Here is a 47,654-nt window from a genome sequence, read left to right as displayed (position 1 = left end):
ACTGGACCAAGCAGACCGGCAAGCTCTGGTTGACCCAAGGCATCTGTGATGAAATGCGACCCCAACCAATTTCGCGCCGCACCGCCATCACTTGCCGTGAAACCACGCCTGATCCGCCAACTGTTCCTGCCGCCGTTGATCATCGCCCTGATGATCGGCCTGGGTTATATCGGCTTCTGGGTCAGTGAGTACTATGGCATCCGCACCCTCAGCGACAACGGCGAACGCCAGTTGGAGCTGCACGCCCGCACCGTCGAAAGCGAGCTGAGCAAATACACCTACCTGCCCAGCCTTCTGGAGTTGGAGTCCAGCGTCTCCAAGCTGCTGGCCGACCCGAACCAGGAAACCCGCAAAACCGTCAACGATTACCTCGAAGGCCTGAACCGACGCAGTCGCAGTCGGGCCATCTACGTGATGGACACCACCGGCCGCGTATTGGCCACCAGTAACTGGCGCGATGCCGACAGCTACCAAGGTGAAGACCTGTCCTTCCGTGCCTATTTCCAGAATGCCGTTCGCGGCCAGCCCGGCCGTTTCTATGGCATTGGCAGCACGAACGGCGAACCCGGCTACTACCTGGCCCATGGCCTGGAAGAGCACGGCAAGATCATCGGCGTCGCGGTGGTCAAAGTGCGCCTCGAAGCCCTGGAGGAACGCTGGCAGCGCGCGCGCCTCGAAGCGTTTGTGAGCGACGAGAACGGCATCATCATCCTGTCCAGCGACCCGGCCCGCCGCCTCAAGGCCGTGCGACCGCTGAGTGATGACACCAAAGAACGCCTGGCCCACAGCCTGCAATATTACTGGGCGACACTGAACGAGCTGGAGCCCCTGGCCCGCGAGCGCCTTAACGAAGGCACCGAGAAGCTGACCTTCCCCGCCAACAGCGAAGTGGTCAACGACGAGCACGAAGTCAGCTACCTGGCCCAGACCCGTCCGCTGAGTGATACACCGTGGAATTTCACCCTGCTGACCCCGCTCAACGACCTGCGGCGGGCCGCGATCAACCAGGGCATTCTGGTGGCCGTCGCGTTTGGCCTGGTCGCGTTCTTGCTGATTGCCTGGAACGAGCGCCGCAAGGTTATCGCCACCCGCCTCGCCGCGCGGGAAGCCTTGCAGGAAGCCAACAGCCAGCTGGAACGTCGGATCGCCGAACGCACTGCTGACCTGCGCGCCAGCAACGAACGGCTCAAGGGCCAGATTCGCGAACGACGCCAGGCCGAGGAAACCCTGCGCCACGCCCAGGATGAACTGGTGCAGGCCGGTAAACTCGCGGCCATCGGCCAGATGTCGACCAGCATTGCCCATGAGTTGAACCAGCCCCTGGCGGCGCTGCGCACGCTGTCGGGCAACACCGTGCGGTTCCTCGAGCGTGGCGCTCTGGATACCGCCAGCGCCAACCTCAAGACCATCAACGAACTGATCGACCGCATGGGCCGCATCACCGCCAGCCTGCGCTCCTTTGCCCGGCGCGGTGATGACCAGGGCGAGGCCAACCTCGGCAAAGCGGTGGACGCCGCGTTCCAGGTGCTGGGCGCCCGCCTGGATGGCCTGCCGTTGACCCTGCACCGCGACTTCAGCAACGCCCAACTGCAGATCGACCAGACGCGCCTGGAACAAATCCTGGTCAACCTGATCGGTAATGCCCTCGATGCGATGCAAGCGCAGCCAACGCCCGAACTGTGGCTGGACGGCAACAGCGCCGACGGCAAGTACCGCTTGCATGTGCGCGACAATGGCCATGGCATCGACCCCGAAACACGTAAACACTTATTCGAACCGTTCTTCACCACCAAACCCGGCGAACAAGGCCTGGGGCTGGGCCTGACGCTTTCCGCCAGCCTCGCGGCGGCCACTGGCGGCACCCTTGCCGTGGAACACCCGGCCACTGGTGGTACGGCCTTTGTCCTGTGCCTGCCGCTGGCAGGCACCCAAAAAGCTGAGTCGACATGAATACAGACGCTACCGCCTCTAAAGACGACCTCACCGTTCTGATCGTCGAAGACGACCCCCATGTGCTGCTCGGCTGCCAGCAAGCCCTGGCGCTGGAGGACATTCCCAGTGTGGGCGTAGGCAGTGCCGAAGAAGCCCTCAAGCGCATCGGCGAAAACTTTGCCGGTATCGTCATCAGCGATATTCGCCTGCCGGGCATCGACGGCCTGGAGCTTTTGACCCGGCTCAAGGCCCTGGACAAAAGCCTGCCGGTGGTACTGATCACCGGCCACGGCGATATCTCGATGGCCGTCGGCGCCATGCGCAATGGCGCCTACGACTTCATGGAGAAACCCTTCTCGCCCGAGCGCCTGGTCGACGTGGCCCGCCGCGCCCTGGAACAACGCGGGCTGGCGCGCGAGGTGTGGTCGCTGCGCCGCCAACTGGCTGAGCGCGACTCCCTGGAAGGTCGCATCATCGGTCGCTCCCCGGCCATGCAGACCCTGCGCGAACTGATCGCCAACGTCGCCGACACCTCCGCCAACGTGCTGATCGAAGGCGAGACCGGCACCGGCAAAGAATTGGTCGCACGCTGCCTGCATGATTTCAGCCGGCGCCATTCCCACCAGTTCGTCGCCTTGAACTGCGGCGGCCTGCCGGAAAACCTGTTCGAAAGCGAGATTTTCGGCCACGAAGCCAATGCCTTTACCGGCGCCGGCAAACGGCGCATCGGCAAGATCGAGCACGCCCACGAAGGCACGTTGTTCCTCGATGAAGTGGAAAGCATGCCGATCAACCTGCAGATCAAATTGCTGCGGGTGTTGCAGGAACGCACCCTGGAACGCCTGGGTTCGAACCAAAGCGTGGCGGTGGATTGTCGGGTGATCGCCGCAACCAAGTCCGACCTCGACGAGCTGAGTCGGGCCAGTCAGTTCCGCAGTGACCTTTACTATCGCCTCAACGTAGTGACCCTGGAGCTGCCGCCGCTGCGCGAACGCCGGGAAGACATCCTGCAATTGTTCGAACACTTCCTGCAGCAGTCGTCGCTGCGCTTTGATCGCAGCGTGCCGGAGCTGGATAACCAGACCGTGTCGAGCCTGATGAGCCACGACTGGCCAGGCAACGTGCGTGAACTGCGCAACGTCGCCGAACGCTTCGCCTTGGGCTTGCCTGCCTTCAAGAAAAGCGGCAACGGCAACAGCAACCATGGCCTGGCCTTTACCGAGGCGGTCGAAGCCTTCGAACGCAACTTGCTCAACGACGCCTTGCAACGCAGCGGCGGCAACCTGACCCAGGCCAGCCAGGAACTGGGGATGGCCAAGACCACCCTGTTCGACAAGGTCAAGAAGTATGGCTTGAGCCACTAAGGAGCACGGTGTGGATCTGTTTTTGAAAGCCGCCCTGGGCGCGGCGGTGGTGTTGATCCTGGCAGCGCTGGCCAAGACCAAAAACTATTACATCGCGGGGCTGGTGCCGCTGTTTCCAACCTTTGCGTTGATTGCACATTACATCGTCGGCAAAGGTCGTTCGGTGGACGACTTGAAGACCACGATCCTGTTCGGGATGTGGTCGATCATTCCGTATTTTGTGTATTTGGCGACGTTGTATGTGATGGTCGACCGAATGCGCCTGGAGGCCTCACTCGCCGTGGCGGCGGTGGCGTGGTTGATGGCGGCGACGGTGTTGGTGACGGTGTGGGTACGCCTCCACACCTGACCCAACTGGTTAAACATGTGGGAGCCGGCTTGCCTGCGATGGCGGTATGTCTGCACCAGACCTGATGACTGATACACCGTAATCGCAGACAAGCCAGCTCCCACATTTAGAGCAATGATGTGTGCCTGGGAGATCAGCGCACAATCTTGTCGACATGAATCCCCAGCTTCTTCAACCGATACCAGAAGCTCCTCTCGGAAATCCCGATCTTTGAGGCCGCCGCTGCCTGCACGCCGTTGCTTTCATTCAACGCCGCCAGAATATAGGCCTTCTCCACCTCCGCCAGCGCCGCATCCAGATCCTGCGGCACACCCGGTCCGTCGCTGAGCATCGCCGTCACGCCACCCTCGGCAGGCTTGGAGGCAAACAGGTAAGCCGGCAGGTCGATGTCTTCGATCACCGGTTTGGCCGCCACGATGGTCGCCCGCTCCACACAGTTTTGCAGCTCGCGAATATTGCCCGGCCAGTTGTAAGCGGCCATGGCCTGCAACGCCTCTGGGCTGAAGCCAGTGATGCGTTTACCGGCGGTCGCGCTGAGGGTCTGGGCGAAGTGCCGGGCCAGAGGCACGATATCTTCGGCGCGTTCGCGCAGGGCCGGCAGTGGGATCGGGAACACGTTGAGGCGGTAATACAGGTCCTCACGAAACTCTTTATTGGCCACCGCATCCAGCAAATTTTTGTTAGTCGCGGCGATCACCCGCACGTCCACCTTGCGCTCGCGCGGGTCGCCCACCGGCTCGATCACCCGTTCCTGCAAGGCGCGCAGAATCTTGGCCTGCAACGCCAGGGGCATATCGCCCACTTCGTCCAAAAACAGCGTGCCCTTGTCGGCCTGCATAAAACGCCCGACCCGATCCGCCACGGCGCCGGTAAAGGCGCCCTTGCGATGGCCGAACATTTCGCTTTCGAGCAGGCCTTCCGGAATGGCCGCGCAGTTGACCGCCACGAACGGTTTGTCGGCTCGGCTGCCGTGTTTGTGGATGGCACGGGCAACCATTTCCTTGCCGGTGCCGCTTTCGCCGGTCAGCAGGATGGTTGCGTTGCTGTCACGTACCGAGTCGATGGCATGCAGCACCTGGCGAAACGCCGGGCTGTCGCCCACCAGGCTGTCGAACTGCGCATGATGGTCAAGCTCGGCGCGCAGGCGCGCGTTGTCGCGCATGATGTCGCGAAACTGCAGGGCCTTGGCCACGGTGATGTCCAGCTCGTCGATGTCGAACGGCTTGGCGATATAGTCATAGGCGCCATTGCGCATCGACTGCACCGCATTTTTCACCGTGCTGTAGGCGGTCATCACGATCACCGGCAAATCCGGGAAGCGCACCTTTATCTCCGCCAACAGCGCCGGCCCGTCCATACCCGGCATGCGCCAGTCGCTGATCACCAGGTCAATGTCTTCCTGGTCCAGCACTTTGAGTGCGTGCAGGCCATTACTCGCGGTGAATACCTGAATGCCATTCTGACTCAAGGCCGACGATAGCAAATCACACAGCTTGGGCTCATCGTCGACTACCAATACGTTATGCGTCATGACCTTCCTCATCATCGCCGTCGTCTTCACCATGCGCCGGAATGTACAGGCTGAAGGTGGCGCCGGCATCTTTCTCACTGGCACATTCAATGCTGCCGTCGTGACTTTCCATGATCGAATAGACTTTGGCCAGGCCCAAGCCTGTGCCTGACGCCTTGGTGGTGACAAATGGCGTGAAGATACGCTCAATCATATCCGCCGGGATGCCCTGGCCGGTGTCAGCAATACTGATCACCGTGTTGCCGTCGACGCTGCGAATGCCCAGGGTCAGGCGCCCGCCTTCGGGCATTGCATCGATGGCGTTGAGAATCAGGTTGAGGCACGCCTGCTTGAGCTGCTTGGCATCAGCATAGAGGGTTGCACCGGGCGCCTGATCATCGATTTTCGCATCGATGTTATGGGTGGCGAGTTCCGGGCTGCAGAAGCCAAGGATTTCTTCCACCACCGGACGCGCCGCCTGCAACACACGCAGGGGCGGGTTGGGTTTGGCGAAGTCGAGAAACTCGGTGATCAGGTCGTTGATGCGGCTGACTTCGCTGATCACGTATTCCAGGTGGCGCTTGTCTGTTTCCGGCAGGTCGGCGCGACGGTGCAGCAGCTGGGTGGCGGTCTTTATAATACCCAACGGGTTGCGAATCTCATGGGCCAGGCCCATCGCGACTTCGCCCAGAGCATGCAGCCGGTCGCGGCGGCGTAACTGGGCTTCGAGGTGGTGCAGCTCGCCCAGGCGCTCGGTCATGTGGTTGAAGGTGCTGCTCAACTGCGCCAGCTCATCGCCGCCGCTGACCAATACGCGATGCTCATAATGGCCCGAGATCACCGCATCCACGCCTTGGGACAAGTCCCGCAGAGGCTTGGTCAGGCGCCGTGACACCAACACGCCGGCGCCCAGGGACAACGCCGAACTCAGCAGGAATATCAGCACGAACAAGTTGCTCTGATTCACCAGCCCGACCAGGCTGGTATGACGCAGCAGGCCGCTGAAGATTACGCCTTGCAAGTCGCCGGCGTCGTTGAAGATCGGCCAATACAGACCGCTGTAATTATTGGTGAACTGCTCACTCGGCTGTTTGGTGCTGCGCATGGCCGTTTCGACATTCTTCGGGATGCGCGAAGGATGATTTTCGAAACGCTGGGTCGAGAATATCTCGGAAAACCCCGAGGGGTTGGCCAGGTACAGGCGCAGGTCGAGGGAATGCACATCGGCCACGCTGGTGAGGAAGCTGCTGTCCAGGTAAGTCGCCACCAACAGCACGTAGTCGACGCCCTCTTGGGTGGTTTCGAACGTCGATACCACCAGGCCCGTAGTCACGCCGGCCACCTGGATGGTTTGCAGCACCGCGTTGCTGGTCAGGTTGATCTGCTTGACGACATCGTCAGGGGCCGTGCTGAACACAATCTTGTGGTCACTGACGCGAATCAGCGAGACCACGTCTATATCGGTGGCCTCGGCGATATCGGCGGTGAGCCGGTCATGCTTGGCGGCTTGCCTGTTCGAGGGCGGAGCGGTGTAGCGCAGGAACAGTTTGGCCATGCGTGCGTTGTCATGAAGGATGTCGCCGATTTCATCCTTGACGATCTTGGTCGACTCTTGCAGCCAGATACGCACGTTGCTGTCGAAAATCTGCGACAGCGTGGTCGCCGCCAATTCGGCAGCGATCATGGTCGGAATGACGCTGACCAGCCAGAACGCCAGCACCAGCTTGCGCTGGACGCTCCAGCGCGAAATGGCAAAGGGGCGGGCTTTTTGGCGGGTCTTGGTGATCATCAGGTTTCGCTTATCGCAGCAGCCATGGCAGGGTCGGATCGATCCGGTCTTATATACATTTTTACGAGTTTGAGCAGGCCATTGACCAGCCGGTTACGGTGGCGGAAGAACATGCTGTTGCCCCGGAACTCGCAACCCAGGCGCAGCTTACTGGCGTACCCCTCCTGACCGCACTCGTAAACGGGAATACTGTGCTGGATACAATAGTCAACATTGGTCAGCCAACTTCTGAAATACAAGCTGTACTCACGGCTGAACTCACGGTCATGCCCGAAAAACTTGTCGACCAAACGGTGCTGGTCCAACAGGATCAGGTTGAACGCCACCAGTCGCTCGTCCACCCAATAAAGAGCACAGACCGCACGCCCTTCCAACCGTTCAAGGATGCCGGTGAAGTAACTCGCCGGCAGGCGCTCGAACTGCAAGTCCGCGCGACTGAGCGTGTCTTCGTACAAGCGCATCACCTCAGGTAACACATCATCAATGTTGTGCCGCCACTCTACCCGAGGGCCCGGCGCACGCAGCTTGCGGCGCAAGTCCTTGCGGGTCGCCTTGCACAGCGAGCCCAGGTAGGCGTCCACTGAGCCGTAAGGCACCGTCAACAACCCGCTGGGCAAACTCGGCATGCTCTGAAAACCTGCAAGGCGGCAACTGTCGGCCCAGTACGGGTCGTTGGTCGGCACGTCCTTGACCGCCACCAGGCCAATTCCGAACGCGTTGGCGTCCTGGCGCGCAGCCATCAGCAAGTGCTTGATTAGTAACGGGTGCTGCGCCTCGTCAACATGGCTGGCAATGCCCGCGTCACAACGCTCGGCCACCGGGGAGCCGATGGCATACAACTCCAGGCGTAAAACACCCGGCCACAGTCTCTCCAGGCGCTCGGTAAAGCGCTTGCCTGCACCCGACACCGTGGTGTCGAGGCGATAATAAGTGATGAACGCGGCGGCAACCGCCACCAGCGTTTCATCGTCGTAAACAGCCAGGTAACGCCACTTGAAATCATCGATAGCGGCGTTTTCCACAGCGACGTAAAAGTCCCAATCCTCCAGGGCTCCGGGAAAACAGTCGTTCCAGGCACTGCGCTGGATGGCCCGGATAGTCGAGAAGGCTTGGGCGGTGATCACGTCTTGTCCTTAAGCTTATGCACGCTGTCGGTAGTCTTCGGACACCTGGGTAGTAGCGGCGTGTTGCTCGACAAACTCGGCGCTCAACTCGATCACTCGGCGGTATTGCAGGTCGACGGTAATCATGTGGTAGCAGTTGTCCAGCAGGATCTTGGTGACGGGCCCGCCTAGGTGGCGCTCCACGTAATCGGCGTTCCAGCGGCTGGTGATATCGTCCTCGATGGAGTGCAACACCAGTGCCGGCACCTTGACCTCAGGCATGCGTTTCTTCACCACAGCATTCATCCGGTGCAACTCGCGCACCGTGATGCCTTCCATGGTCAGCAAACCGGCCTCGCTGCTTTCCCCTTCCTTCATCTGGCGCTCGACAATTGCCCGCAGGCGCTCGTTTTTGATGCCATAAGGTGGCTTCTCTTCGAAGCGGCAGATGTGCACGCCGAATGGAATCTTCATCAGCAACGGCGTCAGGAACGCCAGCTTGTTAATACTCCAGCCGTCGTACTTCAAGGTCGTGGAATACATCAACAGCCCGGCCACTTGCCCCGGGTGCTCGGCAGCCACGTACATCGACATCACCGCGCCCATGGACAAGCCACCGACAAACACCTGCTCGTGGCGCTGCTTGACCTGTGCAAAGGTCTTGCGCACGCCTTCGTACCAGTCCAGCCAGCCGGTGGCCTGCAGGTCACTGTTATCGCCGCAGTGCCCGGCCAGGGTGGGCACGTACACCGTACAGTTACCCGCCTTGGCCAACCCTTTGGCGACTTGACGCAATTCCGTCGGGGTGCCGGTCAGGCCGTGGATCAACAGGATCCCGACCGGACCTTCACCGAGAACGAAGCCGGCATCACCTTCACCGAGATCGATCCCGGAGACATTCACCGTTTGGTCGCCCGAACCAGCAGTTGCTCAAGCAGCTTCAGGCCCAGGTCGATTTCCGGGTAGCTGATTTCCAGGGACGGTGCCAGGGTAATCACGTTTTTGTAGTAGCCGCCCACGTCGAGGATCAAGCCGAGTTTCTGGCCATCCACAACCATGTCGCCCTTCATGCCTTCTTCGACCATGTAGTCCAGGGTCGCCTTGTCCGGCGTGAAACCATCCGGGCCGCAGATTTCGCAGCGCAGGGCCAGGCCCAGCCCATCGACGTCGCCGATGATCGGGAAACGTTTCTGCAGGTCTTGCAGGCCTTCCAGGAAGTATTTGCCCTTGGCCATGACCATCGCGCCGTAATCGACTTCGCTGGTCATCTTGAACATTTCCAGGCCTACCGCCGTACCCAGTGGGTTGGAGGCGAAGGTGGAGTGGGTCGAACCTGGTGGGAAGATCTTCGGGTTGATCAACTCTTCACGCGCCCAAATGCCGCCCAGCGGGTTCAGGCCGTTGGTCAGCGCCTTACCGAAGACGATCACGTCCGGCTGCACGTCGAAGTGCTCGATCGACCACAGCTTGCCGGTACGGTAGAAGCCCATCTGGATTTCGTCGGACACCATCAGGATGCCGTGCTGATCCAGCACGTGCTTGAGTTCGCGGTAGAAGTTCATCGGCGGAATCACGTAGCCGCCGGTGCCCTGGATCGGCTCGACGTAGAAGGCTGCGTATTCGCACTGGTTGGTTTTCGGGTCCCAGACGCCGTTGTATTCAGTCTCGAACAGACGGGCGAACTGCTGCACGCAATGGCTGCCGTATTCTTCTTTCGTCATGCCTTTCGGGCCACGGAAGTGGTACGGGAACGGGATGAAGTTGGCACGTTCGCCAAAGTGGCCGTAACGGCGACGGTAGCGGAAGCTGGAGGTAATCGACGAGGCACCGAGGGTACGGCCGTGGTAACCGCCTTCAAAGGCGAACATCAGGCTCTTGCCGTTGGACGCGTTACGCACCACTTTCAACGAGTCTTCGATGGATTGCGAACCACCGACGTTGAAGTGCACACGACCGTCGAGGCCGAATTTCTTCTTGGCATCGACCGCGATCATTTCCGACAGCTCGATCTTGCCTTTGTGCAGGTACTGGCTGGCGATTTGCGGCAGGGTGTCGATCTGCTGCTTCAACGCGTTGTTCAGGCGTGGGTTGGCGTAGCCGAAGTTAACGGCCGAGTACCACATTTGCAGGTCGAGGTAAGCCTGGTCTTCGGTGTCCCACACGTAGGAGCCTTCGCAACGGCTGAAAATACGCGGTGGCTCGATGTAGTGAACAGTGTCGCCGTAGGAGCAGTACTTGGCTTCTTTATCCAGAAGAATCTGGTCTTCGGCGGTGGCGATACGGATATCAGACATGGTGGAAGAGTTCCTGATTGTCAGCAGCAGTAAAGGTGGTGGCGTTGGCCGCGATGCCCTGAGGCAGCTTGGCCAGCAATGCGGGCAGTTCGGCGAAGGTGTCGAAGCGCGCATGGGGAATGTTGTTGGCTTCGCAATATTTGGCGAGGCTGCCTTTGGCGAAGACGAAGTCGGCGGTAGAGGCCACGCACATGTCGGACTTGCCATCGCCAATCACCAGCACGCGCTTGTTGCGCGGGGTGGATTTGCACTTGCAGTTGCCGGACGCAGCACGGCAGGCGTCGCTGGAGTACGGGAAGTCGATGCGCCAGCTGTTCTGGTCGACCTGGCGCAGACGGTTGGCGAGGATCGGCAGCAAGGTCACGTAGTTACGCGACAGAATGCGCGCGATGCCTTGTTCGATGCCGTCGCTGACCACTTCGATGGTCGCGCCCAGGCCCATGACGTGATCGACGAAATCCGGGAAGTCCGGGTCGATCTCGACGCTGTCGAAATACGCTAACAGTTCAGCCGGTGTGGCCTTGATCAACGCCAGTTGGCGGCTCAGGCATTCGCGGGAACCGATGTGCCCATCCAGCCATTCCTGTTCGATGGTTTCCCACTCAGGGCCGGCGAAGCGCTGGAGGACGTTGTCGATGACGTCGGTAGGGGTGATGGTCCCGTCGAAGTCGCACACGATATGCCACTGGATCATTGCCTGTCCTTGAAGTTGGAGGGCTTGAAGAGAGCGCTCTATGCGCTTGCAACAGGGCTATAGCAGGGACTGTGCCAACTGATTAAAGCCCAGCAGGGCTGGGGTTTTGGTTGAGGTCTATGGTTATATGTGTCGAGCAAGCTACAATTTTTGTAGCTTGCTACAAACAAGATGAGTGCTTGCGCCAGGGATGCCCTTCGCGCGTGAATGCGCGCAAGTTCAGATAAGGAAACGCTCCATGTACAAGGTTACTTCTGCTGTATTCGCCGGTTTGCTCGGGCTGTGGAGTGTGTCCAGCACGGTATTGGCGGACGGCATTACCGGTGAAGTCGGTGCAGGCATCAGTTATCAACCCCACGACCCCACCGGCAGCCGCTACGAAACCCAGGCGATTCCCTATTTCGACCTGGACTGGGGCAGTGTCAGCCTCGGCACCGACGACGGCTTGACCTGGAGCGCGCTCAATACCAACGGCATCACCGCCGGCCCCTACATCAATTACTTGCCTGGCCGTACGGCCAACGGCTCACTGCGCGGCTTGCGCGATGTGTCGGATATGGCTGAAGTCGGTGGCTTCATCCAATACGCCCCGGCCGAGTTCTGGCGCGTGTACGCGCAAGTGGGCCAGGCCGTAGGCGGCGGGCGTGATCAAAGTGGTGTGTTGGGCAAGGTCGGTGGCGAGCTGGGTTACCCGCTGGGTGGCGGCATCATCGGCAGCACGGGCCTGATGGCGCACTTTGCCGATGCCCGCCAGACCCAGACCTTTTTCGGCGTAAGTGACAAGGAGTCCGCGGCCTCAGGCATTCGTGCCTATAACGCCAGCGCCGGTTTCCAGAACCTGACGCTGACCCAGAGCTTCGAATTCCCCCTGGCCGCCCATTGGTCGCTGTTGACCAGCGCCAGCTGGACGCACCTGGTCGGCTCGGCCGCCAACAGCACCATCGTCAAGGAAACCGGCAACGTGAACCAGGGCCAGGTGCAGACCGCGATCAGCTACAAGTTTGACTGACGGGCAACAGGCTGCTCCCCAAGAGCCACATCACAATCAAGGCAGCCCGATCTCAGACGCCAAACTCAGTTTAAATGTGGGAGCCGGGCTTGCCCGCGATGGTGGTGTATCAGCAGCGGATAAGCTGACTGACACACCGCCATCGCAGGCAAGCCAGCTCCCACACTTATCTGTGTCTGACCAGAACTCTGCGCCCGCCACCGTTCAAATGTGGGAGCCGGGCTTGCCCGCGATAGTGGTGTACCCGCAGCGGATAAGCTGACTGACCCACCGCCATCGCAGGCAAGCCAGCTCCCACACTTATCTATGTCTGACCAGAACTCTGCGCCCGCCGCAGTTCAAATGTGGGAGCCGGGCTTGCCCGCGATAACGGTGTATCAGCAGCAGATAAGCTGACTGACTCACCGCCATCGCAGGCAAGCCAGCTCCCACACTTATCTGTACCTGACCAGAATTCTGCGCCCGCCGCAGTTCAAATGTGGGAGCTGGGCTTGCCCGCGATAACGGTGTATCAGCAGCGGATAAGCTGACTGACTCACCGCCATCGCAGGCAAGCCAGCTCCCACACTGATCTGTGTCTGACCAGAATTCTGCGCCCGCCACCGTTCAAATGTGGGAGCCGGGCTTGCCCGCGATAGTGGTGTACCCGCGGCAGATAAGCTGACTGACCCACTGCCATCGCAGGCAAGCGAGCTCCCACACTGATCTGTGTCTGACCAGAATTCTGCGTCTGCCACCGTTCAAATGTGGGAGCCGGGCTTGCCCGCGATAGTGGTGTATCAGCAGCAGATAAGCTGACTGGCCCACCGCCATCGCAGGCAAGCCAGCTCCCACACTGATCTGTGTCTGACCAGAACTCTGCGCCCGCCACCGTTCAAATGTGGGAGCCGGGCTCGCCCGCGATAGTGGTGTACCCGCAGCAGATAAGCTGACTGACCCACCGCCATCGCAGGCAAGCCAGCTCCCACACATATCTGTGTCTGACCAGAATTCTGCGCCCGCCACCGTTCAAATGTGGGAGCCGGGCTTGCCCGCAATAGTGGTGTACCCGCAGCAGATAAGCTGACTGACACACAGCCATCGCAGGCAAGCCAGCTCCCACACGGATCTGTGTCTGACCAGAATTCTGCGCCCGCCACCGTTCAAATGTGGGAGCCGGGCTTGCCCGCGATGGCGGTCGTTCAGCCAGGGATGTATTAACTGACACACCGCATTCGCGAGCAAGCCCCACCTTTGGATCTCCATAGGCCAGGGAGCAAGCACCCTACCCCACGGTTCAGCCCTTCGCTTCGCTGATGATCTGGCGAATCGCACCGACAAAGGCTTCCGCCGGCTGACCACCGCTGACCGCGTACTGGTCGTTGAACACGATGGTCGGCACCGAAGTCACGCCCCGGGAGATCCACAGCTGTTCCTGTTCACGAACTTCGGCGGCGTATTCATCGCAGGCGAGAATCTGCGCCGCACGCTTGATGTCCAGGCCGACGCTTTCGGCGATGATCGCCAGCGTCGCGTGGTCGGACGGGTCCTGACCATCGCTGAAATAGGCCTTGAACAGCGCTTCCTTGAGGTTGTATTGCAGGCCTTCAAGCCCGGCCCAATGCAGCAGCCGATGAGCATCGAACGTGTTGTAGATGCGGCTCTGGCCGTCGGTACGAAAGGCAAACCCCAACGCCGCGCCCATGTCGCGAATACGCGCACGGTTGGCCTGGGACTCTTCGGCGCTGGAGCCGTATTTTTCAGTGATGTGCTCGACGATGTTCTGCCCGATGGCGGGCATATTCGGGTTCAGTTCGAACGGCTGGAAATGGATCTCGGCCTGCACTTCGCTGCCAAGCTGGTCGAGGGCTTCCGTCAGGCCACGCAGGCCGATGATGCACCAGGGGCAAGACACGTCGCTGACGAAATCGATTTTCAGGGGAGTACTCATGGTAGGCAACCTCGTTGGCATTAGCGCGCCGTAAAGGGTGCACGATACACCAACTTCACAACACCTTCGAAGGCTGGCCCAGGTCAATCTGCGCCCAGTGCGCAGCATCCTCGCGATGGGCTTGCAGGTACGGCAGCACCGCCGTCAGCAGCGGTGCCTTGAAAGCCTCCTGGAAACGATGGGCCATGCCGGGAATCAGCTTCAATTGGCTGCCCTGAATATGCGCGGCCAGGTGCACGCCGTGCATCACCGGCAGTAACGGATCGGCCGTGCCGTGCACGACCAGCGTCGGCACACGCAGTTGGTTGAGCAATGGCACACGGCTAGGCTCGGCGAGGATCGCCATGATCTGGCGCTTGACGCCGTCCGGGTTGAAAGCCCGGTCGTAGGACAGCGCCGCCTGGTGCAGCAGCGCCTGGCGATCGTCTTTCACATACGGGCTGCCCAATGCCGCCAGCAGATCGGCCTGTTGCTCAAGCGCCACCTCACGATTGGGCGCACTGCGCCGGGACAACAACTGCACCAGCGCCGCATTCGGCGCCGGCAAGCCTTCGGCACCGGAGCTGGTCATGATCAACGTCAGGCTCTCGACCCGTTGCGGCGCCATGGCCGCCAGGTGCTGGGCGATCATGCCGCCCATGCTCGCGCCCAGCACATGGAATTGGCGGATCTGCAAAGCATCCATCAAGCCCAGTGCGTCGTCGGCCATGTCGGTCAGCGTGTACGGCGCCGCCACCGGCAGCCCGAGCTTGTAGCGCAGCACTTCAAAGGTCAGGTTGGCACTGGCCGGGGCTTGGCGCCAAGTGGACAAGCCCACATCACGGTTGTCGTAGCGGATGACCCGGAAACCTTGTTCGCACAGGGCCACGACGACTTCATCCGGCCAGTGGATCAACTGCCCGCCCAGGCCCATCACCAGCAGCAACGCAGGGTCGGACGCACGGCCGATGCTCTGGTAGGCAATGCTCACCTGAGCCAGATCGACGGTTTGCGTCGGGACATTGACATCACATCGAGAAGCCGCAAAAGACGGCAGGCCGAACAATAGAGCGGCCAGTAAAAGCAACACGCGCATGAAAAACACCGAAACGCAGAACCCCAGTAGAGCGCGAGTCTGATGAAGTTTGCTCAAGCGCGCTGCCACAGTTCTGTGACAGTTTGATGAAGAGTGCCCAGCGGTCGTGGTCGATGCCTTATCGACAGGCATTGCAACATGAGACAAACTCACGGCAGTCCTACCCATCACAAATTATTTTCATGGAGCGCCCGTGCTAGAAATTCGTCACCTCAAGACTCTGCACGCACTGCGCGAAGCCGACAGCCTGGTGGAAGCCGCCGAGCGCCTGCACCTGACGCAATCGGCACTCTCCCACCAATTCAAGGAGCTGGAAGAGCGCCTGGGCATGCAGTTGTTCGTGCGCAAGACCAAGCCGCTGCGCTTCACCAGCGCCGGCCTGCGCCTGCTGCAACTGGCCGACGCCACCCTGCCCTTGCTGCGTGGCGCTGAACGCGATATCGCGCGCCTGGCTGGTGGCACCGCCGGGCGTTTGCACATGGCGATCGAATGCCACAGCTGCTTCCAGTGGCTGATGCCGACCATCGACCAGTTTCGCGATGCCTGGCCAGAGGTCGAGCTCGACCTGGCCTCGGGTTTTGCCTTCGCGCCCTTACCGGCCCTGGCCCGTGGTGACCTGGACCTGGTGGTGACCTCCGACCCGCTGGAGCTGCCGGGCATCACCTATGTGCCGCTGTTCACCTACGAAGCCATGCTGGCCGTGGCCAACCAGCACGCGCTGGCGAACAAGTCGTACATCGTGCCCCAAGACCTGCTGACCGAAACCCTGATCACCTACCCGGTGGAGCGCGATCGCCTGGACATCTTCACCCGCTTCCTGGAACCGGCCGATGTGGAGCCAGCCCAGGTGCGCACCTCGGAGCTGACCGTGATGATGATGCAACTGGTGGCCAGCGGCCGGGGCGTGTGCGGCATGCCGCATTGGGCGCTGCATGAATACAGCTCGCGCGGTTACGTGAAGGCCAAGCGTTTGGGCGAGAAAGGGCTGTTTGCCACGCTGTATGCAGGGATTCGCGCCGACATGTTGGACGCGCCGTACATGCGCGACTTTTTACTCACGGCCAAGGACACGTCGTTTTCCACGCTGGACGGCGTCAGCGCCGTTCGCTGAACGGCACAGATCAAAATACGGGGATGGCTTGCCTGTGATGCAGACGACGCGATCTGGCTGCAGCACCGAGGCGAAACCATCGCAGGTAAGCGGGCTCCCACACTGGATCGAGTGTCCCCATGGGATTTCAGGCAACGTTGAGTTCGCGCCACATGTGGATTTTGTCGAAATACTCGACACCCACCCGCACCGCCAGCGGCTCCAGGCCGTACTGAATAAACCCGCAACGCTGGTACAACGCAAAGGCTGCGTCGTTGCCGGCGGTGACGGTCAGTTGAATCACCTTAAGGCGCGGATGCTTGCACGCCTCGACGAGTGCCGCCTCCACTAACCGACGACCCAGGCCCTTCATTTGATAAGCCTGCGTGACGTACATGCCGAACAAGGTCACCTTGTGCCGTGCCTTTTCACGGGGCTCGAAGGCCAGGCCGACAATTCCGACCAGTTCGTCGCCGAGGTACGCGCCGAGCAAGTGATCCAGCGGGCTCTCAATGCGTTTTTCCCACCAACTTAACGGCATGGCCGATCGCTCGGCCACGCTGGACGTGAACGCCTGGGGGTAGGCGTCATACGCCTCAAGCATCAACGTTCGATAAGCCTCGGCGTCATGGGCATCCAGGGTGCGAATCAGCATTCGTTGCAGTCCTTTGCGCCTGTGAATCAGGCGGTAGCTGTCAGGGAGGCGCGATAAAACGGCAGGATCAGGTCGCGGGTCAGTGGTGCCAAGTGCAGGCCGCCATCACCGGCCGGGTCGATCCAGCGCACTTCTTCGATTTCAGCCGCGGGCGTCACCGCCACGTCGATGTGCACCTGGAACAGTTCAGCTTCCACAATGAAACCCGGCTCGTTGGCGGCAGGCGCCGAGAAGTGCCCCAAATACACGGCGTCGCTCGGGTCGATGTGCACGTTGAGCTCTTCGTACAGCTCACGGGCCAAGGCTTCGGCGGGCTGTTCGCCCGCGTCAATCTTGCCGCCTGGCTGCATGAAGGCCTGGGTGCCGCGCTTGCGCACCAGCAGCGTTTGGCCGTCGCTGCCGATCAACAGCGCGGCGGCGATGCGAATAGTCGATGTCATGTAAAAAATGCCTTGAATGCAAAGGTGCAAGGATCACAGAAAGCGTCTTAACCGGGAAGCGCAGCCACATCCGGTTCTTTGATAAACACCGAATACTTGGCCCCTTCCATCGCCTCAAACGCAATCAACTTGTCCACCAGCGGCAGGTTCAACACCTTGCCGGCGTTGAGCAGCAGCATGCCGTTATCGGCGTTGAGATTGCGCGCCAGCACCATGCCCTCGGCGAGTTCGCGGGTGGTCAAGACCTTCACGCTTGAATCCCCCAGCGTCACGTCACTGAGGAACGCGGCGCAGGCCTGCACGAAGTCTTCGACCATATCCGGGTCATAGAGCTTGCCGGCGTATTTACGGATGTAGAGCAGCGCTTCATCGCTGTTCATGTGGCGCTCGAGGATCAAGCCCTTTTGCAGCTCGATAAAATCGACCGCAAGCTTCAATAACCGGGCGCCCGAGGGGATCAACTCGCCCTTGAGGTGGTCGGGAAAACCGCTGCCGTCCCAGCGTTCCTGGTGATGACGAATCAAGCGCGCGGCGTCCTTCATCGGCTCCAGGGTCATCAACAACGACTCGCTCTGGGTCGGGTAGGCCCGATAGCGTTCGCGGTCGGTGCTGTGCAGCATGTCCGAGGGCGCGACCATCATGCTGTCGCTCCAGCTCAATTTGCCGATGTTATAGAGCGCGGCGGCCATGGTCAGGTCGCGGGCACTGGCTTCGTCCATCGCCTGGGCCTTGCAATACACCCGAATCAGCTCGATCAGCTGGCGATTGGTCTGCTTCTGCTTGGGCAGGCGCAAGTTGGCCAACAGTGAAAACACTTCGGTGCCGGTCACGTAGCTGCGCTTGAGTTCGTCGTAGGCCAGGTCGAGCATATCGGCGGTTTGCTGCAACTCACTGGTGCGGGCTTCGACGCGCTTTTCCAGGGTCGCGTTAAGGGCCTTCAACTGGTCGTTCTGCTCGCGGGTCAACTGTTCAAGACGCAGCCGTTCGCGCTCGGAATGCTGGTGGTCCAGGGACTGACGCAAGGTCAGCAGCATTTCCTCGTCGTTCCAGGGCTTGCTGATGTAGCGGTGAATCTGACCTTCGTTGATCGCCTTGATCATCATGCTCATGTCGGCATAGCCGGTCAGCAGGATGCGGGTGGTGGACGGGTACAGGCGGTGGGTCTCGGCCAGCAGCATCGCCCCGTCCATGGCCGGCATGCGCGCGTCGGTCATCACCAGGTCGATGGGCTGGGCCGCCATGATTTCCAGGGCTTGGGCACCACTGCCAGCCAACCGCACATCATAGGGTTGGCCACGCAGCAGGCGGCGCAGGCTATTGAGGATCGATTCTTCGTCGTCGACCAGCAAAATGGTGGGGGTGTAGGGGGGAGTCGTAGCAGTTTGTTCATCCATGGCGACACCTCCTGGCAATGACACACAATTGCTTCATTGCGGCCCGACGTGATCCACCGCTGTACTTGCTCACGCATTGAGCGCTAGATGACGGTCGGGGTAGCTGACTTTGATTTGACGCCAACTGGCCGACTTATTCAAGGGAGCCGACTATGCTTGTCGCATGAAGCTGGCGACCGTCCCCATGTACCGAAGCATTCGAGGTAAGGAAGCCCTATGCGCCAGAGCATGTTGTTGCACGCCTCAGGGTATCAATCATGAGTCCGCGCTCGGAACGCGCCAATCGACGCATTCTGATCGTCGATGATACCGCCTCAATCCACGCGGACTTCCGCAAGATCCTGTGCGCCGACGCCAACGGCGGCCAGACCCTGGACAGCATCGAAGAAACCCTGTTCGGCAGCGCCCCGGCCGTGCGCCAGACCTTTGTACTGGATTCCGCCTATCAGGGCCAGGAAGCGCTGGCCCTGGTGAACAAAGCCCTGTCCGACAACGCCCCGTATGCCCTGGTCTTCATCGATATGCGCATGCCGCCGGGCTGGGATGGCCTGGAAACTATCGAACAGCTATGGAACGTTGACCCCAACCTGCAAATCGCCCTTTGCACGGCCTACTCCGACTACTCCTTCGAAGCCATTGAGGCGCGCCTCAAATACGACGACCAGTTGCTGATCCTGAAAAAGCCCTTCGACGACCTGGAAATTCGCCAGATGGCCAGTGCCCTGACCTGGAAATGGCAGTTGGCGCAGGACGCCGCATTCAAGCTGATCGGGCTCGAACGCACGATTGAGGAAAGGGTCCAGGAACTGCTCAAGGTCTCGCACCTGTTGCAATACGACGCCCTGACCGAACTGCCCAACAGCACCCTGCTGGGCGACCGCCTGACCCAAGCCACTGCCGTCTGCAGACGGCATGGCACCCAACTGGCCGTGATCTTTATTGGCCTGGACCGCTTCAAGCGCATCAACAATGCCCTGGGCCATCCGGTCGGCGATGAAATGCTCAAGCTTGTCAGCCAAAGCCTGGTGGCGACGGTGCGCGAGTCGGATTCGGTGTTTCGCTACGGCTCCGACGAATTTGTGCTGATCCTCAACGACATCAAGCATCCCCAGCAAACCCAGTACATTGCCGAAAAACTCCTCGCCGCCGTCAGCACCACCCACTATGTGGCCGGCCACGACCTGAGCGTCACCGCAAGCCTTGGCATCAGTGTTTACCCCGATGACAGCAGCAGCGCCGTGGAATTGATCAAAAAAGCCGAAACCGCGATGCGCGCCATCAAAGACCAAGGCCCCAACGATTTCAGTTTTTTCATCGACGAGATGAACCTGCGCGCGCAGGAACAGCAAAGCCTGGAAAGCGCCATCCGGCAGGCCCTGCAGCGCGATGAATTCACCTTGCACTACCAGCCGAAACTGGACTTGCACAGCGGGAAAATCGTCGGCGCCGAAGCCTTGATTCGCTGGCATCAGCCCGATCATGGCTGGGTCTACCCGTCCGCCTTCATTCCCGTGGCCGAAGACAGTGGCCTGATCGTGCCGTTGAGCCAATGGGTGTTGCGCCAGGCGTGTGAGCAAGCGCGCGCGTGGCAGGCCGCCGGGCTGCCGCCGACCTGTATCTCGGTGAATATTTCAGCGATTGATTTTCGCCAGCGTAACTTTGTCGTCAACCTGGCGGCGATCCTTGAGCAAACGGGCCTGACCCCACAGTTACTGGAGTTGGAAATCACGGAGAGCGTGCTGATGCAAAACGTCGACGACACGCTCACCACCTTGCGCGAGATCAAGACACTGGGCGTGCGGCTGTCCGTTGACGACTTCGGCACCGGGTATTCCAGCCTCAGCTACCTGCGACGCTTTCCGATTGATGTGCTGAAAATCGATCAATCGTTCATTCGCGGTTTGAGCAACAACAGCCAGGACGCGCAATTGATCAGCGCAATCATCAGCCTGGGTAAAAGCCTGGACTTGAACATCGTCGCCGAAGGCGTGGAAACCATTGCACAGCTGCAATTTCTGAAAGCTCACCAGTGTGAAGAGGGCCAGGGTTTCCTGTTCAGCAAGGCCGTAGCCGCCGATGAATTCGCCCAACTGCTGCAAACCGGGCACCCCAGCCTGTTGCCTGCCCACTGATTTTTTGCCGCAAGGAGCGACCGCTTGAGCCGCAGCACACCACGCACTCTTCACCTGTCACCACGGGTTCTGGGCATGACCCTGGCCCTGGGCTATGGCACCTGCCTGCCCGTCTCGGCAGCGCCGTTGGATGAACCGCTCAAACCATTGCCGCCGGTGCCGACGCTGGATGCAGCCACCGTGGAGTTGGGGCGCCAGTTATTCAATGAGACGCAACTGTCCGTCAATAACTCCAAGTCCTGTGCCAGTTGCCATAATCTGGAAGCCGGTGGTGACGATAACAGCGCATTTTCCCTGGGTTTCGATGGCAAGCCGGTCAAGCTCAACACCCCGACGGTATTCAACGCCAGCCTGAACTTCAAACAATTCTGGAACGCCAGGGTCGACACCCTGCAAGCGCAGGTTGAACAGGTGGTCGTCAGCCCTATGGAAATGGGCAACGACTGGCAGACTGTGGTCCGGACCCTATCGGCACTGCCCACCTACCAGGCCGCGTTCCAGCAGGTGTATCCCGACGGGGTGACGGCAGCCAACGTGCAGGACGCCCTGGCCACCTATGAACGCACGTTGCTCACACCCAATTCGCGCTTCGACCAGTACCTGCAAGGCAATACCGACATCCTCACCACCGATGAGAAATATGGCTACCAACGCTTCAAGGACTATGGCTGTATCGCCTGCCACCAGGGCGCCAATATCGGCGGCAACATGTACCAGAAGTTCGGGGTGATGGGCGATTACTTCAAGGCTCGTGGCAACCCGACCGAAGCCGACCTGGGCCGCTACCTGCTGACCAAGGACGAGGAAGACCGCAACGTGTTCAAGGTACCGAGCCTGCGCAACGTTGCCGTCACCGCGCCGTACTTTCACGATGGCTCGGCCAAGACCCTGGAGGAGGCCGTCGACATCATGTTCAAGTACCAACTCGGGCGAATTCCGTCGGCGGAGGACAAGACGCTGATCATCAAATTCCTCAAGACGCTGACCGGCGAATGGGCAGGCAAGCCCCTATGAAATCATCCCGCCTCGCCAGCCTGATCACGCTCAGCGGCATCGCCCTGATACTGGCCTCGGTGCTGGTATTTCTGTACCTCAAATCGATCGGCGACCAGTCCACCACCTACACCGAGTCGCGCGACCTGATCCGCCAGATCAAGCAACTCAATTCCCAGTGGGACGTCGAGGTGCTCAAGGCCAGGATCGCCCTCACCCACAACTATGACCCGCTGGTGGCCCCCCTCAAGGAAATGAGCCAACTGTGGACCCTGCTGGAAAGTCGCGAAGGGCAACACCACCACGAACACCCAGCCGACTGGCTGGCCGCGCAGGATGCTTATCGCCAGTCGATTCAGGAAAAGGCCCGATTAGTGGAGCAGTTCAAATCGCACAATGCGGTACTGCGCAATTCCCTGGCCTTTTTGCCGACCGCCGAAGACGATATCCAGGCGCATTTCCTGCGACTCAAAGACACCGACAAGCTGGAACAGCAAAGTATCGCCACCGACACTTACGACTTGCTGCTCAGCGCTCTGGAGTTCGCCCAGGTGACGAGCGACGACAAAGCTGCGGACATTCTCGTGGGGCTGAACAAACTGGCGGTGAACAAAGAAAACCTGCCAACCGAATTCCAGGTGCCGGTGGAGATTCTCAGTAACCACATCGCGTTGATTTTGCGCGAGCAACCCATCGTCAACGACCTGCTCGGTCGCATCGCCGCGATTCCCCTTTCAGATCAACTGGATGACCTGACCACCCAACTCAATCAGGACCAGGCCGCCGCCGACCTGATTGACCAGAAATACCACCGCTACCTGCTGGTATTTTCTACGCTGCTGGTCGTGCTCTTGTTGTACCTGGCCATTCGCTTGTTGCGCAGCTTTGCCGAGATCAACCGGGTCAACCGCGCCTTGCACGGGGTCAATGAAAGCCTTGAACAGCGCGTCGAGGCGCGCACGCGGGAACTCAGAGATGCCCAGAGCGAACTGCTGGACAGCGCCCGCCAGGCCGGCATGGCGGAAATCGCGACCAATGTGCTGCACAACGTCGGCAACGTGCTCAACAGCGTGAACATCTCCGCCGAACTGGTCGCACGCAAGCTGCGCACCAGCAAGGCACTGGGGCTGGGTAAGGCCATGCAACTGATCAACGAGCACCCTGACGACCTGGGTACTTACCTGCGCGAGGACGAGAAAGGCAAATTGCTGCCCGGCTACCTCAACCAACTGGTGGAGGCCATCGCCCTCGAGCAACAGGGCCTGACCGATGAACTGGCGCAGTTGAGCAAGAGCGTGGACCACATCAAGGACATCGTCTCCACCCAGCAATCCTACGCCGGCGCTTCCAGCCTGCTGGAGCCCGTGGAGATCGGTGCCTTGATGGACGACGCCCTGCGCATGAACGCCGGGGCGCTGAATCGCCACCATGTGACGGTGGTCAAGGAGTATGCCGAGGTGCCGCAACTGATGGCGGACAAACACCGGCTGCTGCTGATCATGGTCAACCTGATCAGCAACGCCAAGTACGCCATGTCGAACCTGACCGACCGCCCACGGCAGATCACCTTGTCGATCACGACACTGGAGGACAGCCTCTTGCAGATCAGCGTCAAGGACGAAGGCGAAGGCATCCCCGCCGAAAACATGACGCGGATCTTTACCCACGGCTTCACCACACGCAAAGAGGGCCATGGTTTCGGCCTGCACAGCTGCGCCCTGGCGGCCATTGAAATGAACGGCCACCTCACCGCCCATAGCGACGGGCCAGGCAAAGGCGCCCTGTTCACGTTGCAAATCCCACTTAACGATGCAGCAGGCCAAGCATGAACGAACCTTCGAACCGGCGCATTCTGCTGATCGACGACACACCATCGATTCACGAAGACTTCCGCAAAATCCTCATGCCGCCCATGGAACAGAACCAGGCGCTGGACGACATGGAAGCTGCGCTATTCGGTCCCAGCGACACGCCGCATGGCCCCGTGTTCGAACTGGACTCGGCCTACGGTGGCCAAGAGGGGCTGAAGTTGCTTGAGGTCGCCATGGCCGAGCAAAAACCCTACGCCCTGGCCTTTGTCGACATGCGCATGCCCCAAGGTTGGGACGGTGCGCAGACCATTGAAGAACTCTGGAAAGTTGACCCGGACCTGCAAGTGGTGGTGTGTACGGCCTACTCGGATTACTCCTGGGAAGAGCTGCTGTTTCGCCTGCGAGCCCATGACCGGCTGCTGATCCTTAAAAAACCCTTCGACAACATTGAAGTACAGCAGATGGCCAATACCCTGGCCGTAAAATGGAGCATGGCGCGGCGCGCGTCTTTGCAAACCAGCCACCTGGAACACCTGGTTGAGCAACGCACCCAGGCACTGACCCAGGCAAGCCAGGCACTGCAACTGGAGATCGACGAGCGTAAACAGCTGGAAAGCCAGCTGGTGCAGTCGGAAAAACTCGCCTCCCTGGGCCAACTGGCGGCCGGCGTGGCCCACGAAATCAATAACCCGGTGGGGTTTATTTCGTCCAATCTCGGCACTCTGGGTGGTTACTTTGACCAGCTCCAAGAGATGCTCGATGCCTATCGACAGGCCGAAACCGCCACAGACAGTGAGCAGTTCGAAGCCCTGCGCCGGCGTCTGGACCTGGATTTCCTCAAGGAAGACATTCCCACGCTGCTTCGCGAATCGAAAGAGGGTATTGGCCGCGTGGTACAGATCGTCAAGGATTTGAAGGACTTTTCCCGGGTGGATAACGATCAGAACTGGCAGTGGGCGAACCTGCAACAGGGCATCGACTCGACCTTGAACATTGTCGCCAGCGAACTCAAGTACAAGGCCGACGTGGTCAAGCACTACGCGCCGCTGCCGGAAATCGAATGCCTGGCGTCGCAGCTCAACCAAGTGGTGATGAACCTGGTCATCAATGCGGCCCAAGCCATGGGGCCGGAGCGCGGCACTATTACCATCAGCAATGGGGTGGATGGCGAGAACATTTGGTTGGAAGTCGCAGACAACGGCTGCGGGATTGCCCCGGACAGCGTGCAGAAAATCTTCGATCCATTCTTCACTACCAAGCCGGTAGGCGAAGGGACCGGGTTGGGCTTGTCACTCTCCTACGGCATCGTCAAAAAACACCGTGGCGCTATCACCGTCAGCAGCGAATTGGGCAAAGGCACCACCTTTAAAGTGGTGCTGCCCATTCGGCAAACGGCTTAAACGACCTCATGCCTCGGCTTTTTTCGGGCTCGACCCAAACGAAGCGAAACGCTTGTTGAACCCGGCAATCCGGCCTTCGGCCTGGGTCTTGCGCTGTTGGCCGGTGTAGATCGGGTGCGAGGCGCTGGACACGTCCAGCGGGATGTAAGGGTAAGTGTGGCCGTCGCTGTGTTTATGGGTGCCATCACTGTCGGCAGTGGAGCCGATCAGGAAGAACGCGTCGGCGGCTGTGTCGTGGAACAGCACGGTGCGGTAGTCGGGATGGATACCAGTTTTCATAAGGCCTCCGGGGCGTTTGGGTGCATTCGATGTGTTATACAATAACATAAAATACGCACCCAAACGAGAACCGATTGCAATAAGAATAGACCGCAAGCTTCTATGCGGTTTCCTGGAAGTCCATTTCCGGCGGCTGTTGCGAGAAGCCACGGGTGAGAAAACCCAGGTAAACCAGGCCGATCGCCAACCACACCAGGCCCAGGTAAATCGCCAGGTGGTCGAGGCTGACCATCAGCCACACATCCGCAACCAGGCCGATGGCCGGGAACAGCAGGAACAGGATCAACGCTCGTACTCCACGCGCTTTCGCGCCGATCCAGTAGTGAAAGATCACCGACAGGTTCACCAGGCTGAACGCCAGGAAGGCACCAAAGTTGATGAACGACGTGGAGGTGGTCACATCCAGCTTCAGCGCCAGCAACGCCACAACCGCACACAACAAGATGCTGTTGACCGGCGTGCCGAAGCGCGCATGCAATGTGCCGAAGAATGACTTGGGCAACACACCGTCACGGCCCATGGCATACAACAAGCGCGAACCACTGGCCTGGGCCGACAGCCCCGAGGCGAACTGGCCGACGATCAGACCGATCAGGAAAATCGACACAAACACATCACCGCCGATATTGCGCGCAATTTCATACGCGGCCGAATCCACATTGGCGAATTCAAACGACGGATGAGCGATCTGCACAAAGTAGGACACCGCCACAAAAATCAGCCCGCCGATCAAGGTAATCAACATGATCGCCCGTGGGATAGTGCGGCGTGGGTCGCGGGTTTCTTCGGTGAGGGTACTGACCGCGTCAAAGCCCAGGAATGAATAGCAGGCGATGGCCGCGCCGCTCATGATCAGCGGCATTTGCATCTGTCCGTTGAAGAACGGCGTGAGGGTCCACAGGGGTTGGCTGGGGTTGCCGCCGATGTAGTGAATGCACAGCGCAACAAACGCAATCAACACTAAAAACTGCACCAGCATCAGCAAGGCGTTGATGCCGTTGGCGAGCTTGAGGCCGACAATATTGATCGCGCTGGTGATGCCGATAAACGCCAGTACCCAGACCCACTGCGGCACCGAAGGAAACGCCGAATTGAGGTAGGCCGCACCGATCAGCCAGATGGCCATGGGCAAAAACAGGTAGTCGAGCAACACCGCCCAACCGGCGATAAAACCCAGCTTGGGGCTGATCGCCTTGCGCACATAGCTGTAGGCAGAACCGGCGACCGGAAATGCCTGGGCCATACGCCCGTAACTCATGGCGGTAAAGAACATCGCCACCAGGGCGGCCAGGTAGGCCGCGGGGACCATGCCGGCGGTGGATTGCGCCAGGATGCCAAAGGTGCCGAGCACAATGATCGGCGTCATATAGGCGATGCCGAACAGCACCACCGACCCTAACGACAGGGTGCGTTGCAAACGAGCCATGAGCGATTCTCCGCTGATTTATTAGATTTATGGCAGAACTGAAGTGGGTGACTCGGGTGTCATTTTTCTTATGTTCAAACAGCGTTTGTGGCGAGCGGGCTCGCCACCGCAACCTCACTCGTCGAAGACGATCAGGCTTTAGGAATCAACAACTCGCGGGTCCCATCACTGCGCTCTATCACCTCACCCGGCAATTTCAAGCGCTGGTCATCCAGGTAGCGGTAGTCCTTGCGAGCCGCCACCAGTTGGTCGAGATCCAGCTCGACGGTAAATTGCCCTTCCTCGCGCCCAGCCTCGAACAACAAGGTGCCCAGCGGGTCGACCAGCGCACTGCCACCGGCAAACAACAGGCCGCCATCGCCCTCTTCCACCCGGTTGACCATCAGCGCAAACGCCTGGTTTTCCTGGGCACGGGCCATGATCGCGGTGCGGTGCGTGGGGCCATACGGGTCCATGTTGCCGTTGGTGACGATCAGCAACTCGGCGCCCAACTGCGCCAGGGCGCGGGCGGTTTCCGGGAACTCGATGTCGTAGCAGATCAACAGGCCGACGCGCACGCCGTTCCACAGGCAGGTCGCGTAGCGATCACCCGGGGTGAACACGCCGCGATCCGAGGCCCACAAGTGGGTCTTGCGATAACGCAGGGCGATGCCTTCGGGCGTGATCAGCAACGTGGTGTTGTAGAATTGGCCGCCGTCGTGCTCGGCCATGCCGACGACCACGCCGATATTTCGTGCACGGGCAGCCTGGATAACAGCCAGCACGGTAGGGCCATCCACCGGTTCGGCGATGTCGGCAACGGTCTCGGCCGACGGGAAGCCCATCAGATGGGTTTCCGGGAATACGATCAGTTGCGTATCGGCGGCGCAGGCAGCAATTGCCGCCAAGGCGCGCTCAAGGTTGTAAGCTTTGCCGTTATCACGACCTGCCAACTGGGCAAATTCGACCTTCATGGGTATTCCTTGTTCTCAATCTGTGCCGCAGTATGCGCAGCCACACCCCGCCAGGGAATTACGCGGCAGGGGTAACCCGATAGGGGTAGATCAATGACCATGTCGCTGCAAGACATCGCCTGGCACCGTTCGGTGGGGCAAATGATAGACGCCCTGAATCAGGCCAACTTCTGGACCCAACTGGTCCGGTTGCTCGACGCCTACGTGCCGTTCGACAGTTGGGTGGTGTTGCTGTTCAGCAGCGCGCATCGCCCGTTGGTGTTCGCCGAATGCCCAGGCGCCGATGGCACGCCGGACCATCTGTTCCAGGACTACCTGAACGGCCTGTACCTGCTCGACCCCTTCTACATCGCCAGCCGCGAGCATTCGCGCACCGGCCTGTTTCGCCTGGCTGAAGTGGCGCCGGAGCATTTCGAGCTCACCGAGTATTACCAGCGTTACTTTCGCCTGAACGTGGTGGCCGATGAAATCCAGTTCAATTGCCAACTGGCGGACGGGCGTACCCTGTGCCTGTCACTGGGCTCAAAGCAGCGTTTTGACCCGCAGCAAATCGCCTTGCTGTCGTTGATCCAACCCTGGGTGTTGAGTTTGCTGCGCCAACGCCTGCCCTTCGAGCTTAACCAGGTCAGCACACCGCAGCCGCCCGTCCAGAATGATGAGTGGGGCGCGCAATTGACTGCCCGTGAGCTGGATGTGGGCCGCTTGATGCTCAGCGGTTGCTCCAGCAAGGAAATCGCCCGTAAGCTGGAAATCTCTGTTGAAACCGTGAAAGTCCATAAGAAACACATGTACAGCAAGCTAGGGATCAAATCCCAGTCAGAGCTGTTCTCGATCTTTCTTCAGGCGCAAAACGCCTAGCCGATGAGTCCGAACCAAGGAAAACCGTATGAGCCTGTCGTTACTAAGCCGTTACGCCTTCTTTGCCGTGTGCGTCATTTTCACCCTCGCCAGCCTCCCCTTTATCGAACATGAATGGCTGTGGCCGATCACCGTAGTCACCGGCATTCTCAGCCTGATCGGGATTTTCGACCTGCTGCAAAGCCCCCACGCGGTGCGTCGCAACTACCCGATCCTGGGCAATATCCGTTACCTGGTAGAAGCCATCCGCCCGGAAATCCGCCAGTACCTGCTGGAATCCGACAGCGACGCCCTGCCCTTCTCCCGGGCCCAGCGCTCGCTGGTTTACTCGCGCGCCAAGAACGAAACCGCCGATAAACCCTTCGGCACCTTGATCGACGTATACCAGTCGGGTTTCGAATTTATCGGCCACTCAATGCGCCCCGCGCCGTTGAGTGACCCGAGCGCCTTTCGCGTGATGGTCGGCGGCCCGCAATGCAAGCAGCCGTACTCGGCGTCGGTGTTCAACATCTCGGCCATGAGCTTCGGGTCCCTGAGCGCCAACGCCATTCGCGCGTTGAACCAAGGTGCCAAGCTCGGCAACTTTGCCCATGACACCGGCGAAGGCAGCATCAGCCCCTACCACCGTGAAAACGGCGGCGACCTGACCTGGGAACTGGGCAGCGGCTACTTCGGCTGCCGCACCAGCGACGGCCGTTTCGACCCGGAACGCTTCGCCGTGCAAGCGCAAAACCCGCAAGTGCGCATGATCGAAATCAAGATGAGCCAGGGCGCCAAACCCGGCCATGGCGGGATCCTGCCCAAGCACAAGGTCACCCAGGAAATCGCCGACACCCGCGGCATCATGATGGGTGAAGACTGCGTCTCGCCGTCGCGCCACAGTGCCTTCTCCACGCCGATTGAAATGATGCAGTTCATCGCCCAATTGCGCGAACTGTCCGGCGGCAAGCCGGTGGGTTTCAAGTTCTGCCTGGGCCACCCGTGGGAGTTCATGGGCATTGCCAAGGCCATGCTGGAAACCGGCATTCTCCCGGACTTTATCGTGGTCGACGGCAAGGAAGGCGGCACCGGCGCCGCGCCCGTGGAGTTCACCGACCATATCGGCGTGCCGCTGCGTGAAGGCCTGCTGTTTGTGCACAACACCCTGGTCGGCCTGAACCTGCGCGACAAGATCAAACTCGGCGCCAGCGGCAAGATCGTCAGTGCGTTCGATATCGCCAGCGTCCTGGCCATCGGCGCCGACTGGGCCAACTCGGCACGCGGCTTCATGTTCGCCATCGGCTGTATCCAGTCACAAAGCTGCCACACCAACAAATGCCCGACCGGCGTCGCCACCCAGGACCCGTTGCGCCAGCGCGCCCTGGTGGTGCCGGACAAGGCCCAGCGCGTGTTCAACTTCCACCGCAACACCCTCAAGGCGTTGGCGGAAATGCTTGCGGCAGCCGGCCTGGATCATCCAGCGCAGCTGTCGGCCAAGCATTTGGTGCGGCGTATGTCCGCAACTGAAATCAAGCTGTTCTCGCAGTTGCATGTGTTCCTCAAGCCCGGTGAATTGCTCACGGGCGAGGTGAACGGCGAGTTCTATTCGCGCATGTGGCAGATGGCGCGGGCGGACAGTTTTGAGCCCAATGAAATCGCTGCTGCCTGATAGCTAAACAAACACCTGCCCGCTGAACCGGACCACCGACGGCATCGTTGAAACAAGGAGATTCATCATGCCGTTATTGGACTTCGCTGCCATCGCCGAGCAACTGCCTGACAGCTGGAAATCCACCCGCCTCGGCCAGGTAGGCCCGGCGCGGATCAAAGTGTTGCGAATGGATGAACAGGCCTACGAAGAAGAAACCCACACTTACAACGAAGGGCTGCTGGTAGTCAGCGGCCAGTTGCGCCTGAGCATCGGCAATCACGAAATACGCGTGGGTGCCGGCCAGATGTACCTGGTGGAAGCCGGCACCGCGCATGCCGTACTTGCCGGTAGCCACGGCACCTTGGTGATCATTGATGTCTAGAGACATTCAGTAATACCCCGCCTTTGCAATTGCTTACAAATACCGCCAACCTGCGCCCGCCCGACGTGCGGCGTACGACAACACGCGCATTCGCCTGTCATTACTAAACTTATTTGTTCAAGAGCCCGCTGCCATGCTGAACGGACGCGACCCGCGCATCGATTTTTTTCGGGGCCTGGCGTTGATCTTCATTTTCTGGGATCACGTCCCCCACAATCCCCTCGGCCAGATTACCCTGCGCAATATCGGCTTCAGTGATGCTGCCGAAGTGTTCGTGTTTCTTGCCGGCTACGCCTCGGTGCTGGCCTACGGCAAGGTCCTGCAGCGCGAAGGTTACGGGATGGCCTGCCTGAAGATCCTGCGGCGCACATGGGTGTTGTACGTGGTGCATATCTTCCTGTTGGCGATGTTGATGGGCATTGTGTTCTTCGCCAACAGCCATGTGGAAACCCGCGACCTGGTCGAGGAGATGGGCCTGACGCACTTCGTTACGCACCCGCAGCAAGCGTTGGTGGATGAATTGCTGCTGCGCTTCAAGCCGAACCTGATGGACCCGTTGCCGCTGTATATCGTGTTGCTCGCCGGCCTGCCGCTGGTGCTGCCGTCGCTCTTGCGTCACACCTGGGCGGTGGTCGCGGTGTCGCTGGCGGTCTATCTGCTGGCGCCGCATCTGGGCTGGAACCTGGCAGCGATTGCCGACGGTGTGTGGTACTTCAACCCCGTCACCTGGCAGTTGCTGTTTGTACTGGGCGGGGCGGCGGCGATTCACGGGCAACGCCCAAGGCCACAGGACAATCGGCCGCTGCTGCGGCAGCCGTTGTTTGTGGCGGCTGCGGCCTATGTGCTGGTCGCGGGTGTCATCACGATCGGCTGGCGCTGGCCCGACATACACGACGCGCTGATGCCGTCAGCCTTGAGCGACCTGCTGTATCCGATCAGCAAGACCGACCTGTCGCCCGTGCGTCTGCTGCACTTCCTGGCCCTGGCCTACGTCACCGCCAAACTGTTGCCGGGGCGTGCCTGGACGCAAAACTGGCTGGCACAGCAGACCTGCCGGATGGGGCGTTACTCGCTGGAAGTGTTCTGCCTGGGCGTGCTGTTGGCACCGTTGGCGGACATGATCAACGCCCTGGCTGGCGATGCCTTTGCCGTGCAGATTTTCACCGCGCTGGTGGGGGCTGCACTGATGGCCGCGCTGGGGGCCTGGCTGGAGTTCAACAAACGCCTGAGCCAATCGCCCCACGTGGCTACCGCCTGAAAAACAAAAAGCCCCGATCAAGGGGCTTTTTGTTAAGTGGCTATTTGTTGAGTGCTGAGAGGTCAGGCTTGAGCACGCACCCCGGCATTGCTCGGCTGCAACTTGAACACGTAGAACAGCACCGTCAGCAGCACCAGGAATACCGGGCCCACGTACAGCGCGATACGCGTGTCCGGGAAGTACGCCATCAGCCCCACCACCAGCACCAGGAATGCCAGCGCCAGATACGAACTGACCGGGTACAGCCACATGCGATATTTCAGCGCCTTCTGTTCGGCGGGGCTCAGGCTCTTACGGAATTTGAGCTGGGCCAGCAGGATCATCAGCCAGGTCCAGATCGCGCCGAAGGTGGCGATGGAGGTCACCCACACAAAGACTTTTTCCGGAACCATGTAGTTGAGCAGCACGCCCAGCAACAGCACGAAGATCGACAACAGCAGCGCCTTGCGGGGTACGCCGTTGCTTGAGGTGGTGCCGAAGGTGGCCGGGGCCTGGCCGTTCTGCGCCAGGCTGTAGAGCATGCGCCCAGTGCTGAAAATACCGCCGTTGCACGACGACAGTGCCGCCGTAATCACCACGAAGTTGATGATGCCGGCGGCGGTCTTGATGCCCAGGCGCTCGAAGGTCATCACGAACGGGCTGCCCTGGGTGCCGATTTCGTTCCACGGGTAGATCGACAGAATTACGAACAGCGCGCCCACATAGAACAGCAGGATGCGCCAGAACACCGAGCCGATGGCACTGGGGATGGTCTTCTGCGGGTTCTTCGCTTCACCGGCGGTGAGGCCGATCATTTCCACGCCGAGATAGGCGAACATCACCATTTGCAGCGACATCAACACGCCTTGCACGCCGTTGGGCATAAAGCCGCCGTGGGCCCACAGGTTGGAGATACCCAGTGCCACGCCGTCATTGCCGAAGCCGAACGCGATGATGCCGATGCCACCGATGACCATTGCAATGATCGTGACGATCTTGATCAGCGCGAACCAGAATTCGAACTCACCGAACGCCTTGACCGCAATCAGGTTGATGGTGCCCATGCTGATCAGCGCCGCCAGGGCCCAGATCCAGCGCGGGGTGTCGGGGAACCACACGCCCATGTACACGGCGACGGCGGTAATTTCCGCCACGCAGGTTACCAGCCACAGGAACCAGTAGTTCCAGCCGGTGAGGAAACCCGCCAACGGGCCGAGGTAATCCTGGGCATAGCGGCTGAACGAGCCGGCGACGGGGTTGTGCACCGCCATTTCGCCGAGCGCGCGCATGATCACCAGGATCGCCAGGCCGCCAATGATGTAAGACAGCATGATCGCCGGGCCAGCCATTTCAATGGCCTTGGCCGAGCCCAGGAACAGGCCGACACCGATACAGGCACCAAGGGCCATCAGGCGAATATGCCGTTCACCGAGTTCACGTTTGAGCGGGCCGCCTTGAGCGGTCTCGCCATGGGGCAGTGGGTTGCCGACTGGCATAAGGGTACAACCTCATTTTGTTATTGGAGTGTCCGTCGAGTTTCCAGGGGCCGGCCGGTAAGCCTGCGCCCTTGTCGAAACCGGGCCGCCTCATGGACGGGCCCTTCTTGCCGGGCAAGATCAGCGGGGCATGCAGTATAAAAAGCTGAGAGCAGGTTCTTTCACTATAAAAACGATCCAATTTAGGGGATGCGTCGGTCAAAATGCCATTTTACAGGAGCATTTAACCTGGATAGGGTGACAAAACGTCGCGGCGCGCGACCCTGAAAAATGGCTTTCTGTGGCGAGCTTGCCCCGCGTTGGGTGGCGAAGCCGCCCTAAAACCTGCCACCGCGATATGCCTGACACACAAATCCCTCACACCCCGCCCTCAGCGACTAAGCTTCAGGCAAGTCCGATCAATCTGCGTTAAGGATCAATCGACTATGGGCGCACTGTGGCAAACCGAATCGAGCAAGGCTGCGAAACTACAAGGCAGTTCGGACCCAGCGCCTTTACCTAAAAATAAACCCAGGCCCCGCTATGTACGGCGCCTCGTCGGGTTGATTGTGTTGATGGCGCTGATTGCCCTGGGGTTTGCCGCCGCCAAAGAGATGCGCACCTCCCGTCTGCAGGCCCAGGAACTCAGCCGCCTGGCGCGCGACCTCACCTATCAGGTGAAGCCCGGCCCCAGTCAGGCCATTACCTATCCGGGAGCCGGTCCCTTCGACCGACGCCTGGGTTACAGCGACCTCGGCACGTTCCTGCCGCGCCTGCTCAAGCGCGGTTATGTGATTGAGGCCCAGGCACGCTTTTCACCCGCACTGATGGACTACAGCGCCAAGGGCCTGTTTGTGCCCTATGCGGAAAAGATCCAGGCCGGGCTGTCCATTACCGACTGCCGCGCCGTGCCGCTGTACCAGTACAACTACCCGCAACAGCTGTACCAAAGCTTCGCGGCGATCCCGCCCGTGGTGGTCAACAGCCTGCTCTTTATCGAAAACCGCGACCTGCTCGACCCCACCCAGCCCCAGGCCAACCCTGCCGTGGACTGGCCGCGCTTTGCCAAGGCCGCCTGGTCACAGGTCGCCAAGGTGCTGCACCTGCCGGGCCAGAGTGCCGGCGACAGTACCTTGGCGACCCAGCTGGAAAAGTACCGTCATTCCCCGGATGGCCTGACCGTATCGGGCGAGGAAAAACTGCGGCAGATGTTTTCCGCCGCCGTGCGCGCCTATCGCGATGGGCCGGACACCTTACCGGCACGGCAGAATATCCTGCGTGACTACCTCAACAGCGTGCCGCTGTCGGCGGTGCCCGGCCACGGCGAAGTGCATGGCCTGGCCGAGGGTTTGCGGGTGTGGTACGGCGCCGATTTCAACCAGGTCAACCAGGCGCTGGTCGGCCCGGTGAGCGCCGAGCAAGGCCTGGCCTTGCGTGAAGTGCTGTCGTTGATCATCGCCCAGCGCCGTCCTTCGCACTATCTGGCCAAAGGCCGCGAAGAACTGGCCCAACTCACCGACAGCCATCTACGGCTGCTGGCGCAGAACGGCGTGATTACTCCGGCACTGCTGCAAGCCGCACTGGCGACCAACGTCAGCTACCGCGACTGGTTACAACAACCGACGGTGCAGCCCGTGGAGACCAACAAAGGCATCAGCATGGCCCGTGCACGCCTGGCCGCCCTGCTCGACCGACCGCTGTACGACCTCGACCGCTTCGACCTCTCGGCCACCACCACCCTGCAAGCCCCATTGCAGGGCCAGGTCAGCGATTACCTCAAGCACCTCGCCGACCCCGACTTTGCGCGCCAGATCGGCCTGCTTGGCGAGCGCCTGCTGACCCCGGCCAACACCGCGCAAGTGCGCTACAGCTTCACGTTATTCGAGCTGACGCCAGATGGCTCACGGGTACGCGTACAAACTGACAACACCGACCAGCCTTTCGATATCAACGAAGGCAGCAAACTGGAACTGGGCTCCACCGCCAAGTTGCGGGTGCTGACCACTTACCTGCAAATCATCACCGAGCTGCACGACAAGTACGCCGCCCAAGCCCCCGCCGCGCTGAAAAAAGTCGCCGTCGACGACCAGGACCGCCTGAGCCGCTGGGCCCTCGACTACCTGATCCAGACACCGGACAAATCCCTGGCCAAAATGCTCGACAGCGCCCTTGATCGCACCTACTCGGCCAGCCCCAACGAAGGCTTTTTCACCGGCGGCGGCCTGCATCACTTCCATAATTTTCGCAACGAAGACAACGGCCGCAGCCCGACCTTGCGCGACGCCCTGCGCGAGTCGATCAACCTGCCGTTCATTCGCCTGATGCGTGATGTGGTGCGCTACACCACCTATTCCGGCGCCAACAACAGCGCCGAGTTGCTCAAGGACGACAATGACCCGCGCCGCCAGGAATACCTCGCCGATTTTGCCGACCGCGAGGGTACGACCTTCCTGCGCAAGTTCTGGAAGAAGTACCAGAAGAAAGACACCCAGGCGCGCCTCGATACCTTTCTCGACGGCCTGCGCCCCACGCCGATTCGCCTGGCCGCCGTACACCGCTACCTGCTGCCCAATGCCAACCAGGACAGTTTCAACCTGTTCGTGCGCGCGCACCTGACCGGCGTTAAAACCAGTGAGAAGCTCACCGACGAGCGCCTGCAAAAACTCTACAAGGCCTATGGCCCCGGCACCTATGACCTGCCCGACCAGGGCTATATCGCCAAGGTCCACCCACTGGACCTGTGGTTGATCGGCTACTTGCTCAACCATCCCGAGGCGACCTTCAGCGAAGTGGTCAAGGCCAGTCGATTCGAACGCCAGGAGGTCTATAGCTGGTTGTTCAAAAGCCGCCATCAGAGCGCACGCGACAGTCGCATCCGTACCATGCTCGAGGTGGAAGCCTTCCTCGATATTCACCAGCGCTGGCAGGCGGTCGGTTATCCGTTCGACCACCTGGTGCCGTCACTGGCCACCGCGATTGGCAGCTCCGGCGATCGCCCGGCGGCGCTGGCAGAACTGATGGGGATCATCCTTAACGAGGGTGTGCGCGCGAGGGTGGTGCGCATCGACAGCCTGCACTTTGCTGCCGGTACGCCCATGAAACCCAGGTGATCAACGACCCCGCCACCGGCAAACGGGTGATGCCGGTGGAGGTGGCGCGGGCGTTGCGCGGGGCCTTGTCTCAAGTGGTAGATGCCGGCACCGCCAAGCGCGTGGCCGGCAGTTTCAAATTGGACGACGGCACGCCGCTGGCCATGGGCGGCAAGACCGGCACCGGCGACAACCGCATTGAAGCCATCGGCGCCGGCGGGCGGGTGCTCAGTTCCAAGTCGATCAACCGCACCGCCACCTTTGTGTTCTATATCGGCGACCGCCACTTCGGCACCCTCACCGCGTTTGTACCCGGCAGTTCAGCGCAAGGTTTCAAGTTCACCTCGGCGCTGCCCGTGCAGGTGCTCAAGGGCATGGCGCCGATTCTTATGCCGTACTTGAAGCCAGGTGAGCAGACCCTGTGTCTGTCGGTAGCGGGTCAGCACTGAAAAACAGCCGCCTGGCAAACGGCCGGGTAATCTTCGCCCGGTCGATTTCCAGTGTCTGGCGCACTCGCCCGGTCTGGCCGGTGCGAATACGCGCAAACGCCTGTGCCTCAACCTGCCCGCGTCATGGCACCCCCATCACGAGAACACCACTTCCACTTGTGGCACCCGTAATCGGTAGGGACCCTGCTCGCCGAACGAGCGAAAACGTCACATCGTCCCCCCCCACGCTGTTGGTAATGCGGGTCAGGAACGAACTGCCGACTTGCACCGCTGCCCCCCCATGGACAAGGGCTGTGCCCAAGTCCGGATTGGTCATCATCAGCAGGCGCGTATTGAACGACGAGGGGCTGCCTTTGTAAGTAATGGTGATCGGCGTGGTAATCCCAGGGTCCGGGCAGGTGTAGGTGAGCCTACGGTCGCTGCGGATGGTGGTTGTCAGCGGATCGGTGCCAATTGCTCTCTGGTGCACTTCACCGAAGTTGATCTCGATCGCGTTGTTATTGTTGATCGTGCAGGTTGATGGGGAGACGGTGAAGTTGTTGGCGGCGCGGTAAGTGACGGTGAGACTCGCCGTGGCTGCGCCGTAGTTGTTCGTGGAAGTAAGGCGCAGGAGCCCGAGTGAATCGCCTATTCGTACATCAATCGGATTGGACGGGTTGTTACGCATCAGAATGTAGGGCGTGATATCGATCGGATAACCCACAAAGTTGTCAGGCATCGTGGCTGCGCGTATGCCAACCGGAACAGGCGTATTGCGGTACGTTCCATTTATTCGCAAACCAGTCCCTTCGCTGGTGAATTTGGGGCCAGGCGTCCAGGGGGTGCCCGCCGAGTTCCCTGTAGACCAGTAGTCCTGCCGGGAAGACGGACTTTGTGAACCCGGGGAGAATTTACATTCAAGCTGTGCACCCTCCATCAAGATCCTCGTACGATCTTCGGTCAAGCGAACGGTAACGGGCACACTTAAATTGGGATTGCCCGTTTGCCAGGCTCCGCCATTAACCCGACAGTCGACAGCCTGCGCGGTGGTAGCAGCGCCGAGAAGCAAAACAGTTGCAATGAGTCGTTTCATTTATGGCACTCCCATCACGAGTACACCGCTGCCGGTTATGGCACCGGTGGTGGGTAATGAGCCCGCGCGACGAACCAGCGTAAACGTGACATCGTCGCCTCCCACGCTGTTGGTAATCCGAGTCAGGAACGAACCGTTGACTTGAACCGCAGAGCCCGCACGAACAAGGGCCGCGCCTACGTCGGAGTTGCTCATCCTCAAGAGACGCGTGTCGAACGACGATGGGCTACCTTGGTAGGTGATGGTGATCGGCGTGGTAATCCCGGCATCCGGGCATGCGTAGGAAAGTCTGCGGTCGCTGCGAATGGAGGTGGTTAAAGGATCGGTGCCTATTGCCCGTTGATGTACGTCGCCGAAGTTTATCTCGATCGGGTTGTTATTATTGATCGAGCACGTTGAGGGGGAGACGGTGAAGTTGTTGTTGGCGGTGTAAGTAACGGTCAGTTGCACTGAACCGCTATTATCACTGTTTGTCTGGACCATACGTAATACCCCGAGGGTATCCCCGATTCGAATGTCGATCGGGCTCCCCGGACTATTACGCATCAGTATATAAGGCGTTATATCAATCGGGTATGCGACCGTGTTATCCGGCATGGTGGCCGCCCGAATTCCAACGGGAACCGAGGTATTTCGGTACGTTCCGTTTATTCGTAAGCCGGTGCCTTCTTGAGCGAACTTCGGGCCGGGAGCCCAGGGTGTACCGTTGCCGGTTGCCCAGTAGTCCTCCGCTCTAGATGGGGTCTGAGGGCCGATTGTGTATCGGCATTCGAGCCTCGCCCCTTCGAGTAGGATACGGTTTTGTGCCGTGTCCAGTCGGACGTTTACGGGGACCCGCAAGTTTATATTGCCCCCGCCGACAATTGTCCACACGCCTCCATTGACACGGCAATCAACGGCTCTTGCGGTGGTGGTAAACCCTGTCAAGACGAGAAGCACAATGGCTCCATCGAGTCGTTTCATTTTGATCTCTCGTTGTTTATCTACCCAGCCCCCACAACGAACATGCAGTCCGTGATTTAAGGCAGCCCAGAAGAGAATTGAGGTTTGCATGAGGCTGTTTTCAGCCTATGAATGATGTTTCACACCTATGGGTAGTCCAACGTAAACGTAGAACTCACGGTGTACGCACCATGCTCTATGGTCTGATCCCTGATGGCATTCGGCTCGCCCTGCACATAGGCTTTGAGCTCAATACTGTTGCTGCCATCACTCAACACCTGTTCGTCGCTGACTGCATTCAAGGGCAACGGCTTGTCGCTCAGGGTCTCGATACCAACCCCAATGCCTGAGGCGCCGCTGCCTCCATCCAGTGCGAGTAACCCGGGCAGCGCCGGGTTTTCTGTACCGCCGAACGTGATGGTGACCGTCTTGCCAACCGTAGTGTCACAGTCCTCCAGGTGCAGCTTGAAACCGCGACCCTGTGAACGCGTGTTGATATAGAGGTGCTTGCTGGTGATGTCCCAGAGTTCCAGCGTGATGGCCTCGTCGCCCGGCCGAATAGTGCAGGCCTCTTCAACCAGGTTGCCCTTGAAACTCAAGTTGTCGGCCGCATGGCCGTTGGAGGCGAGGCCCACGGTAAGCAGTAATGCCAGACCGCCACATGACCAACCCTTATGAACCCTTTCATGTCGCATAGACTCGACTCCTACTCGTATTCGGCCAACAGCGTGGCCACCGCTGTAAACCTTGCGGGGGTCAGTACGGCCCCTAGCCGTTTGACGGGTACAACTTCCAATGTCGGCGGGGACGACAGGCTGATGTCCAGTGGCGTATTGAGTAGAAACGGCACGTTATTTTGAAACAGCCGGATGCCAAGGTCAGGCACACTGGTCTGCACCGCCGAGCCATCAAACGCCGTGGCTGTGCCGTTAACACTCAACTTCAACTCCCACGGCAGCGTGTCGTTGCCGCAACTGATGATGTAACCGACCCCCTTACGGTATTTCTCACCATCGACGCGCTTTACACCGACGTCCCCAAAGTCGACTTCAATGGTGTTTCCAGCATCAATCGTGCAGGGCGGAGGCTCGTTCAGTGTTCCGCTGAACGTCAGGTTGGCCGACGCACCATTGCAAAGGCCGATGGAACACAAGGCGAGCAACGCTCGCTGCTGCCAAAATGTCATGGGTCGTTTCTCTTGATGGGTAATCGATTTCATTGGTAATCGACCACGAGGGTGGCGGCGGCATCAAATGCGCCTCCCGTGAGGCTGCTGCCCGCGCGCTTGACAGGCACCGCCTGCACGACCGGAAAGTTTGGATGGGTAAAATTCACGGCCGTATTCAATGGCCAGTCAGCGCCATTGACGAACAGCTTTACCCCAAGGTCTGTCTTGCGGGTCAAGAGCACGCGACTGTCGAACGAAGCGCCTGTGCCCTTGAGTTCCAGCTTCATCGCGTTGTTGAAGGGGGAATCACAGGTGACGGTATAAGGCACGTCCCGGCGGTAATTGACCCCGTCAACCCGTGACGTCAGAAGGTCATTGCCGAACGGCACATCCAGCGTACCGCCGCTGTTAATCACACACGGCGGGGGCGCGATGATCACCGCGCGGATGGTCAGACTCGTATCGGCCTGCGCGCTTTGGCTGACGGCCAAAAGCAGGCCGCCACCGATAAGAAGGGCCCGCGAGCCGCTTGACTTAGCCATTGTTCTGCCCTCACTCATAATTGAGCCTGAAATCCACCACAGCCTTGAATGCCCCGCTGCTTAGCGGTGCAGAGGTGCGCGTGGGTTGAACATTCCAGGTCTGGGTATCGCTGCCCAAGGTCAAAAACAAAGGTTCGCCTCTTGAGCCGAGCTGTACATTGCGTCCCATGGCGTCGGTCAAATACAGGCCCATCCCGGTGATGCCTAGCACTTTGACCAACCGTGGATCATCGGCATCGGCGGGCGCCATGAACGCTACCGACAGCACGGGTTGAAAAGCACTCCATGCCAGGTTCCCCGTTCGCTCACTGCGGATGCTGCCTGCGGTGCGGTGGCAATCGCTGAAGCGCAACTGAAAGGCCACCGATGTCGCCTGATCACCCGGCCGCTGCAGTTGGCTGGTGGATACGGCGCCCAGGTCAATCGTCTGATGAACCGATGTCATCTCCAGGCTGCAAGGGGATTCATGCATGGTCCCGAGAACATTCAGCATGCCGCTCATGCCCTCGATATCCTCGCCGTCCTCGACGGCGCATGCACTCCCCATAAAGGCCAGCAACAGGCCGCCCAGGACCTTCACATTGTGCGAATTCATGACTTTCTCCGGCCGCTGGCATTACTTGTTAGGCGCTGAGGCTTGCACATTGACCTTGCACGTTTGGCCGCTGCAGGTGAACGCCAGCAGCGGACGGCCGCCGTAATCATTCACGTAGGCCAAATAGGGCGCTGTGCCGAGGGCCGTGGCAGTCGGGCCCAGTTGAAGCGTGCCTTTGGGCGGGACCATCACTGGCACAAACCCCGGCACGGTTTTGCCATCCTTGCTGTCGCGCGCATCCACCAGGGTCACGTAGTAAGGCGTAGGGTTGCTCACCTGGTAGTGGTCGCCTTCGCGGGTCAGGGTCAGTTTTTCCTGCCAAGGGTTGGACAGGTCTTGCTGGCTTGGCGTAATCGCTTGCGGCCGGTAGAACAATTTGATCCGGGTTTGCAGCGCAATTTGCAGGGTGTTGGACTTGTCACTGCGCGGCGGGATTTCCCTCAAGTTGAAGTAGTAGACCGTCTCCCGATCCTGCGGTAACGATTTCGCCGCCGGCAGCGCCTGAACTTTCACCTGGCTTTGCTTCCCAGGCTCCAAGCGTTGAACCGGCGGTAGCACGATCAGGGGCGTGGTGATTTTTTTGCCCTCTTCATCCTCGATCCAGCCCTGGGCCAAATACGGCAATTGGGTATTGTTATTGGTGATATTCACGCTGGTGGCATCTTTGCCACCATCAAAAATCACGCGGGTACGGTCCAGGCCGACAGCTGCGTTAGCACTCTGGCTCAAGCCTAGCGCCAGCAGCACAAGAGCCTGAGGTGTGAAACGTGTAGTTAGCATCATGAGGATGGGTTCTCCATATCGGTACGCTTGCCGGTCAGCGCTGCGGGCTCGGGCAAGGAAGGGTCATTGGCTACCAGTTGGCAGCGCAGTTGCAGGGCATGGGTCAAACCATCGGTTGGCAAAATGACAGGCAGCGTGAAGATGCATCGCGCATCCCCTCCCCAACTGACGCTCATCTGCTCCCCAGGCTGAATGCCACTCAGGTAGACGTTGCCGCCGTCATTCATAATCCCGGTGTCCTGCTGTTTGAGGTTTTTCACCGTCGCACCGAAGGGCGGCGAACTGCCGTCCGGCAGGCGCAGAACAGCCATGGCTTTCTCACCGGCGATCACGTCCAGCGATCGATAACCGATAGCGCCTTCGGTGAGCGTCAGTTGCGTCATTGATTGAGTGGCTTCGACATTGCTCGGCAACTTCTCCAGATCAACACTGGCCGCCGTACGCTGGTAGCTGCTGATGTCGGAAATAACCGCCTTGCCGAAAGCGTTGCTGCGGGTCGGTGTGCCATAACCGCGCACAGGCACATCGGCGACACCTGCGGTATCGACCATCAGACGGGTACCGCCGGTGCTATTGGTACGGTGCAGCGCCGCGCCGTAAGGTGTGAGCGTGCCACCGCCGCGAGCGGATACACCGAGGCTGCTGTAACTGCCTTTTTGCGTGCTGGCGCTTACATCAATGTCGGCCTGGTCACCGATATGACTCAGATAACCACCGGCGGAGTTGTTGCTTGCACTGAGCTGGTAGCTATTACGCTCATTGAGGCGATCGCTGTAGCGCGTTGAAAACGTGTTGTCGCCTGCGGACCGATTGGCATCCAGCGACAGTGTGCCGGTGGGCCCCAACGGCAAACTCACCGTCAGCGACATGCCGTTGTCTTTGTAGTTGTATTCCAGCGTGCGGTACGCGTTCAGCGACAGGCTCATGTTTTTGACCGAGCCCACATTAAAGTAGCGGGACAACGACAGGTTCCAACGCTGGGTGTCCGGCCGGTCCCAATACGTTTGCTTGTTGTAACTGGCGTAAACAGTGGCGCCCAGGTCACGAAATTGTTTATTCACCGTCACCGTATAAAGGGCCTTGCTGCCACCTATCGGCCTCCAGTCCTCGCTGTATTCACCGTTCTCGTTGTACCGCCCGCGCCCGCCGAGTTCGCCGTTCAACCCGTAATGACGGGCATCCAGGTATTCGGCCATACTCAAAAAGTTCTTATCGGAAAACCGGTAACCGGCGAAGGTCACCTGGCTGTCGTACTGTTCAAAGTTCTTGGAATATTGAAGCCGATAGGATTTACCCGAGAGCGACTCGTTCCACACGCTTGCGTGGGACTGCGTGACATCCACCGAGACCGCCCCGAATGCCAGCAGGTCACGCCCCGCCCCGACAGACAGCGCACGGTAGTTGTTGTCCGACATACCGCCGCCAAACAGCGACCAGCCGTTGCTGATCCCCCAGGAGAACTCGCCGGTGCCAAAAACGTCACCTTCGGCGCCGTACTGAAGATTGGTCGGTCGACCGGTCGCCACCTTGTAACGAACTTGCCCCGGTCGCGTCAGGTAGGGAACGCCCGCCGTGTCCATCTGGAAAGAGTGCACCGAGCCGTCCTGCTCTTCCACCCGCACATCCAGCTTGCCGGTCACAGCGTCATTAAGGTCCTGAATGCGAAAAGGCCCCGCCGCGACCAGGGTTTCATGCAGCACACGCCCCTGTTGGCTGATAACGACTTTCGCATTGGTCTTGGCCACCCCGACGACTTCCGGGGCGTAACCACGCAAGTTGGGTGGCAGCTGGCTTTCATCCGAATTGAGCGCAGCACCCGTGAAGCGGAAGCTGTCGAACAGGTCGGAATACAGGTAGTTCTCACCCACCACCAAGCGCGCCTTCAACGCAGGAATTGCGCGATACGCGTAGTAACGGCTCCACTCCAGTTGGCGATTCCCGGCTGGCCCTTCACGGCCTTTTTCGACACGCCCCTGCCAATCCGCCCTCAGGCGCCAGGCCCCGGCATTGGCCCCCACGGTTCCGTTACCACTGAGGTTATTGCGGGCCCGCTCATTCCTTTGGTAGTTCGATTGCGCCGTCAGGTTGTAGTCAACCAACAACCCGGGCACCCCATCATCCCAACGGGAGGGCGGGTCCCAGTTAATAGCGCTGTACTCAAGGTAGGCCTGTGGGACGTTAATGTTCAGTGTGGCGGTGGCCAAATCACCACTGACCTCCATGCCTGGCAAACTTTGAGTATCCAGGCACTGCCCGCCTTTCCACCACGCACGGGTGGCGGCGCCGGACTCTTTCAAGCCCAATTGTTCCACCAGCGCCGGTGACAAACAGGCCTGACTGCCTTTGGGATCATTATCGGGAGGGTAGAACGCCACCGAGTGCTCAGCCATCACTTGGTTATTGATCTGTACAACCATCGCGTAAGTGCCCGGCAGAATAAAGCCGCTGCGCGCAAAACGAGACAAGTCGATATTAGTGCGATCAATTAGATCAAGAACATCGGTATTAAACTCGATATCCCCGGCACCCAGTGCAGTGCCTGCCAGTGACATTAACCCGCCAAATATAGTGGGACGGAGCGTAGTTTTGACCTTGGACGTATTCAACATTAAAACAACCCGTCAATGTTCAAAAGTATTCCAGCTTGAACCGCACTGCGGCCGTGTGAGCACCTGTCACCAGCGGCAGTCCATTGCCGACCAAGCGAAGGGTGTAGTGAAGTGTCATGTCGCCATTGACCAACGGCACCAAAGCCATCGGCTCACCCGGAACACTCTCCTGACCCGCAGCGTCCTCAATGTGCAGCGCGACCCCTTGCGAGCCGCCAAAGACGGCAAAGGAACGCCCTGCTCTGTCGTGAGGACCGTCAAAGGTCACGCGCAGATGCTCCCAATCGGGAAGGTTTACACCGGGCCGCGATGGGTCGGGACGAGTCAATGAGCAATTGACCAGGCGCAACTGGAAGGGCTGTCGTACGCCCGTCGCATTGCGCAACAGCCGGCCTATCGGTTCAGGAGGCATCTCGATGGTTTGATCGGCACTGACTGCTTCCAGCCCGCAGGCGGAGTCAACGATCTCTCCTCCCAGCGTGACAATCCCATCGCCTTGCGCAGTGTCCTGCGCGCAAACATCGGGGGCGATAAGCATCATCAATGAAGAGGCAATAGCGAAACTTATGAATGTCCTCACCTATCTATCTCCCGTCAGCGTCCCCCCGTCACCGTTGGGTGACGGGGGGGGAAACTTACTGATAAGCCAAGGTGAAGTTGGTGACCGCGCTGAAATCACCCGGGACGATGTCGCCGGTAGCGGCGCCTTGCACATAGGCACCGAACTCCAACGTGTTGTCGCCGGTGGTGATGGCCTGCGGGGTGGTAGGGGTGCCCAGGTCAATCACTTGGCCGCCATGGGTCATCATGATGCCGATGTTGCCGGCACCCCCGACGGTGCCGATCGCACCCGGTACAGCGCTCGACGGTGACGCGGTGAAAGTGGTGGTGACGGTGTTGTCGGTGAGGCCCGTCAGGTCGCAGCCTTCAAGCTCGATCCGCACACTGCGGGCTTCAGACTTGCCGCCTGCTTGCAGCTGATGCTTCGCGATAGCCCCCAGGCGAACGGTCTGATCTACAGAGTCAGGTTTAATAGAGCAGGCACCCGAGTGGACAGACCCCAAAAATGTAACCGTTCCATCCGCCGCTTGAGCCACGGACATCGACCCCAGCAGCAGCCCGATAGACAACAGTGCAGTTTTCATTTTGGTTTTCATTTGCAAGTACTCACACAGTCATTAAGTGTCATAGAAAAACCCTGTCGCAGTGGTGCGCAAGGCTGGTTAAGCACGCAACGAAGAGGGTGTAACGCCTGATTAAAGCTCGGCAAAAAGTTCGAATCACACTGTGCCGTGTGAAAAGTTTTTCCAACTATTTGCATTGCAAATCATGACCCGTTCGAAGCCAGGTAAGTTTCTATTTCAGACTTGAAAATGTAAGCCGGGAGATTCGCTTAATGACGTAGCCTTGACACATCAATACACATAGGAAAGTTATGGCTATTTGCCAAAACTTTCAAAACAGCCGTAGGAAGTAGACTACGAGGAGGTTAATGAGAATATTTTATTGTCGGATAGGTATGTAAGAACAGGATTACATAGTTTAAAAAACAATGTACTTACTCAAGTAAAGCAACTAGCGAATTGGAGAGTGCCACGAGGCGTGGAGGACCGTCTGTCGGGAGCCATTGCACAGCCTGTAAGATATATCTTAAGTTATATCTAGACACACACAGAGGCTCCTACCATGCGAGACCATCCTCACCAGCGCGACGGCTTTGACCCCCGCGCAGGTCGCGGTCGCGGCCCCCGGGTGTTTGCACCCGGTGATTTGAAACTGTTGCTGCCGGCCCTGATCGCCGAACAGCCCTGCCATGGCTACGACCTGATCCGCCAGATCGAAAGCCTGTTCGACGGCGCCTATACCCCAAGTCCCGGCGTGATTTACCCCACCCTGACCTTTCTTGAAGAGAGCGATCTGATCCAGGGCGACGCCGACGGCGGAAAAAAACGCTACACAATTACCGATGCCGGTCGTCTCTTCCTAAGCGAACAAGCCGTTGCGCTGGAGGGTGTGCGCATGCGCATCGACGTCAGCAAACGCTCATTACGCGGCCACGACCGCCCACCGGAAATTCACGAGGCGGTACACAACCTGCGTCACGCCTTGCATTCGCACCACGGGCGCTGGAGCCCGGAAGAAATCGTTCGTGTCGCGGCGCTGCTCAATCGCACCGCTCAAGCCATTGCCGACGGGAAAGACCAATGAATACGCAAGCTATCCACCGCGTCACCCACGAAATCAAACGTCGTCGCCTGCAAGTGCTGCGGGTAGTCGATATCACCCCACGCATGCGCCGCGTCACCTTGGGCGGGCCGGAACTGGCGGGGTTTATAAGCCTGGGCAGCGACGACCACATCAAACTGCTGTTCCCGCAGAACGCCGCCGAACAGGCCGCACTCGAAAGCCCGACCTTCAACATCAAGGGTGAAGGACCGCAACCGGCCATGCGTGACTACACGCCGCGTCGCTTTGACCTGAGCATCGGCGAGCTGGATATCGACTTCGTGCTGCACGGCGACGGCCCTGCCTCCACATGGGCCGAGCAAGTGCAGGTAGGCCAACACCTGTACATCGGCGGGCCACGCGGTTCGATGATCGTGCCGGATATCTTCGACAGCTACCTGCTGATCGGCGATGAAACCGCCCTGCCCGCCATCGCGCGCCGCCTGGAGGAATTGCCGGCGGGCCGCAAGGTGTTGGCCGTGATTGAAATCGCCAATGCGGCGGAACAGCAAGCCCTGCAAAGTGCTGCCGATGTGGACGTGATGTGGGTGGTGCGCGGCCAGGATGACCTGCTCGACACCGTACGCACACTGACGCTGCCGAGCGGCGCGCTATACAGCTTCGTCGCGACTGAAACCAAGCTGTCGCGCCAGGTGCGGCGCGTGCTGCTGGACACGCACAAGGTCAATGAAGAGTTCCTCAAGGCCGTGGGTTACTGGCGCGCCGAAGGCAGCGAAGAAGACTAGAACCTCAAGCACGCTGAAGACTCAATGTGGGAGCTGGCTTGTCGGACCGCCGAACCGCTGCGATGGCATCAGCTGGGTATGCCTGATGTACCGAGGTGCCTGCATCGCAGGCAAGCCAGCTCCCACAGAAAAGCAGTTCTGCTCCTGATCTGTTTTTGCCCTGCTTTTGCTTCAACCACTCAGGTCGGCTACCAGGCCGCCGTGCTCTGCTCTTGATCTGCTGTTGATC

Annotated in this window: 40 protein-coding genes and 1 pseudogene; 16 read left to right on the top strand and 25 right to left on the bottom strand. The window is 59.7% G+C overall.

The window, feature by feature from the left end; all coding sequences use genetic code 11:
- Positions 1 to 48: 48 nt before the first annotated feature.
- The 3 genes from ACI77D_RS27950 to ACI77D_RS27940 are packed head-to-tail and all read left to right on the top strand — an operon-like array spanning position 49 to position 3,645.
- Positions 49 to 1,950, top strand: a complete 1,902-nt coding sequence (locus ACI77D_RS27950) for an ATP-binding protein (protein WP_407017940.1) — start codon at positions 49 to 51, stop codon at positions 1,948 to 1,950.
- Positions 1,947 to 3,296, top strand: coding sequence for a sigma-54 dependent transcriptional regulator (locus ACI77D_RS27945; protein WP_064450920.1), 1,350 nt, complete (start codon positions 1,947 to 1,949; stop codon positions 3,294 to 3,296). The genes ACI77D_RS27950 and ACI77D_RS27945 overlap by 4 nt, the downstream gene beginning before the upstream one ends.
- 10 nt (positions 3,297 to 3,306) lie before the next feature.
- The gene (locus ACI77D_RS27940) at positions 3,307 to 3,645 is read left to right on the top strand and encodes a GlpM family protein (RefSeq protein ID WP_221294044.1); all 339 of its coding nucleotides are present in this window, start codon (positions 3,307 to 3,309) and stop codon (positions 3,643 to 3,645) included.
- Positions 3,646 to 3,778: 133 nt separating this feature from the next.
- Here ACI77D_RS27940 and ACI77D_RS27935 read toward each other — a convergent pair whose 3' ends face one another.
- The 6 genes from ACI77D_RS27935 to ACI77D_RS27910 are packed head-to-tail and all read right to left on the bottom strand — an operon-like array spanning position 3,779 to position 11,035.
- A complete protein-coding gene (locus ACI77D_RS27935; RefSeq protein ID WP_064450918.1) occupies positions 3,779 to 5,176 on the bottom strand; it encodes a sigma-54 dependent transcriptional regulator in 1,398 nt (465 codons plus the stop codon).
- Positions 5,166 to 6,944, bottom strand: a complete 1,779-nt coding sequence (locus ACI77D_RS27930) for a HAMP domain-containing sensor histidine kinase (RefSeq protein ID WP_064450917.1) — start codon at positions 6,942 to 6,944, stop codon at positions 5,166 to 5,168. The genes ACI77D_RS27935 and ACI77D_RS27930 overlap by 11 nt, the downstream gene beginning before the upstream one ends.
- Entirely contained in the window at positions 6,944 to 8,068 is a 1,125-nt protein-coding gene (locus ACI77D_RS27925) for a GNAT family N-acetyltransferase (protein ID WP_262667127.1), read from the bottom strand. The genes ACI77D_RS27930 and ACI77D_RS27925 overlap by 1 nt, the downstream gene beginning before the upstream one ends.
- Positions 8,069 to 8,083: 15 nt before the next feature.
- Positions 8,084 to 8,950 (bottom strand): carboxylesterase, encoded by an 867-nt coding sequence (locus ACI77D_RS27920; RefSeq protein ID WP_064450915.1) that lies wholly within the window; start codon positions 8,948 to 8,950, stop codon positions 8,084 to 8,086.
- Positions 8,947 to 10,341: an aspartate aminotransferase family protein gene (locus tag ACI77D_RS27915; RefSeq protein WP_083359925.1), complete on the bottom strand. Its 1,395-nt coding sequence runs from the start codon at positions 10,339 to 10,341 to the stop codon at positions 8,947 to 8,949. Before ACI77D_RS27915 ends, ACI77D_RS27920 begins: the two co-directional genes overlap by 4 nt.
- Complete coding sequence (locus ACI77D_RS27910) at positions 10,334 to 11,035, bottom strand: MtnX-like HAD-IB family phosphatase (RefSeq protein ID WP_064450913.1); 702 nt, start codon at positions 11,033 to 11,035, stop codon at positions 10,334 to 10,336. Before ACI77D_RS27910 ends, ACI77D_RS27915 begins: the two co-directional genes overlap by 8 nt.
- A gap of 238 nt (positions 11,036 to 11,273) precedes the next feature.
- Between ACI77D_RS27910 and ACI77D_RS27905 the strand changes: the two genes are divergently transcribed.
- Positions 11,274 to 12,044 (top strand): MipA/OmpV family protein, encoded by a 771-nt coding sequence (locus ACI77D_RS27905; RefSeq protein ID WP_064450912.1) that lies wholly within the window; start codon positions 11,274 to 11,276, stop codon positions 12,042 to 12,044.
- 1,276 nt (positions 12,045 to 13,320) lie between these two features.
- Here ACI77D_RS27905 and ACI77D_RS27900 read toward each other — a convergent pair.
- Complete coding sequence (locus ACI77D_RS27900) at positions 13,321 to 13,974, bottom strand: DsbA family oxidoreductase (protein WP_064450911.1); 654 nt, start codon at positions 13,972 to 13,974, stop codon at positions 13,321 to 13,323.
- Positions 13,975 to 14,029: 55 nt separating this feature from the next.
- Positions 14,030 to 15,049 carry an alpha/beta fold hydrolase gene (locus ACI77D_RS27895; protein WP_407017939.1) on the bottom strand — a complete coding sequence of 340 codons (1,020 nt, stop codon included), beginning with the start codon at positions 15,047 to 15,049 and terminating at the stop codon, positions 14,030 to 14,032.
- A gap of 193 nt (positions 15,050 to 15,242) precedes the next feature.
- Between ACI77D_RS27895 and metR the strand changes: the two genes are divergently transcribed.
- Positions 15,243 to 16,160: a transcriptional regulator MetR gene (gene metR / locus ACI77D_RS27890; RefSeq protein WP_064450910.1), complete on the top strand. Its 918-nt coding sequence runs from the start codon at positions 15,243 to 15,245 to the stop codon at positions 16,158 to 16,160.
- 127 nt (positions 16,161 to 16,287) lie between these two features.
- Here metR and ACI77D_RS27885 read toward each other — a convergent pair whose 3' ends face one another.
- From ACI77D_RS27885 to ACI77D_RS27875, 3 genes are read right to left on the bottom strand one after another with little or no spacing between them, the layout of a single operon-like run.
- Complete coding sequence (locus ACI77D_RS27885; RefSeq protein ID WP_407017938.1) at positions 16,288 to 16,794, bottom strand: N-acetyltransferase family protein; 507 nt, start codon at positions 16,792 to 16,794, stop codon at positions 16,288 to 16,290.
- A gap of 26 nt (positions 16,795 to 16,820) precedes the next feature.
- On the bottom strand, positions 16,821 to 17,234 hold the full coding sequence (locus ACI77D_RS27880) for an NUDIX domain-containing protein (RefSeq protein ID WP_262667124.1): 414 nt from the start codon (positions 17,232 to 17,234) through the stop codon (positions 16,821 to 16,823).
- Positions 17,235 to 17,281: 47 nt separating this feature from the next.
- On the bottom strand, positions 17,282 to 18,628 hold the full coding sequence (locus tag ACI77D_RS27875) for an HD domain-containing phosphohydrolase (RefSeq protein ID WP_064450907.1): 1,347 nt from the start codon (positions 18,626 to 18,628) through the stop codon (positions 17,282 to 17,284).
- A 257-nt stretch (positions 18,629 to 18,885) separates the two neighbouring features.
- On the opposite strand from ACI77D_RS27875, the gene ACI77D_RS27870 reads away from it, so the two are divergent.
- The 4 genes from ACI77D_RS27870 to ACI77D_RS27855 all read left to right on the top strand — a co-directional run bounded on the left by ACI77D_RS27870 (position 18,886) and on the right by ACI77D_RS27855 (position 24,964).
- Positions 18,886 to 20,760 carry a putative bifunctional diguanylate cyclase/phosphodiesterase gene (locus ACI77D_RS27870; RefSeq protein WP_407017937.1) on the top strand — a complete coding sequence of 625 codons (1,875 nt, stop codon included), beginning with the start codon at positions 18,886 to 18,888 and terminating at the stop codon, positions 20,758 to 20,760.
- Between the two features lie 75 nt (positions 20,761 to 20,835).
- Positions 20,836 to 21,774 (top strand): cytochrome-c peroxidase, encoded by a 939-nt coding sequence (locus tag ACI77D_RS27865; protein ID WP_407017941.1) that lies wholly within the window; start codon positions 20,836 to 20,838, stop codon positions 21,772 to 21,774.
- On the top strand, positions 21,771 to 23,582 hold the full coding sequence (locus ACI77D_RS27860; protein WP_407017936.1) for a DAHL domain-containing protein: 1,812 nt from the start codon (positions 21,771 to 21,773) through the stop codon (positions 23,580 to 23,582). Before ACI77D_RS27865 ends, ACI77D_RS27860 begins: the two co-directional genes overlap by 4 nt.
- Positions 23,579 to 24,964 carry an ATP-binding protein gene (locus ACI77D_RS27855; protein WP_407017935.1) on the top strand — a complete coding sequence of 462 codons (1,386 nt, stop codon included), beginning with the start codon at positions 23,579 to 23,581 and terminating at the stop codon, positions 24,962 to 24,964. The genes ACI77D_RS27860 and ACI77D_RS27855 overlap by 4 nt, the downstream gene beginning before the upstream one ends.
- A 6-nt stretch (positions 24,965 to 24,970) precedes the next feature.
- Here ACI77D_RS27855 and ACI77D_RS27850 read toward each other — a convergent pair whose 3' ends face one another.
- From ACI77D_RS27850 to ACI77D_RS27840, 3 genes are all read right to left on the bottom strand, one after another.
- Entirely contained in the window at positions 24,971 to 25,243 is a 273-nt protein-coding gene (locus tag ACI77D_RS27850; protein WP_407017934.1) for a type B 50S ribosomal protein L31, read from the bottom strand.
- Positions 25,244 to 25,343: 100 nt separating this feature from the next.
- Complete coding sequence (locus ACI77D_RS27845; RefSeq protein WP_262667119.1) at positions 25,344 to 26,669, bottom strand: APC family permease; 1,326 nt, start codon at positions 26,667 to 26,669, stop codon at positions 25,344 to 25,346.
- Between the two features lie 131 nt (positions 26,670 to 26,800).
- A complete protein-coding gene (locus tag ACI77D_RS27840) occupies positions 26,801 to 27,622 on the bottom strand; it encodes a carbon-nitrogen hydrolase family protein (RefSeq protein ID WP_407017933.1) in 822 nt (273 codons plus the stop codon).
- Positions 27,623 to 27,715: 93 nt separating this feature from the next.
- On the opposite strand from ACI77D_RS27840, the gene ACI77D_RS27835 reads away from it, so the two are divergent.
- From ACI77D_RS27835 to ACI77D_RS27820, 4 genes are all read left to right on the top strand, one after another.
- Complete coding sequence (locus ACI77D_RS27835; protein ID WP_407017932.1) at positions 27,716 to 28,480, top strand: response regulator transcription factor; 765 nt, start codon at positions 27,716 to 27,718, stop codon at positions 28,478 to 28,480.
- Positions 28,481 to 28,508: 28 nt separating this feature from the next.
- Positions 28,509 to 30,128: an FMN-binding glutamate synthase family protein gene (locus ACI77D_RS27830; RefSeq protein WP_064450898.1), complete on the top strand. Its 1,620-nt coding sequence runs from the start codon at positions 28,509 to 28,511 to the stop codon at positions 30,126 to 30,128.
- A gap of 67 nt (positions 30,129 to 30,195) precedes the next feature.
- Positions 30,196 to 30,492 (top strand): cupin domain-containing protein, encoded by a 297-nt coding sequence (locus ACI77D_RS27825; protein WP_064450897.1) that lies wholly within the window; start codon positions 30,196 to 30,198, stop codon positions 30,490 to 30,492.
- Positions 30,493 to 30,625: 133 nt separating this feature from the next.
- Complete coding sequence (locus ACI77D_RS27820) at positions 30,626 to 31,750, top strand: OpgC family protein (protein ID WP_407017931.1); 1,125 nt, start codon at positions 30,626 to 30,628, stop codon at positions 31,748 to 31,750.
- Between the two features lie 62 nt (positions 31,751 to 31,812).
- Here ACI77D_RS27820 and ACI77D_RS27815 read toward each other — a convergent pair whose 3' ends face one another.
- Complete coding sequence (locus ACI77D_RS27815; RefSeq protein WP_064450895.1) at positions 31,813 to 33,225, bottom strand: amino acid permease; 1,413 nt, start codon at positions 33,223 to 33,225, stop codon at positions 31,813 to 31,815.
- A gap of 425 nt (positions 33,226 to 33,650) precedes the next feature.
- Between ACI77D_RS27815 and ACI77D_RS27810 the strand changes: the two are divergent.
- A pseudogene (locus ACI77D_RS27810) lies at positions 33,651 to 36,742 on the top strand (transglycosylase domain-containing protein).
- A 121-nt stretch (positions 36,743 to 36,863) separates the two neighbouring features.
- Here the strand turns inward: ACI77D_RS27810 and ACI77D_RS27805 are convergent.
- The 10 genes from ACI77D_RS27805 to ACI77D_RS27760 form a co-directional block, all read right to left on the bottom strand.
- A complete protein-coding gene (locus ACI77D_RS27805) occupies positions 36,864 to 37,814 on the bottom strand; it encodes a fimbrial protein (RefSeq protein WP_064450893.1) in 951 nt (316 codons plus the stop codon).
- Positions 37,815 to 38,777 (bottom strand): fimbrial protein, encoded by a 963-nt coding sequence (locus ACI77D_RS27800; protein ID WP_407017930.1) that lies wholly within the window; start codon positions 38,775 to 38,777, stop codon positions 37,815 to 37,817.
- 125 nt (positions 38,778 to 38,902) lie between these two features.
- Positions 38,903 to 39,451, bottom strand: coding sequence for a fimbrial protein (locus ACI77D_RS27795; RefSeq protein WP_407017929.1), 549 nt, complete (start codon positions 39,449 to 39,451; stop codon positions 38,903 to 38,905).
- An 11-nt stretch (positions 39,452 to 39,462) separates the two neighbouring features.
- Positions 39,463 to 39,942: a fimbrial protein gene (locus ACI77D_RS27790; RefSeq protein ID WP_064450889.1), complete on the bottom strand. Its 480-nt coding sequence runs from the start codon at positions 39,940 to 39,942 to the stop codon at positions 39,463 to 39,465.
- A 29-nt stretch (positions 39,943 to 39,971) separates the two neighbouring features.
- On the bottom strand, positions 39,972 to 40,466 hold the full coding sequence (locus ACI77D_RS27785) for a fimbrial protein (protein ID WP_064450888.1): 495 nt from the start codon (positions 40,464 to 40,466) through the stop codon (positions 39,972 to 39,974).
- 10 nt (positions 40,467 to 40,476) lie between these two features.
- Positions 40,477 to 41,061 (bottom strand): fimbrial protein, encoded by a 585-nt coding sequence (locus tag ACI77D_RS27780; RefSeq protein ID WP_407017928.1) that lies wholly within the window; start codon positions 41,059 to 41,061, stop codon positions 40,477 to 40,479.
- Positions 41,062 to 41,082: 21 nt separating this feature from the next.
- A complete protein-coding gene (locus tag ACI77D_RS27775) occupies positions 41,083 to 41,844 on the bottom strand; it encodes a fimbria/pilus periplasmic chaperone (protein ID WP_064450886.1) in 762 nt (253 codons plus the stop codon).
- The gene (locus ACI77D_RS27770) at positions 41,841 to 44,453 is read right to left on the bottom strand and encodes an outer membrane usher protein (RefSeq protein ID WP_407017927.1); all 2,613 of its coding nucleotides are present in this window, start codon (positions 44,451 to 44,453) and stop codon (positions 41,841 to 41,843) included. The genes ACI77D_RS27775 and ACI77D_RS27770 overlap by 4 nt, the downstream gene beginning before the upstream one ends.
- A gap of 19 nt (positions 44,454 to 44,472) precedes the next feature.
- Complete coding sequence (locus ACI77D_RS27765; protein ID WP_407017926.1) at positions 44,473 to 44,994, bottom strand: fimbrial protein; 522 nt, start codon at positions 44,992 to 44,994, stop codon at positions 44,473 to 44,475.
- Between the two features lie 94 nt (positions 44,995 to 45,088).
- A complete protein-coding gene (locus ACI77D_RS27760; protein WP_064450884.1) occupies positions 45,089 to 45,598 on the bottom strand; it encodes a fimbrial protein in 510 nt (169 codons plus the stop codon).
- Positions 45,599 to 46,139: 541 nt separating this feature from the next.
- Here ACI77D_RS27760 and ACI77D_RS27755 point away from each other — a divergent pair.
- Both ACI77D_RS27755 and ACI77D_RS27750 read left to right on the top strand, forming a co-directional pair.
- Positions 46,140 to 46,661, top strand: a complete 522-nt coding sequence (locus ACI77D_RS27755) for a PadR family transcriptional regulator (protein WP_064450883.1) — start codon at positions 46,140 to 46,142, stop codon at positions 46,659 to 46,661.
- Positions 46,658 to 47,425, top strand: coding sequence for a siderophore-interacting protein (locus ACI77D_RS27750; RefSeq protein WP_407017925.1), 768 nt, complete (start codon positions 46,658 to 46,660; stop codon positions 47,423 to 47,425). The genes ACI77D_RS27755 and ACI77D_RS27750 overlap by 4 nt, the downstream gene beginning before the upstream one ends.
- Positions 47,426 to 47,654 lie beyond the last annotated feature (229 nt).

Source organism: Pseudomonas sp. O39, assembly GCF_045447295.1.
Taxonomy (GTDB): Bacteria; Pseudomonadota; Gammaproteobacteria; order Pseudomonadales; family Pseudomonadaceae; genus Aquipseudomonas; species Aquipseudomonas antarctica_A.
This window is presented reverse-complemented; position numbering and strand designations above follow the sequence as displayed.

Coding starts and splice junctions, on each gene's coding strand:
- ACI77D_RS27785 (WP_064450888.1), bottom strand. CDS start 40,466: ATGGCTAAGTCAAGCGGCTCGCGGGCCCTTCTTATCGGTGGCGGCCTG.
- ACI77D_RS27910 (WP_064450913.1), bottom strand. CDS start 11,035: ATGATCCAGTGGCATATCGTGTGCGACTTCGACGGGACCATCACCCCT.
- ACI77D_RS27755 (WP_064450883.1), top strand. CDS start 46,140: ATGCGAGACCATCCTCACCAGCGCGACGGCTTTGACCCCCGCGCAGGT.
- ACI77D_RS27915 (WP_083359925.1), bottom strand. CDS start 10,341: ATGTCTGATATCCGTATCGCCACCGCCGAAGACCAGATTCTTCTGGAT.
- ACI77D_RS27850 (WP_407017934.1), bottom strand. CDS start 25,243: ATGAAAACTGGTATCCATCCCGACTACCGCACCGTGCTGTTCCACGAC.
- ACI77D_RS27860 (WP_407017936.1), top strand. CDS start 21,771: ATGAAATCATCCCGCCTCGCCAGCCTGATCACGCTCAGCGGCATCGCC.
- ACI77D_RS27825 (WP_064450897.1), top strand. CDS start 30,196: ATGCCGTTATTGGACTTCGCTGCCATCGCCGAGCAACTGCCTGACAGC.
- ACI77D_RS27840 (WP_407017933.1), bottom strand. CDS start 27,622: ATGAAGGTCGAATTTGCCCAGTTGGCAGGTCGTGATAACGGCAAAGCT.
- ACI77D_RS27770 (WP_407017927.1), bottom strand. CDS start 44,453: ATGTTGAATACGTCCAAGGTCAAAACTACGCTCCGTCCCACTATATTT.
- ACI77D_RS27895 (WP_407017939.1), bottom strand. CDS start 15,049: ATGCGCGTGTTGCTTTTACTGGCCGCTCTATTGTTCGGCCTGCCGTCT.
- ACI77D_RS27950 (WP_407017940.1), top strand. CDS start 49: ATGAAATGCGACCCCAACCAATTTCGCGCCGCACCGCCATCACTTGCC.
- ACI77D_RS27790 (WP_064450889.1), bottom strand. CDS start 39,942: ATGACATTTTGGCAGCAGCGAGCGTTGCTCGCCTTGTGTTCCATCGGC.
- ACI77D_RS27905 (WP_064450912.1), top strand. CDS start 11,274: ATGTACAAGGTTACTTCTGCTGTATTCGCCGGTTTGCTCGGGCTGTGG.
- ACI77D_RS27835 (WP_407017932.1), top strand. CDS start 27,716: ATGACCATGTCGCTGCAAGACATCGCCTGGCACCGTTCGGTGGGGCAA.
- ACI77D_RS27880 (WP_262667124.1), bottom strand. CDS start 17,234: ATGACATCGACTATTCGCATCGCCGCCGCGCTGTTGATCGGCAGCGAC.
- ACI77D_RS27815 (WP_064450895.1), bottom strand. CDS start 33,225: ATGCCAGTCGGCAACCCACTGCCCCATGGCGAGACCGCTCAAGGCGGC.
- ACI77D_RS27760 (WP_064450884.1), bottom strand. CDS start 45,598: ATGAAAACTGCACTGTTGTCTATCGGGCTGCTGCTGGGGTCGATGTCC.
- ACI77D_RS27830 (WP_064450898.1), top strand. CDS start 28,509: ATGAGCCTGTCGTTACTAAGCCGTTACGCCTTCTTTGCCGTGTGCGTC.
- ACI77D_RS27855 (WP_407017935.1), top strand. CDS start 23,579: ATGAACGAACCTTCGAACCGGCGCATTCTGCTGATCGACGACACACCA.
- ACI77D_RS27930 (WP_064450917.1), bottom strand. CDS start 6,944: ATGATCACCAAGACCCGCCAAAAAGCCCGCCCCTTTGCCATTTCGCGC.
- ACI77D_RS27865 (WP_407017941.1), top strand. CDS start 20,836: ATGACCCTGGCCCTGGGCTATGGCACCTGCCTGCCCGTCTCGGCAGCG.
- ACI77D_RS27750 (WP_407017925.1), top strand. CDS start 46,658: ATGAATACGCAAGCTATCCACCGCGTCACCCACGAAATCAAACGTCGT.
- ACI77D_RS27900 (WP_064450911.1), bottom strand. CDS start 13,974: ATGAGTACTCCCCTGAAAATCGATTTCGTCAGCGACGTGTCTTGCCCC.
- ACI77D_RS27870 (WP_407017937.1), top strand. CDS start 18,886: ATGAGTCCGCGCTCGGAACGCGCCAATCGACGCATTCTGATCGTCGAT.
- ACI77D_RS27945 (WP_064450920.1), top strand. CDS start 1,947: ATGAATACAGACGCTACCGCCTCTAAAGACGACCTCACCGTTCTGATC.
- ACI77D_RS27780 (WP_407017928.1), bottom strand. CDS start 41,061: ATGAATTCGCACAATGTGAAGGTCCTGGGCGGCCTGTTGCTGGCCTTT.
- ACI77D_RS27875 (WP_064450907.1), bottom strand. CDS start 18,628: ATGGATGAACAAACTGCTACGACTCCCCCCTACACCCCCACCATTTTG.
- ACI77D_RS27805 (WP_064450893.1), bottom strand. CDS start 37,814: ATGAAACGACTCATTGCAACTGTTTTGCTTCTCGGCGCTGCTACCACC.
- ACI77D_RS27795 (WP_407017929.1), bottom strand. CDS start 39,451: ATGCGACATGAAAGGGTTCATAAGGGTTGGTCATGTGGCGGTCTGGCA.
- ACI77D_RS27845 (WP_262667119.1), bottom strand. CDS start 26,669: ATGGCTCGTTTGCAACGCACCCTGTCGTTAGGGTCGGTGGTGCTGTTC.
- ACI77D_RS27775 (WP_064450886.1), bottom strand. CDS start 41,844: ATGATGCTAACTACACGTTTCACACCTCAGGCTCTTGTGCTGCTGGCG.
- ACI77D_RS27935 (WP_064450918.1), bottom strand. CDS start 5,176: ATGACGCATAACGTATTGGTAGTCGACGATGAGCCCAAGCTGTGTGAT.
- ACI77D_RS27765 (WP_407017926.1), bottom strand. CDS start 44,994: ATGATGCTTATCGCCCCCGATGTTTGCGCGCAGGACACTGCGCAAGGC.
- ACI77D_RS27800 (WP_407017930.1), bottom strand. CDS start 38,777: ATGAAACGACTCGATGGAGCCATTGTGCTTCTCGTCTTGACAGGGTTT.
- ACI77D_RS27820 (WP_407017931.1), top strand. CDS start 30,626: ATGCTGAACGGACGCGACCCGCGCATCGATTTTTTTCGGGGCCTGGCG.
- ACI77D_RS27885 (WP_407017938.1), bottom strand. CDS start 16,794: ATGCTGATTCGCACCCTGGATGCCCATGACGCCGAGGCTTATCGAACG.